Genomic DNA, 57671 nt, shown 5'->3' on the forward strand with positions numbered 1-57671 from the left:
GGTCGTTCACGCAGTTGGAGACCACCTTCCACAACCTGGTCGCGTTCAAGGCCGCCGCTGAGCAGGGCCACGAACGACTGGCCAAGGGCGACAAGGTCATTGCCGACGGCTATGTCCGCGAGTACAGCTATCAGCGCGACGGGCAGAACGTCGAAGGTGAGGAGTTCGTCGCCCGCCGCCTCGGCCACGACATGGCCCGCACCCGTTACGACGTCGACCGCACACCCCGCCGCAGCCCGCCCGAGCGCGACGCGACCGCGTTCACCGCACCTGAGCACCGCCCGGCCACCGCATCGCCCGCGGCCGTGAGCCTGTGACCGGAAGGGGCTGACGACGATGGATGAGTACACCCCTGAGCCTGACGAGCCCGACCACTTCGACCCGGACGACGGGCCCGACGCCGGAGCGGACGATGTGGCCGAGCCGCCGCACCCGGTGAACTGGAACCTGCTGTCCGCCGACGATCTGGAAGTCGAGTGGCTCGCGCTCAACGACTGGGTGGCGTGGCTGCGCCGCACCTACGGACTACCCGCCAGCGTGGTGCCTCCGTTCTGGCACCGCCACCCCGAGCTGGTGTGGGAGCTGTCGGCTCTGCATCTGCATTGGCTGGGCGCCTATGACCCCGAGCAGGCCGGGTCCGCGCCGTTCGGCTGGCATCGTGACTTCGCCGACGCCCGGAACCGGCTCCGCGAATGGGTCGCCGCCTCCGGCACCCGCCTGGACCGCGACCGACCCACCCGCCAGACCACCTGGCCCGGCGAAGACCCCGCACCGCCTGTGGAGGACGTGATCATCGCCGACCGCGGGGAGGACTTCGTACAGTTCGTCTTCGATCAGGTCGAAGCCCGCCGCGAGGCCGAGGAGGCGTTCTTCCGCAGCCTCGATGAGCGCACCGGAGAAGTCCCGTGACCGGCCGGGCTTCCCGCGACAGGGATGAGCGGCTGCCGGAGAGGATGCGGGATTACCGGATCGAGGCCGAGCCGCGGCAGAGCCCAGACCTGCACAAGCTCGTCCAACTGTTCATCGGCATGGCCCGCTCCCGCGCCGAGCAGGACCGCACCACGCCCGCGACGGACGCCGACACCGTCCTGCCGGCCTCAGAGCAATGTCGGGACGGCGAGGTAGAATCAGAAGCGCAAGAAGCCAACGGCTGAGCTTTCGGGCTTGGTCGTGGTGCGCAGTCCTGTTTGGCCTTCGTGGCTTACCCGGCCGGCTCCTTCGGAGCTGCCGGGTCGTGTTTCCCCATTACGAGTCGCACCGCACCAGCGGTAGCCGCCGCTCGTGCTGGCCCCGACCACCGGGGAAGGGAACACGACCCATGACCGCCACGACCACTGCACAGCAGCCACCCGCCGCCACCGCGCTCGATCGCATCGGCGAGACCACCACACTCGCCGTCTCCTACCTGCGCGTGTCAACCAAAGAGCAGGCCTCCAAGGGCGGACGGGACGAGGGCTTCTCGATCCCCGCTCAGCGCGAGGCGAACCTGCGCAAGGCCCGCGAGCTGAACGCGATCATCACCGAGGAGTTCGTCGACGCCGGCGAGTCCGCCCGCAAGGCCGACCGGCCCGAGCTGATGCGGATGATCGAGTACGTCAAGACCCACCAGGTCGCCTACTGCATTGTTCACAAGGTCGACCGGCTCGCCCGCAACCGCGCCGACGACGTGACCATCCACCTCGCCCTCAAAGAGGCCGGGGTCATGCTCGTCTCCGCGACCGAGAACATCGACGAGACCCCGTCCGGGATGCTGCTGCACGGCATCATGTCCACCATCGCGGAGTTCTACTCCCGGAACCTCGCCGGCGAGGTCTCCAAGGGCATGAACCAGAAAGCCCAGGGTGGCGGGACCAACGGCAAGGCCCCGATGGGCTACCTCAACGTCACCAAGCGTGACGAACTCGGCCGCGAGGTCCGCACCGTCGAAGTCGACCCCGACCGGGCACCACTGATCACGTGGGCCTTCGAGGCCTACGCCACCGGGAACTACTCCACGATCAGCCTGCGCGAGGAACTCATCGACCGGGGCCTGACCACCGTGCCGACCCCGAAGCGGCCCTCCAAGCCGCCGGTGCTGTCCACGATCCACAAGATGCTCACCAACCCCTACTACAAGGGCAGCGTCCGCTTCCGCGGTGCCAGCTACGACGGCCTGCACGAACCGCTGGTCGCGCCCGAGGTCTGGTACCGCGTCCAGGCGGTGCTCACCGCGCACCAGACCTCCGGGGAGAAGACCCAGTCCCATGACCACTACCTGAAAGGCAGCCTGTACTGCGGGCAGTGCGGGTCCCGGCTGACGCTGACCAACGCCAAGAGCCGCCGCGGCGTCATCTACCCGTACTTCATGTGCACCGGCCGGCACGCCCGCCGCACCAACTGCGAACGCAAGTCCATGTTCGTGCCCGACATCGAAGCCGCCGTCGAGGACTACTACCGCCACGTCCAGATACCCGAACACGTCGTCACCGCGCTGCGCGAGCTGGTCACCAGTGAGTTCGACCGACTGCACCAGGTCGCCAAGCACGAGGCCCAGGGGTACAAGGCAGAACGCGACGCGCTCCGTGACGAGCGCACCAAGCTCATGCAGGCTCATTACGCCGGAGCCGTGCCCCTCGACCTGCTCGGCACCGAGCAGGACCGCATCGCGCGGCGGCTCGCGTTCCTCGACGCGCAGATCAACGCCGGCGACATCGAGTACGACCAAGCCAAAGCCCACCTGGACGACTGCCTCGCCCTCGCCGGGGACATGCACGCCATCTACATGAGCATCGACGATTCGCTCCGCAGGATCGCCAACCAAGCCTTCTTCGACAAGCTCATCGTCACTGATGACGACGCCATCCACGGCGAACCCGGCGTCCCGTTCAACGTGTTCCTCGACCGCGACGTCCAGACCCTCGCCGTCCGCCAACAGGGACGGACGGCGGAATCTGGAACTCAAACCGGTGATGTCGTTGGTTTGAACAACGACCTTCTGGTGGAGGCAAGGGGACTCGAACCCCTAACCCCCTGCTTGCAAAGCAGGTGCGCTACCAATTGCGCCATGCCCCCGAAGGTGCTTCTCAGATTATCAGAGCGAATCTGTCGCCTGAGACCAGACCTGCCGGGTGTCCTCGGACCTGCGCCACTGGCGATAGCCGAGGATCCCCGCCACAGAGAGAGCCACAAAGACGATGCGTTTCATGTTTCCCTCCTTGGAGTCCGGGTGGGCGTAGGAGGACTTGAACCTCCGACCTCATCGTTATCAGCGATGCGCTCTAACCGCCTGAGCTATACGCCCGGACACCTGTTTCAGGTGCGTCACCCCCGCGAGGGCGACCACTACACATTACCCTGTTCCCGGCGACGGGTCCAAATCCTGGGATCTGGGCCGCTCAGTCGTCGGTGAGCGTCACCCCGACCCCGCCCACCAGGGAGGCGGAGAGGTTGTAGAGCACCGCGGCGAGCATCGAGAGCACCGTGAGCAGCACCACGTTGACCACCGCGATGATCGTGGCGAACGCCGCCACCTGGGCGATCGTGACGAGCTCCTCCACACGGAAGGACCCTCCGCCGCCCTCGGTGCCCAGAATCTGGCCGAGCAGCTCATTGACCCTGTTGAAGATCCCGGAGACATCCATGACGGTCCACAGTGTGACCGCTGCGACCACTGTCATGATGCCCAGCGCCACGGAGAGCAGGAAGCTCATCTTCAGCACCGACCAGGGATCCACCTTGGAGATCAGCAGGCGTGCCTTGCGGACCTTCGCCTTCGGCGTCGGGCGCACCAGGCCGGGCTGGGGGCGGCTGGGCCGCTGACCCTGCGCGGGACGGCTGCCCTGCCCGCTGGGGCGGGCTCCGGCAGTCGGTCGCGGCCGAGGTGTCCCTGACTGGTCAGAACCGGGCCGGGTGGAGGTGGTGGCTCCGCCGACGGCCTGGGCGCGCGGCCGAGGCGCGGGGAACCGGTTCGCCGAACGCGCCGCGGAGGAGCCCGCCTGGCTCCCTGAATTACCTGCGCCGTTGCTTGCGCTCACTGAAGTCCTCCATCAGGCATCATCTTGATCCGCTTCATCCCGGTCCGTTTCGTCCCGGTCCGCTTCGTCCCGGTCCGCTTCGTCAGGGTCCAACGCTACTGCATCGGCTGCCCGGGACGGCTCAGCGTGGCCGGGGCCGGCCTCGGGTGTCCCTTCGATCTGCGCCTCGGGGTCCGCTGGGTGCTCCTGCCCGGGAGCCTCTTCTGAGGCGGCGTCCTCTCCCGTGGCGGCAAGGGTCACCCCGGAGTTCCGCGCCACCTTCAGGATCCGGTCCTTCTTCCGCGGCTTGGCGAAGATCACGCCCATGGTGTCGCGTCCCTTGGAGGGCACCCCTGCCACGGGAGAGCGGACCACGTTGCCGGATTCCATGACCACCAGCACCTCGTCGTCGCCCTCGACCACCATGGCCCCGACCAGATCGCCGCGATCCTCCACCAGCTTGCCCACCTTGATGCCCAGGCCGCCGCGGCCCTGGACCCGGTATTCGCTGACATCGGAACGCTTGGCGTAGCCGGCCTCGGTGACCACGAAGACGAAGGAGTCCTCGGTGACCACATCGGCGGCCAGGAGCTCATCATCCTCGCGGAACTTCATCCCGGTGACTCCCGAGGTGGCGCGACCCATGGGGCGCAGCGCCTCATCGGTGGCGGTGAAGCGCAGCGACTGACCCTTGCGGGAGACCAGCATCAGGTCGTCGGTGGCCGAGATCAGCTTCGAGGAGACCAGCTCGTCGTCCTCGCGCAGGTTGATCGCGATCACTCCGGCCTGGCGTGGGGTGTCATAGTCGCTGAGCACGGTCTTCTTCACCAGGCCGCGCTTGGTGGCGAGCACCAGGTAGGGGGCGTCCTCGTAGGTGCGCAGCGGCAGCACCCCGGCGATGTGCTCATCCGGCTGGAAGGCCACGATGTTCGCCACGTGCTGGCCCTTGGAGTCCCGACCGGACTCGATCAGGTCGTAGCACTTGGTCCGGTAGACCCGGCCCAAGTTGGTGAAGAACAGGATCCAGTGGTGCGTGGTGGTCACGAAGAAGTGCTCGACGATGTCGTCGGTGCGCAGCTGGGCACCCCGGACCCCGCGGCCGCCCCGGTGCTGGGCGCGGTAGTTGTCGATCTTGGTCCGCTTCACGTAGCCGTCGCGGGTGATCGAGACGACCACGTCCTCCTGGGGGATCAGGTCCTCCATGGACATGTCCCCGTCGTAGCCGAGCTGGATGTGGGTTCGCCGGTCATCGCCGTGCTTGTCCACGATGGTGTCCAGCTCGGAACCGATGATGCGGCGCTGACGGTCCTCTGAGGCCAGGATGTCCTGGAAGTCCTCGATCATCTTCATCAGCTCGTCGTACTCGTCCTGCAGGCGCTGGCGCTCCAGGGCGGCCAGCTTGCGCAGCTGCATGTCCAGGATGGCCTGAGCCTGGTCGTCATCGATCTCCAGCAGCGACTTCAGGTTCTGCCGCGCCTCATCGACCGTGGAGGAAGCCCGGATCGTGGCGATCACCCGGTCCAGGTCATCCAGGGCCTTGAGCAGACCGATCTTGATGTGGGCCTCGCGCTGGGCCTTGTCCAGTCGGAACTGGGTGCGCCGGACGATCACGTCGATCTGGTGGGTGACCCAGTGGTGGACGAACGCGTCCAGGCTCAGGGTCCGCGGCACGCCGTCGACCAGGGCCAGCATGTTCGCGGAGAAGTTCTCCTGGAGCTGGGTGTGCTTATAGAGGTTGTTCAGCACCACCTTGGCCACGGCGTCGCGCTTGAGCACGACGACCAGTCGCTGACCGGTGCGGCCGGAGGACTCATCGCGCAGATCCGCGATCCCGGAGACCTTGCCGTCCTTGACCAGCAGCGCGATCTTCCGGGCCAGGTTGTCCGGGTTCGCGTGGTACGGCAGCTCGGTGACCACCAGGCAGGTGCGTCCCTGCAGCTCCTCCACGCTGACCACCGCGCGCATCGTGATCGAACCGCGACCGGTGCGGTAGGCCTCCTCGATCCCGCGAGTGCCCAGGATCTGCGCACCGGTGGGGAAGTCTGGGCCCTTGATCCGCTGCAGCAGCGCCTCGAGCAGCTCTTCACGGGAGGCCTGCGGGTTCTGCAGGTACCACTTCACGCCGTCGGCGACCTCGCGCAGGTTATGCGGCGGGATGTTGGTGGCCATGCCCACCGCGATCCCGGAGGACCCGTTGACCAACAGGTTCGGGAACCGCGAGGGCAGCACCACAGGCTCCTGTTGCTTGCCGTCGTAGTTGTCCTGGAAGTCGACGGTGTTCTCGTTGATGTCCCGGACCATCTCCATGGCCAGCTGGGCCATCTTGGTCTCGGTATAACGCGGGGCCGCCGGGCCGTCGTCGCCGGGGTTGCCGAAGTTGCCCTGGCCGGTGGCCAGCGGGTAGCGCATCACCCAGTCCTGGATCAGCCGGGACAGGGCGTCGTAGATCGCCGAGTCGCCGTGCGGGTGATAGTTGCCCATCACGTCACCGACCACGCGGGCGCACTTGTTGAACGAGCGGTCCGGGCGGTAGCCGCCGTCGTACATCGCGTAGAGCACCCGGCGGTGCACCGGCTTGAGCCCGTCGCGCACATCGGGCAGCGCGCGGCCCACGATCACTGCCATCGCGTAGTCCAGGTAGGACCGCTTCATCTCGGTCTGCAGGTCGATCTGGCGGATCCGGTCCGTGGTCGCCGGTCCGTCGACGACGACGCCCTCCACGGCCTCGGCGGAGCCGCCCTGCGGGTCCTGCGGTTCTTCGGTGTTATCGCTCACGTGTGGTGTTCTCCCTTATGCGGAAATCGGCATCGTCTCGCGGCTGCGCCGTGAGGGGCTGGCAGCGGGTCAGATGTCGAGGAAGCGGACGTCCTTGGCGTTCTGCTGGATGAACCCGCGGCGGGATTCGACGTCCTCACCCATGAGGATGGAGAACACCTCATCGGCGGCCGCGGCGTCTTCCATGGAGACCTGGAGCAGCGTGCGGTGCTGGGGGTCCATGGTGGTCTCCCACAGCTCCGAGTAGTCCATCTCGCCGAGGCCCTTATACCGCTGGATGCCCAGCTCCTTGGGCAGCTTGCGCCCGGCGGCCCGGCCCTCACGCAGCGCCACATCGCGTTCGGCGTCGGTGTAGACGTAGTCCTGCGGCCCGGTCTGCCACTTGATCTTGTACAGCGGCGGCTGGGCCAGGAAGACGTTTCCGTGCTCGATCAGCGGACGCATATAGCGGAAGAGCAGGGTGAGCATCAGCGTGGTGATGTGCTGGCCGTCCACGTCGGCGTCGGCCATGAGCACGATCTTGTGATAGCGCAGCTTGGCCTGGTCGAAGTCTTCCCCGATGCCGGTGCCGAAGGCGGTGATCATCGACTGGACCTCCTGGTTGCCCAGCGCCCGGTCAAGACGTGCCCGCTCCACGTTGAGGATCTTCCCGCGCAGCGGCAGGATCGCCTGGGTGCGCGGGTCGCGGCCTCGCTTGGCGGAGCCCCCGGCGGAATCGCCCTCCACCAGGTAGATCTCGGACTCGGACGGGTCCTTGGAGGAGCAGTCGGCGAGCTTGCCGGGCATGCCCATCGTCTCCAGCGGGGACTTCCGGCGGGCGTTCTCGCGCGCCTTGCGGGCAGCCACCCGGGCATGCGCCGCAGACTGCGCCTTGCGCACGATGTCGCGGGCCGGGCCGGGATTGCGCTCCAGCCAGTCTCCGAGATACTCGTTGACGACCTTCTGCACGAAGCCCCGGGCCTCGGTGTTGCCCAGCTTGGTCTTGGTCTGGCCCTCGAACTGCGGCTCGCGAAGCTTCACGGAGATCACCGCGGTGAGTCCCTCACGGATGTCCTCGCCGGTGAGGTTGTCATCCTTCTCGCGCAGGATCTGCTTCTCCCGGGAGTACCGGTTGATCAGCGTGGTCATCGCGGCGCGGAAGCCCTCTTCGTGGGTGCCGCCCTCGTGGGTGTTGATCGTGTTCGCGTAGGTGTGCACCGATTCCGAGTAGGAGAGCGTCCACTGCATCGCCAGCTCGGCGGCCATGCCCCGATCGGCGTCCTCGGCGTCGAAGGCGATCACATCGTCGTGGACCACCTCGGCCCGTTTGGTCGCGTTGAGGTGGTTGACGTAGTCCAGCAGCCCGGCGTCGTACTGGTAGACCACCACCCGGCCCTTGGGCGTCTCGATGATCCCGTCGTGTCCGCCGCCGGCCTCGGTGGGCTCCAGCTCCGCGGCTTCCTCATGGTGCTCCTCGAGCACCTCATCGTGGACCACCTCGTTGCCGGGGATCTTGCGCTCGTCGCGCAGGGTGATGCGCAGCCCCTTGTTCAGGAAGGCCATCTGCTGGAATCTGGCGCGCAGCGTCTCGAAGTCGAACTCGATGCTCTCGAAGATCTCCGGGTCCGGGTAGAAGACCATCGTGGTGCCGGTGGTCTGGGTCTCCGCGCCCTGGGTCAGCGGCTGGGTGGTCTCGCCGCCGTTGCCGAAACCGATGCTCCACTCATGACCCTGCCGGCGCACCGTGGTGCGGACCTTGCGGGAGAGCGCGTTGACCACGGAGATCCCGACCCCGTGCAGACCGCCCGAGACGGCGTAGCCGCTGCCGCCGAACTTGCCGCCGGCGTGCAGCACGGTCATCACCACCTCCACGGTGGGCTTGCCCTCGGTGGGGTGCATGTCCACCGGGATGCCGCGTCCGTCGTCCTCGACCCGGACGCCGCCGTCCTCCTGCATCGTGACCTGGATGTGCGAGCAGTACCCTGCCAGCGCCTCATCCACCGAGTTGTCGACCACCTCGTAGACCAGGTGGTGCAGACCGCGCTCACCGGTGGAGCCGATGTACATGCCGGGGCGCTTCCGGACCGCTTCCAGGCCCTCCAGGACGGTGATGTCCGAGGCGCCGTAGTTGCCCTGATGCTGCTTGTTCTCGTTAGCCGAGGTCACGGGCTATGCCGTCTCCTTGAGTTGCCGGGAAGGTCGAGGTTGCTGACCTTGTCATGACACAGACCAGCCCGAGGGGTGGGTACTCTCGGGCCGTCGGTCCAGTCTACCGCGCCGAGGCAGCAGAATCCGCATTCTTCGGGCACTGTCAGCGCACAGAAGACATGATCAGCGGCCGATGAACGGCCCTGGGACCTGCTCGGGGATGCCCGGGTGAGGATGGGTTCCACTGTGAGGGCCCGAGTGCGGCATATCGCAGCCTGGCGTGTCAGCCGTAGGTGTCGCGGGGGCCCCGGCCGCGCACCGAGTAGCGGCCCTTCTTCCAGCTCGGCGCCGCGGGACCGCGGATCGCCAGTCCGGTGACGATTCCGGGGCCCAGCTCCCGGTTGAAGACGTCCATCAGCTGGGGCTGCATGAGCTTGAGGTTCGTGGCCCAGGCGGTCGAGTCGCAGAGCACCTCCACCACGCCGTTCTCGAACTTCTCCGGGGTGCAGTGCTCGGCGATCGCGGACCCCACCAGCTGCTCCCAGCGCGCGACGACCGAGCCCACCGCCACCGGGGAGCTCCATCCGCGGGTCTTGATCAGCCCTCCGACCACCCCGCCCAGCAGATTGGGGTCTCGACGCTCCGTGGCGGAGTCCCCGGCACCTGTGGCGCGCGAGGCCGACTGCCCGGCTGCGCTGCGCGGGTCACCAGCCAGTGAGGAGCCGCGCGGAACCCCACGCATCCGATGTTCTCCCCGTCCACGAGCTGCCGCGCGCATCCTCGCCAGAAGGATCTTGGCGGCATCCTCATGGTCCTGACTCGGGTGGCCAGCGGAATTCTCGGCGGGATTCTCAGCCGGGCTCATGGAGGGTCACCTGGCTGATCTGGTCCACCGATTCCACCCGCAGGGCGTTGCCCAGCAGACTCTCGGGGACGTCGTCGTCCACAGCGGCGGTGACGATGAGCTGCTCCGCCTCGGCGGCGAGCTCTGCAAGTCGACGACGACGCCTGGCGTCGAGCTCGGCGAACACGTCATCGAGGATCAGGACCGGACGGGCCCCTTCCTCAGGATCGTCATCGACCATCACCCGGTAGGCCGCCAGGCGCAGCGACAGTGCGAAGGACCAGGTCTCCCCATGCGAGGCGAAGCCCTTGACCGGAACCTCATCCAGGGAGAGGGAGAGGTCATCGCGGTGCGGCCCCACCAGGGTGATGCCACGCTCGCGCTCTTCTCGGCGGGCCTGGTTCAGACGCTGCAGCATCAGGGCTGTGAGTTCCTCGCGGGAGCATGATTCCAGCGCGGAGACGTCGAGCGACCCGGGCTGTGCTGCGGGGTCCACGTTCTCTTCCTGACTCTCCGGCACGGGCGCCCCGGAGTCCAGACCCTCGGGCGCCAGACCGCCAGCCGCCAGGGCGCCGGGTTCGAGGCTGCCTGGTTCCAGACTGCTCAAGTCGAGACTGTCGGCAGAGAGACTTCCGGGGTCCTCCGGGGCGTCCAGCGAGCTCAGATATTGCAGCCGGGCGGTGCGCACGCTGCCGGAGAGCTGTTGGTAGGCGGTGGCCACATGCGGGCGCAGCGCGCTGAGCATCTTCAGCCGCGCGTGGAGCAGGTGCGCCCCGGCCTCTGCCAGCTGGTGATCCCAGACTTCGAGGGTGGACTCGTGTGTGGCGGTGAACCCCTGGTGTCGGATCGACTTGAGCAGGGCGTTGCGCTGTTTGAGCACCTTCTCGTAATCAAGACGAACGCGTCCCAGGGCCGGCCGCAGCTGCACCGCGAGGTCATCCAGAAGCCGACGTCGGACCCCGGGGGAGCCCTTGATCAGCTCCAGATCCTCCGGGGCGAAGAGCACCGTCCGCAGGATGCCCAGCACATCGGTGGCGCGCACCGGGTTTCCACGATTGATCCGGGCCCGATTGCTGCGCCCGGGATTGATCTCGACCTCAAGGCGCGCCTGGCGGGTCCCCCGATGTGCTTCGGCCCGGATGAACGCCTGCTTCGCTGTGTGACGGACCAGGGGGCCGTCCTGGCTCACTCGGTGGGAGCTCAGTGTCGAGAGATACCCGATGGCCTCTGCGATGTTGGTCTTGCCCACCCCGTTGAACCCCAGCAGCACATTGGGGCCAGGATGCAGCTGCAGCTCGGCCTGGGCGTAGCTGCGAAAGTCTGTGAGGGTCAGCTGCGAGATCCGCATGGTCTCCTGGGCGGTGAGCGGCTAGGAGTTGATCAGGCGCACCGGCATCAGCAGGTACCGGAAGTCGATGGACTTCTCACCCTCAGCCTCGGCCTGCCCGGTGATCATCGCTGGTTTCGGTGCGGAGACGAAGGAGAAGCGCAGGAACTCGGTGTCGATGACGTTGAGCCCCTCGTTGAGGTAGGCCGGGTTGAACCCGACGGTGATTGCTTCTCCGGTGAGGGTGGCGGGGATGACCTCCGAAGCTGAGGCGGCGTCGTCCACCCCGGCGTCGAGGATGACCTCGTTGTCCTGGGTGAACTGCAGCCGCACATGTCCATTGCGTTCTGAGACCAGGGAGACCCGGCGAGCGGCTTCGATGAACTCTGCGGTGTTGACCACCGCGTGGATCGGGGTTTCTTCGGGGAAGAGCTGACGGATCTTGGGGTAGTCCCCGTCCACCAGGACTGACGTGGTGCGGCGCCCTCCGGAGGAGAACCCGACCAGCTCCGTGCTCTCTGAGAGCGCTATCTGCAGGGCCCCGGCTCCGGCCAGAGATTTCGCGACGTCGTTGAGCGTCTTGGCCTTGATCAGCACCGAGGTGGAGATGTCCGGTTCAGCAGGCGACCAGTGGATCTCACGCATGGCGAGTCGGTACCGGTCCGTGGCCAGGAACGTGATGGTGTCACCCTCGATCTCGACCTTAACGCCGGTGAGGATGGGCAGGGTGTCGTCCTTCGATGCCGCCGTGATCACCTGGGAGACCGCCCGGGCGAACGCGGCACCGTCAACGGTGCCTGCCAGTTCAGGCATCCCTGGAAGCTCCGGGTATTCGTCCACCGGCATGGTGGAGAGCGTGAACTTCGAGGACCGGCAGGTCAGCTGGACCCGGGAGTCCTGCAGATGCACGGTCACCGGGGCGTTGGGAAGAGACTTCACGATGTCGTTGAGCAGCCTGCCGGAGAGCAGGATGGTCCCTTCCTGCTGGACCTGGGCCTCGATGTGCAGCTGCGCGGAGATCTCATGATCGAAGCTGGAGATCGTGACCGTCTGGTCCGCAGCAGTGATGTGCAGTCCGGCCAGCACTGGTGCCGGGGGTCGGGGAGACAGCGAACGGGCGGCCCAGGAGACCGCTTCGGAAAGAACGTCCCGCTCAACAGTGAACTCCACTGATCCCTGCCCTTCTGTGGTTCTTCGACAGTCCTGCGGGGAATGTCAAGCATCTGGTGGCTGTGTCGAGTGTTGAGCTTACCTGCAAGAGCGCGCCAGAAGCCAGCAACTAGCTCGGCCACCACCATATGAGCCGCTGCGGTGAGCATGTGCCACAAGATCTGGGATCCATAGCGCCGCAGCACTGTCCCTGATCAACGAGCCGAGTGTTCTGCTGGTGCTCGGTCTGGGGTGTTTCAGAGGCCGCGGTGAGTGTTCTTTGTAGATCAAAGGGTTAAGGGTCAGAAGTGTTAACAGGTGCTGTGGAATCTGTGGATAACCCATTGCATCCCGGTACCGGGGCGTATCCGGTTGTGCACCAGGACGTGGAGCGGCTCCGTTTTGGTTGTGCAGCGGCAGTGGAGACCATTCCGGCCTGTTGAACCCGATTCCCCAGGCCACATGGAGTTATCCACAGAAGTCCGAGTTTCTACACCGCGAGCTGCACGGTTTTCTCCACAGCTGTTAACAAGAATCGGGAAAACTCCACCGCAGCTTGTGGATATGTGGGAAAAGCTGTGGATATCCTCGGTGTCAACTAGCCCGGATGCCACGAGCCCCAGGAAATGACATCCGTGTGAGTTGTGGAGCAAAGAGTTATCCACAGGTGTCAGCGACGGACTTGACTTGCCCCGGTCGGCTCTATCGGTTCAGCGCTGCTGTTTGATCTTGTTGGTCAGTTCGGTGACCTGATTGAAGACGGCTCGACGCTCCGCCATGAGTTCCCGGATCTTGCGTTCCGCGTACATCACGGTGGTGTGGTCGCGTCCGCCCAGGGCCTGACCGATCTTCGGCAGGGACATCTCGGTGAGCTCGCGCAGCAGATACATCGCGATCTGACGCGCGGTGACCAGGGTGCGATTGCGCGACTTCGAGGTCAGCTCCTCCACGGTGAAGCTGTAGTAATCGGCCGTGGCGTTGATGATCTGCTCCGAGGTGATCTCCTGGGCGTGGTCATCGGAGATCAGATCGCGCATCACTTGCTCCGCCAGGGCGAGGTCCACGGCCTGCTTGTTCAGCGCGGCGTAGGCGGTGACTCGGATCAGCGCACCCTCGAGTTCGCGGATGTTGGTGGAGATCTTGGAACCGATGTATTCCAGGACGTCGTCGGGGCAGGAGAAGTTCTCCGCGGTGGCCTTCTTGCGCAGGATCGCGATCCGGGTCTCCAGCTCGGGGGGCTGGATATCGGTGATCAGTCCCCATTCGAACCGGGAGCGCAGGCGTTCCTCGAAGCCGGAGAGCTGCTTCGGGGGCAGGTCAGAGGTGATCACGACCTGCTTGTTGTTGTTATAGAGGGTGTTGAAGGTATGGAAGAACTCCTCGACCGTCCGTTCCTTATCGGCCAGGAACTGGATGTCATCGAGCAGCAGGACGTCGACGTTGCGGTAGAGGTGCTTGAAGCTGGCACCCTCGTCGTCGCGGATTGAGTTGATGAAGTCGTTGGTGAACTCCTCAGAGTTCACATAGCGCACGCGAATGCCGGAATAGAGCCGCTGGGCGTAGTGCCCGATGGCGTGCAGCAGGTGAGTCTTGCCCAGCCCGGAGTCCCCATAGATGAACAGCGGGTTATAGGCCTTCGCGGGGGCCTCGGCCACGGCGTTGGCGGCCGCGTGGGCGAACCTGTTGGAGGAGCCGATGACGAAGGTGTCGAAGGTGTAGCGCGGGTTCAACCGGGAGGTCTCATAGGACTCGCCACCGCCGCTGGCGGTGAAGGACTCAGCGGGGACCGAACGATTCGGGGCGCGGCGTTCCATCGGACGCTGCTCCTGGGGGGTCGCGGCGCCGCGTTCGTAGTGTGAGTAGTCAGGGGGCATGTAGCTTGGCTGCCCGAAATCCTCACGAGCCCGATCGGCTCCGATTCCGCGGCGCTCCGGGGCGCGCTCGGCACGGTCATAGCTCGCGGTGTTCACCTCCGCTGTCCGACGGGGCGCTTCGACGGGGGGCTCGCTGGGGTAGAGGTCGTCCACCGCCGTGGAGGAGGCCGAGGCCGCTGAAGGTGCCGAGCTCGCGGCGCTCTCGGGCGGGTGCTCGCGCTGACGCTGGGACATCTCGGGGTCGATCACGTAGGCGCAGAGCACCTCCCGGCCGAACACGGTGCGCAGCGCCTCGCTGAGCGGCACTGTCAGAGTCGACTGCATCAGTTCCCGCACCCGTTCATGGGGCACCGCGACGGTCAGCAGCAGGGTGTCACCGAGGAGCTGCTCTCCCTGCGGGACGGCCCGTCCCACGTCGGTCAGGTTCAGGGCCCCGATGCGGTGGTTCTCCCGGAGCTCTGCGAGAACCTGCTGCCATTGGCGCGGCACATCGATCTCGGACTCAGCAGGCACGCTGCTCCCCTCGTGTAGGTCGTCGAAATTCTGCCCATAGTATTCCACAGCTTCTGTGGAGAGCCCTGTGGAACAAACCGCCTCTTCCGCGTCCTGGCAGGTCAGACGCTGTTGATCTCGCGTCGTCGCCAGCCTGTGAATCCAAGCACGATGCCGCCGACCCCGATGCCGCTGAGCCAGAGGACCGGGCCCCATGCCACAGGCTCCACCGGGTAGAGCGCGAGGTGCCCGAAGAGGTTGAACGCGGAGAACACCTCCGGGAGGTCAAGCAGCGGACCGAAGTTGGTCATCACCGCCGCGTAGCCGAGGATCAGCCACCCCAGCGTGGCGGTGAACCGGGGCGCCCAGCCAAAGGCGGCAAGCGTGATTCCCACGACGGCCAGGACTGCCGGGCCCTGATGCAGACTCGCCAGCAGGATCTCGAGGAAGCGCGGACCCGGATCGTCTTGGAGCACAGCGGCTGCCGCGGCGCCGGTGGCCACCCCGGTGAGCGTCAGAGTGACGCCCAGCCCCCCGAGGATCACCGTGAGATGCGCCCTGAGCCACTGAGCCCGGCTCAGGGAGGCGCTGAAGAGCAGCTCGGCCCGTCCATGCTTCTCCTCGGTGCGCAGCTGCGCGACGCCGCCGACCCCTGCTGCGGCCACGAAGAGCGCCAGAAACATCGCCATATATGCCAGGTATCCCAGCATCACGGACTCGCCGCTGAAGAAGCTGCGGAATTCCTCTGGGAGATCAGCGGCGGTGTCCCCCATGGACTGGGCGTAGCCGCCGAAGAGCGCACCGCAGAGGATCACGGCGATCCCCCACCCGCGCAGTCCCCCGAGCAGCGTGTGCAGCGCCACCCCGTGTGGGGTCCCCAGACGGGGGTGGGCGTGGGACCTGCCAAGACGTGAAGCCAGCAGTCCCGCACCGAGGTCTCGACGGGTGCTCAGCGCATACGCCCCGGAGATCGCGGCGCCGGTGAGCACCAGAGCCGGCAGCAGCGGCCACCAACGGTCCTCGACGTAGGGTGCGGTCTGTTGGGACCAGCCGAGAGGGGAGAACCAGGACAGGGTGGTTCCCTGCACCGCGGCCATGTCTCCGATCATCCGGATCAGATAGGCCAGCCCGAGCAGAGACCCGATCAGTGCCGAGGCGGAGCGCGAGGTCTCGGTCAGCTGAGCGCACAGCGCAGCCGCTGCGGCGAAGAGCACTCCGACGGCGGCGCCTGAACTGGCGACCAGCAGAGACCCGGTCAGCGCGAAACCCCCGGAGAGCGCCCCCAGGAGCACCAGCGCAGCCGCGGCAGCGTTGGCGAGCAGGGCCAGCAGCAGCGCCGCGGTGAGTGTGGCGTGCCGGCCCAGCACAGCCGCGCGCAGCAGCTCGGCCCGGCCTGAGGCCTCCTCTGCACGGGTGTGTCTGATCACCGTGAACATGCTCATCAGAGCGGTGAGGATGTAGATGAAGAGCACATAGCCCGCCGCATAGAAGCGCTCGAAGCTCGGTGATTCCATGCCGTAGGCGGGGCCGGTCATCAGGCGTCCCACCGGATCCGCGAAGAGACCTGCCAGCTGCGCCAGTTCGGCCTCATCGGTGACCAGGGCCTGAACGGCGTTTGCCACGTAGAAGCTCATCAGACCGATGCCGACCACCCAGAGGCTCAGCCGCACCCGGTCTTGGCGAAGCATGAAGCGCAGCATGATGCCGACGCCCACCAGGTTTCCGCGGGCCCTGGTGCGGGCGTCCTCGGGGCTTCGCGAGGCGGCACGGGTCTGGATGCTCATCATGACGCTGAAGTGCTGGGAGCAGATGGATCAGGCTCGGTGATCTCACCGTAGTGCCGGATCAGAAGCTGCTCCAGCGTCGGGGGATGGGCCACCAGGGAATGCACGCCCAGCGAGGCCAGGTAGGAGGTGACCTGCGCCAGATGCTCGCTGTCGACTTCCAGGACGGTCCGGCTGGAACCGGCGGTGTTCTTCAGGCGCAGATCGTGGACGCCTTCGAGGCGTTCCAGCGCTGCGGCGGGCTGCTGCGTCTCGACCTCGATGGTGGTCCGTGTCATGTGACGCATCTGCGCGAGCGTGCCGGTCTCCACGGTGCGACCCTTACGGATGATCGAGATCCGGTCCGAGAGCGCCTCCACCTGGGCGAGGATATGACTCGAGAGCAGCACCGAACGCCCCTGGCGCTGGGTCTCCGCGATGTCCTGTTGAAAGACCACCTCCATGAGCGGGTCCAGGCCTGCGGTCGGCTCATCGAGCAGCAACAGGTCGACGTCGGCGGCCAGAGCGGCGATGAGAGCGACCTTCTGCCGGTTGCCCTTGGAATAGGTCCGGGTCTTCTTCCGCGGATTCAGGCCGAAGCGTTCGATCAGCTCGTCGCGGCGCCGAGTCACCGCCCTGGAGTGGGCGTCCCGGCTGCGCAGCCGCAGGAAGACATCGATCACCTCACCCCCGGAGAGGTTGGGCCAGAGCTCCACCTCCCCAGGAACATAGGCGAGGCGGCGATGCAGGGTCACCGCGTCCCGCCACGGATCGGCGCCGAAGACCTTGACCGTCCCGCCGTCCGGGCGGAGCAGACCCAGCAGCACCCGCAGCGTGGTGGACTTCCCCGATCCATTCGGTCCCAGGAAGCCATGCACCTCGGCCGGATTGACCTTCAGAGACAGCCCATCCAGCGCGCGGACCTCAGCGAAGCGCTTCCTGAGGCCCACCACCTGGATCACGGGATCGTGACCAGTCATGACCAGTCCTTTCGAGACCCCGGCCAGCGCCGGGAGCTCCACGATAGGCCAGTCCGCACCCCCGGCCAATGGGTCCCAGCCGCCTTTATACACAGTGTTCTGCACAGCTGTTGAAGGGGTTGATCCGGAGCGACTTGACGCAGCCATCAGAAGCCCCCTAGTGTTGACAGGTCTCCCCAGAGTACTGCCGTGCCTGCACGCAGAAGCTTTCCGGGGCCCTAACGACTTCAAACCATCCAAGTGGGAGTACACAGTGAGCAAGCGGACTTTCCAGCCGAGCAACCGCCGTCGCAGCCGCAAGCACGGTTTCCGTTCCCGTATGCGCACCCGTGCCGGCCGATCCATCATCTCGACCCGCCGTGCCAAGGGCCGCAAGGAACTCTCGGCCTGATTCACAGCGATTCACGCTGACCGACTGGTCAGCCGGTCCGAGCCACGTGCTTCTGGGCCAACACCGCGGCCCGTCCCAACCATCAGGGATCGGGCCGTTCGTGCATCCAGGCACCCTGTACAGACTCAGGTTCGGTGCCTGCACCGCGCCACGTCGGTTCCAGCGAAGGGAGATCACACGCCGTGCTTCCCAAGGGACACCGTCTGACCTCCTCAGGTGACCACCGAGCCGCCATGCGCCACGGTTCTCGAGCCGGGGGCACCGGGCTGGTGGTCTCGGTGCTGCTGCGCTCGCAGGAAAGTCTCAGTGATCCTGAGCCCTGGCGTTGTGGCCTGGTCGTGTCCAAGGCCGTGGGCAATGCCGTGGTCCGACACCGTGTGCAGCGCCGGCTGCGACATGTCGTGATGGAGATGATGCGTGAGGGCGCGCTCGACCCGGTTCCAGAGGCCTGCCGTGACATCGTGATCCGCGCCTCCCCAGAGATCACCGGGCTGAACCACTCTCAGCTGCGCACCGAGGTGGTCTCGGCGGCGCAGCGGGCCCAGCGGAAGGCGCTGCGCCGAAGGGTGCGGGCATGAATCAGAGTCAGGACTCGCACCTGCATGGTGCACGCCACCGGCATCAGAGTGCGGCGACCACGCAGTGGGTGCGACACCGCGACTTCTACGTGGAAGACGGGGAGATCCCCGGGCGCACGGCCTCGGGGATCACCCAGCCCGAGCTGCGGCGGGGCCACTGGGGCCTGCTCCGCTCCTCACCCTCGCTCGCACTGTCCTGGCTGCTGCGGGGATACCGCAGAGTCATCTCACCGCTGTACGGTCAGGTATGCAGCTTCTATCCGAGCTGCTCTGCATACGGGTTGGAAGCGGTGACCACTCACGGGGTCATGCGCGGCATCCCGCTCACGCTGTGGCGGATCCTTCGCTGCAATCCCTTCACCGGTGGTGGAGTAGACCCGGTCCCGCCCACGGCAAGGATTTGGCCGCAAGGTGGAGTACCGACGATCATAGAGACAAACCACCCACCGATACCCCTCGGCGACGATGACTGATGCCATCGACGCCGCCGAGCCGGCAGGCCGCTTGCATATGACGCCTGGCCACGACATCTGAGAGATACATGGGCTTTTTCGACACAATCATGTGGCCCTTCACCTGGGCCGTCTCCTTCATCCTGAGCACCTTCCACGGGCTGTTGACAGCTGTGGGAATGGATTTCAACTCCGGGTGGAACTGGGTGATCTCCATTGTTCTGCTCGTGCTCGTGATCCGCATCATCTTGATCCCGCTGTTCGTCAAGCAGATCAAGTCCCAGCGCGGGATGCAGATCATCCAGCCCGAAGTGCAGAAGCTGCAGGCCAAGTACAAGGGCAAGAAGGACCCGGTCTCGCGCCAGCAGATGGCGCAGGAGCAGCAGGCGCTGTTCAAGAAGCACAACGTGAACCCGTTCATGACCTGCCTGCCGCTGCTGGCCCAGATGCCGATCTTCTTCGCGCTGTTCTGGATGCTCAACCGAATGCGCGAGGAGCAGAACCAGCTCGACGGCTACGGTGCGCTGACAGCGGCGGAGGTGCAGAGCTTCGACGGCTCCGAGATCTTTGGTGTGGGAATGTCGGACATCTTCCTGCCGGCCTTCAGCGCCGATCCGACCCGGTGGGACGTGGTGGTCCTGACCTCGATCATGATCGTGGCGATGGTAGCGACGCAGTTCTTCACGCAGAAGCAGCTGATGAGCAAGAACATGTCCGAGGCGGCCTTGACGGGCCAGTTCGCGCAGACCCAGAAGATGATGCTCTACGTGCTGCCCCTGGTCTTCGTGGTCGGTGGCGTGAACTTCCCGGTCGGCGTGCTCGTGTACTGGACGGCGACGAACTTCTGGACCATGGGTCAGCAGTGGTGGGTCATCCGCAACAACCCGACACCGGGGTCGCTGGCCGAGAAGGAACTGAACCTGCGGCGTGCCGCGCGCGGACTGGCGCCCTTCAATGAGGCGCCCAAGCCGGTTGCCGAGCAGCCCAAGCCGACCGGAAAGCACCTGGGGCAGACTTCCCAGCCTGCGAAGAAGAAGAAGAGGAAGAAGTAGCAGCCATGAGCGAGAACGAGACCCAGCTGAGCGAGACCGAGGCCTCTGACCCGGCGGCAGCGCAGGAGCCGACGGCGTCTGAGTCCCAGCACAGCGCCTCCGAGGCAGGCGAGCCTGCCACGGTGCGTCACGAGGACGTCGAGGCCGGCAGCGAGGATGCTGAGGCCGTTGAAGCTGATCAGGCGAGCACCGAAGGCGCCACCGACGAGGGTGACATCGCTGCGGACTACCTCGAGGAGCTCCTCGACATCGTGGATCTCGACGGTGACATCGACATCGAAGTGCGTGGCGGACGCACCTATGTCTCCATCCTCACGGAGGAGAATGGGGAAGAGCTCGACGACCTCGTCGGGGACCGCGGCGAGGTGCTCGACGCGCTGCAGGAACTGACCCGGATGGCAGTGCTCACCGCCACCGGTGAACGGACCCGTCTGATCCTGGACATCGCCGGACACCGCGACCAGCGCCAGGAGGAGCTCAAGGAACAGGCGGAGACCGCGATCGCGAAGGTCAAGGACCGCGGTGAGGACGAGCACCTGGAGCCGATGAGCGCCTATGAGCGCAAGATCGTCCACGACTTCGTCGCCGAGTCTGGACTCCTCAGCGAGTCCGAGGGCGAAGGCCGGCGTCGCCACGTGGTCATCTCAGCCGCCTGATCCCAGCTCACGCCTCGAGAAACGGCCCCCGAGCACAGAGAAGCCAGTCATTCGGTCCTTCATCCCAAGGAGCAAGTCATGAGCGATCCGCAGCAGGACCGCGAGGAAGCGATCGCAGAGCAGGTCAACGACGCCCAGCTCAACGAGCCGGAGCTCCCCGGACAGGGACCTGAGCTCTCGGCCCCTGAGCTGACCGAGAAGGAACAGCGCGCCGCCGAGGAGCTCTTCGGCGACCGGCTGGATCTGGCCAAGCAGTACGTCTCCCACCTGTGCTCCACGGGCATCGAGCACGGCCTCCTGGGTCCCCGTGAGGTGCCCATCATGTGGTCCCGCCATGTGCTCAACTGTGCCGTGCTCGGCCCCGAACTCACGGCAGGGACCACAGTCGCCGACGTCGGCTCGGGTGCCGGCCTGCCAGGTCTCGCACTGGCCATCGCCCGCCCCGATGTGGACTTCATCTTGATCGAGCCGATGGAGCGCCGGGTGGAGTGGCTGAGCACCGTGGTGGAGGATCTCCAGCTCGAGAACGTGCAGCTGATCCGGGCCCGCGCCGAGGAAGTCACCGATGAGGTGATGGCCGAGGTGGTCACCGCCCGCGCAGTGACAGCACTGAAGAAGCTTTTGCCCATGACAGTCCCACTCTTGGCCGACGACGGCGAGCTGCTGCTGATCAAGGGTCGCAGCGCTCGTGGCGAGATCGCTGCCGCTGGAAAGTCCTTCAGCAAGCACAAGCTCGCCGAGCCCACCGTGGAACTGCTCGGCGAGGGTCTCCTGGAGGAACCCAGCACCGTGGTGCGGTGCCGGCGTCGTTCAGCAGGACGACGCTGAGGCCGACGACCCGGGATGCTGAGACTGACTCCCGAGCATGCGTGCCGCCAGCCGGGACTTCAGTGATCTAGACTCGTACTCGTGTGCCCGCGGTGCCTCTGTGCAGAAGCGCAGGGCACGCCGCAGTGGCCCAGTGAAGACAAGGAAAGGGTGGCCCGTGCAGGAGAAGCGCGTTTCACGTGAAACCAGCGGTGCGGCGAAGGCCGCCAACGCCGCCGCCAGCACTGCCGAGGGCTCGTCTATCCTGGAGTCCCTGACCGCGTCCTCTCCCCTCGCGGCCGAACTCGCAGATGAGAATCGTCGCCGCAAGAAGCTGACCACCACCGAGCTCACTCGACCGAGACATACGCGCGCCATCACCGTCTCCAATCAGAAGGGCGGAGTGGGCAAGACCACCAGCACGGTCAACCTCTCTGCGGCATTGGCTGACCAGGGCTTCAACGTCTTGGTGATCGACATCGATCCGCAGGGCAATGCGTCCACCGCACTGGGGGTTGAGCACTCCGCGGACACGGACTCCGTCTACGACGTTCTGATCGAGGATTTCGCCCTGGCCGATGTGGTCACTGATTGCCCGGACATCCCACGACTCCAAGTGGTGCCCGCGACGATCCACCTCGCGGGGGCGGAGATCGAACTGGTCTCCCTCGTCGCCAGGGAGCAGCGACTGGCCCGCGCGCTGGCGGAGTATCACCGCTACCGCGAGGAGAACGGACTCCAGCGGCTGGATTTCGTGTTCATCGACTGCCCACCCAGTCTTGGGCTTCTCACGGTCAATGCCTTCGTCGCTGCCCAGGAGGTGCTCATCCCTATCCAGTGTGAGTACTACGCACTGGAGGGTCTGAGCCAGCTGCTGAACAACATCGGTATGATCCAGAAGCACCTGAACCCACCCCTGAAGGTCTCCACGATCCTGTTGACCATGTACGACGGTCGCACCAATCTGGCCTCGCAGGTAGCTGGAGAGGTCCGGGAGCACTTCCCCGACTCGGTGTTGAAGTCTGTGATTCCACGCAGCGTGCGCATCTCCGAGGCGCCCTCCTATCAGCAGACCGTGATCACCTACGACCGCTCCTCCACCGGGGCGCTGGCCTACCTCGAGGCGGCCGCGGAGCTGGTTCAGCGCTCCTGAGTTCGGAGTTCATGCGGCAGTGAACCGGTCGGCGCTGCTGCGGCTGGGCCTACAGAGCGATTCTCGTGGCTCCGGCGAGCGGACAGACCGGCGGAGGTCAGCTCAGGCCCGAGTGATCTGCCTTTCTGGCGGCCGTGGCCGTGTAGTGCCGGGCAGTGCACTCTCGGACGGGGTTTTACGTGAAACCTGCTGTGCCGGACCGCTTCCCACTGATCTGGCGCGTTTCACGTGGAACCTCAAGCGGCAATCTGTGCCTTCTCGAGTGGCTGCGTTGCACGTCAAGCCCACCTAAGCGAACTTTCTCTGTCCGGAGGGCGTTTCACGTGGAACGTCGGACCTGTGTGTTGGGAATCGATCGATCCAGAACTTGCGGCGCAATCAAGCAGCAAAGCGTCTGGGCCACAGATACCGCTGATTCATGGATCATGGCGCTCGTAAATGCCTGATCCTGACGGATCGCCCACCTGGTCGAGGATGGCCGGAGTTCTACTGCGGCGGCATGACCGATCAGATGCCGGCCATGGGCTCATCTGCACGAACAGCGAGCTGGTTTGCGGTCAGTCCCAGGGAATTGAGTCCGATTTCCGGTCCGCGAACTCGGTCGTCCTCAGCGATTCGGCCTGTTTGCCGGAGAGTTTCACGTGACACGAGCACTTGTCTCCTCGGAGCGTGTGAACAGCGTGGGTTTCACGTGAAACCGGCTTTTACGGTCCTGGTGGCGAGCGCTACAAGGCGTCGTTCTTGTTATCGGCGTCCTTGGTGTCGACGATTGCGGTGCATTTTCGCTCGCCCATGCCCCGCTTCCTGACAGAAGGGTGCTCATCGATGGATGGCTTGGTGTTTCACGTGGAACAGAGCCAAGATCACCTGGTAGGAGATCCCTGGCGGGTCGGCTCAACGGCTGCCAGACTCGAGATCTTCTCTTTCGGAGACACTGTGATCGCGCGGGACTGGTTGGTATTCAGAACGCGGCGATAAGGATGGAAAGACGCGTTGAGCGCCAAGCCGCGCATGGGTAGGGTGCCAGGTTCCACGTGAAACGCTGAGCCCTCGTGTCTCGCCTGACCCGAACCCGTGGTTTTGCTCCGTAGAATAGATGCGGCCGTCCTGCACGTGGAACGGCGCCGGTTCTATCTGCTAGGAGGCTGCCGCATGGCAGAACGTAAACGTCGCGGGCTTGGTCGGGGCTTGGGTGCATTGATCAACAGTGATGCGGCCGAAGAAGCTGCGGCTGCCGAGCAGGCTGCGGCGGACGAGGCGGCAGCAGCAGAGTCCGCACAGGCCGCGAGGGCAGAGCAGCTGTCGGCAGGCACAGGGTCGGCGCCCGAAGGTTCGGCAAGCACAGGGTCGGCGGGCGCAGGTTCGGCGCACGGGGGGTCGGAGACCGTGGCCGAGTCAGCAGAGAGCTGGGACTCTACCTCCCAGAAGGCGCGGCGGGGCCGGCACGATTACTCACGGGCTCCAGAGTCCACGGATGGCGCGGACCCGCGGGCGGGATCCCGGCAGGTTTCACGTGAAACCGGGGGAAACCGGGCACCAGCTCCGCGCCCGATCGATGTGTTCTTCTCAGCAAAGTCAGACCTGGATCGGCAGGTGATCGCACGGGAATCCGCCACCATCGCGCGGCCAAGCACCTCATCCAGACGATCCCCCGGTGGCCAGCGCGCTCCCATGCCAGACGTGCTCTCGCGTGGTGCGGCGCGATCCAGTGCGACCGCAGCGGGGCACGCTCCTGCGGGCAGCAATGCCTTGTCGCTGGAAGATGAATCCGGCACAGATCAGGCGACCAAGGGCTCCCTCGGGGCCAGCGACCCCACCGAGGCCGCCTGGACCGAGACCGTTTCACGTGAAACCGGCGGCTCGGTGGACGGAGCCGAGTTCAGGTCCATCCCAGTGGATGCGATTGTCCCGAACCCACGTCAGCCTCGTCAGGAGTTCGACGAGGAGCATATGGATGAGCTGATCCACTCGATTCGAGAGATCGGCGTGCTGCAGCCCATCGTGGTGCGACCCGCGGGACCGGACCAGTATGAGCTGGTCATGGGTGAACGGCGCTGGCGGGCCTCCAAGACCGCCGAGCGGACATCGATTCCAGCCATCGTGCGGATGACCACCGACGATGATCTGCTCCGCGACGCTCTTTTAGAGAATATCCACAGATCCCAGCTCAATCCTTTGGAGGAGGCCGCTGCATACCGGCAGTTGCTTGATGATTTCAACTGCACCCAGGACGAGCTTGCGGAGCGCATCGGGCGATCCCGTCCGCAGATCAGCAATACACTGCGCCTGATGAAGCTGCCCCCGGCCGTGCAGCGCCGGGTGGCCGCCGGAGTGCTCTCTGCTGGGCACGCAAGGGCCCTGCTGGGGCTGAAGTCTCAGGAGCAGATGGATCAGCTGGCCGGGCGGATCGTGGCCGAGGGGCTGTCGGTGCGTGCCACCGAGGAGGCCGTGACCCTGGCCCAGCGGGACCAGAACACGGGAGATCTGGGCCGGGAACGCGCGAAGAGCCCTCGGGTGCGTCAGCTCGAGGAGTTCTCCGATGCGCTCACGGACCGCCTCGACACGCAGGTCAAGATCACCCTCGGAGCCAAGAAGGGCCGGATCGCGATCGACTTCGGCTCCATCGATGATCTGCACCGTCTGATGGACATGATCGGTTCGCGCCCATGAGTCGCTGACCATGCACCCCTGGACGGGGTCATCGAGTTTCACGTGAAACAGGTGGGGCCCGGAACGCAGCTGCGTTCCGGGCCCCACCTGTAAGAGCCCCGAAGTTCGGGGCCGGTTGCTACTTCAGCAAATCAGCGAACTCCTGCTCGAGGACCTGCTTGGGCTTCGCGCCGATCGAAGACTGCACGTGCTCGCCGCCCTTGAAGGCGTAGACCGCAGGGATCGAGGTGATCCCGAACTTGGCCGCGGTGCCGGGATTCTCATCCACGTTCACCTTCACGACCTCGATCTTCTCCGGATTCTCGGCCGCCAGCTCCTCCAGGATCGGAGTCAGCATGCGGCAGGGGCCGCACCACTCGGCCCAGAAATCGACCAGAACCGGCTTATCGGCCTGCAGGACGTCCTGCTCGAAGCTTGCATCGGTGACGTTCTTGAGATCTGACATGTAGATCTCCTTTCTTAGGACGGTACGGGGGCAGTGTTGGTAGGGGGAGTCGGCACCTTGGCGGCCTCAGAGTTCAGCGTGTCGGCCAACCAGTGTTCGACGTCGAGGGCCGCCACACAGCCGGAACCTGCAGCGGTGATCGCCTGCCGGTAGGTCGGATCCAGGACATCTCCGGCGGCGAAGACGCCGGGCAGCGAGGTCCTGGAGGTGCGCCCCTCGACCCAAGCGGTGCCCTCTTCTGTCAGCGTGATCTGATCCTTGAAGAGCTCGGTGCGGGGGTCATGACCAATAGCCACAAAGACACCTGTCACATCCAGGGAGGATGGCTCCCCGGTGGTGGTGTCGCGCAGCAGCAGGCGGCTGACCTTGCCCTCGCCCTGGACCTCGGTGACCTCGGTGTTCCAGATGAACTCGATCTTCTCGTTGGCCTTCGCGCGGTCCGCCATGATCTGGGAGGCGCGCAGTTCACCGCGGCGGTGCAGGACGGTGACCTTGGAGGCGAACTTCGTGAGGAACAGAGCCTCCTCCATGGCGGAGTCTCCGCCGCCGACCACCGCGATGTTCTGCTCCCGGAAGAAGAAGCCGTCGCAGGTGGCGCACCAGCTGACGCCGTGGCCTGAGAGCGCCTTCTCGCCCGGCACGCCGAGCTCGCGGTAGGCGGATCCGGTGGCCAGCACGACGGCGCGGGAATGCAGCACGTCCCCGGCACCGGTGGTGATCTGCTTGATCGGCTGATCCAGGAGCAGCTCGGTGGCATCCTCGTGGCGGATGTCCGCGCCGAACCGGCGGGCCTGCTGCTCCATGTTCATCATCAGGTCAGGGCCCATGATGCCCTCGGGGAAGCCGGGGAAGTTCTCCACCTCTGTGGTGTTCATCAGCTCCCCACCTGCGGTCACAGAGCCGGTGAGGATGATGGGGTTCAGGTTTGCACGGGCCATGTAGACGGCCGCGGTGTAGCCAGCAGGGCCGGAGCCGATGATGACCACGTCATGAACCTGGTCAGGGGTCTGTTCAGTCACAATCACATGTCCTTAGCAACGGTCGTGGTGTCTGGAATATTGAACATCATCGATGTTCACCCTATTCCATCACCCGCCAGCCTACTGGAGCCATGTCCGGCACCCCACCGCAGTGAGGGTTCAGTCGATGCGGATCTGTGCCAGTTCGGTGCTGAAGGGAAGTCCGTCGGCGTTGGGCGAATCCTGGCTCGGCAGCTCTGTGATGTTGATGATCACGTAGCCTGCCGCACCTTCGGCGTCGACCTCCACTGTGGTCTCGTCCCAGTTCAAGGTGCCCTCTGCGACCTGCTGGGCACCTTCGAAGCTGGGTGAATCGTTGACCAGGACCTCGAAGGCGCCCCCGGAGCTCTCGCCCACCTGGTTGACCGTGACGGAGGAGATCTCTGTGGGTTCCTCCAGCTCGGCGATGAGGCCGACGCCTGAGCTGAAGCCACCGAAATCAGCGGTGGCGAAGGACAGTGTGACCCAGGTGGTGGAGGGGTCGCCGTCGAAGAGGTTGGAGAGCTGGCCGTCGCGATCGGCGATCAGATCCGGGGAATCCGGCACAACCCGGGTGATGCCCGCGATCTCCGGTTCTGGACCGACGGTCTCCGCGGGTGCGGACTCCTCGGAAGAGGCTTCCTGATCCCCGGCCTCGTCGGAGCCCTCTGCTGCAGCCTCCTCGTCAGCCTCCTCCTGGTTCTGATCTGCAGTGGCGGCGGTGTCTTCGGACTCCCCGCCGCGCAGGTTCAAGAACATCACCACGGCGGCGATCAGCAACAGCGCGGCAAGCCCTGCAGCGGTGATCCAGCGTCCTATTCCGGGCTTCTCATCCCGGAAGTCCGTGTCAGCAGGCTCTGCGGTCGCAGGGACCGAGCGTGAGCCCGCGGCGCCATCAGAGGCCGCCCCAGAGGATGCAGCAGCGGCTGCACCGGCGGCGGGGACCGTGCTGCCGCCTGCTGCCCCTGCAGTGTCCGCATTCGAGCCTGTGGAGGGCTCAGCGGGCCCCTGCATCGTGGTCTCTTCGTCCAATCGCGGGACCGGCCGGATCAGACCGGTGAAGGAGACCGATTCATTGAGGCGACGCGACCGCGGCGGTCCGGGCAGCGGGGGCTGCGAGGCCTCCGGTGGGCCTGGCGGAGGGTTGAACGTCTCGACCGGGGAGTCCGGGGGATTGTCCACGACCTCATCCCCGTCCAGCTCGTCCTGACGGGCACCGGCTGCACCTGAGGCCTCCCCGTGGGAAGGCGCCTCCCCATAGGCGCTGGAGGCGGTGGAGGCGGTGGAGACGGGTGTGCCCTCGGAGGCTCTGTCAGGCTCCGTCGCCGGGGCCTGAGCTGCTGACGCCGGCGCTGAGGAGGGTGCTGCCGGGGCTGCTGCAGCGGCGGAGGGTGTGGCGGAGCCAGTGGGTGCAGTCGAGGCGATCTCACGGGTGCCGCTGAAGTCCTCCGGGGTGTCGGCAGCCGGGTCGGCGGAGGTCAGTTCCATGTCCAGGCGCAGGAAGTCCGCGACTGCGGTGTGCTCCGGATCCTTCTGGCCTGCGGCCATGGCCAGCGCGGCGGCGTCGTTCTCGGTGTTCAGCCGTCGATTCAAGGAGTCAGACACCTTGTCCAGGAAGGCGGGCCGACGTCGTCGGAAGCGGCGTGCGGCGTCCTGGGAGCGATCATCGGAGGCCCCGGCGTGCAGGCCGGCGTAGTACTCGTCGTCGTCCTCGTAGGTCTCGGGCTCCATCACCCGGGACTGCCCGAAGAGCTCGGATCCCAACGAGTCGGTGAAGAAGGGCTCCACGTAGGGGGCGGTGTCCGGGACCACCAGATCCAGCAGAGTGTTGGGGTCCACCAGGGTGGAGATCAGGTAGGTCCGCTCATCGGTCAGGCCGAGGTCGAGCACCTGGACCTCGGAGTCTCGTGACCCCATCGCCAGTTCCCGTGCCGAGGTGGCCACCTGTTTGGCGTTCGAGCGTGAGGCCAGCAGGATGCTCACATCTCGGTCCAGGACCTCATCGCTCGCCTGGAAGACGATGTCCTGGTCGGCAGACGTCACCACGTGATGGGTGACGCGGTAGCGCCCACCCACTAGATCGCCGACGCCGAAAGGCTGCGCCACAAGTTCTCCTCGGTCCGGGAAACATCCTGGCCACCGCTCAGGACGGCCAGCAACTGATCATCCCAAGCCTACCGGGCCAGGCGGGACAGTGCTGGAACGCGCCTGGCCAGGGGCGCGATGGCAGCGGTGAACTCCTCCACGCGCAGCCAGCGCAGCATCACCACGAAGACCACTGCCATCACCACCCCGACGACGGCGCAGCTGATCACCGCGGTGAAGATGGAGTTCCAGGCGAAGCCCCAGGTGTAGCCGCCGAGCAGCCACAGCGTCGCCGCCCCGGCGAGCCCGGCGGTGGCCGCGCAGGCCCCGGAACGCAGATACGCTCCCAGCACCGAGGCGAAGTCGAAGCCGCCCCAGCGGCGGACCACCAGCAGGTGGCAGATCAGGTACTGCAGCATGTGCAGCGCGGTGAAGAGTCCGATGACCAGGTAGGGGATCAGCTCGTCGGGGACCACCTGGGCCAGCCCGTAGGCGGTGCTCAGGCCCACCGCCGCGATGATCGCGTAGATCAGCATCGGGGTCTTCGCGTCCTCCGCGGAGTAGAAGACTCGCATCAGGTAGAAGCTGGCGGAGCGGAAGGGCATGCCCAGGGCCAGCAGCACGAGCAGCTGCCCGATGGCGGCGCCGGCGAGGTTCGCGTCGGCGGCGGCACCGCCGAAGATCCGGCCCAGCGGGCCGGCCAGGACCAAGACGGCCACCATGCAGAACATCACGGGGATCGCGAAGATCCGCAGCCCCTCGTTGATGATCTCCCGGGCCCGGGAATAGCGGCCCAGGTCCATCGCGCGGGCGAGCTGGTTGAAGAGCACCGTGGCGATGGAGAGCACGAAGACCGAGTGCGGCAGGATCGCGATCAGCTCGGCGACGTTGGCGGCGTACTCACCGGGCACCGAGGCGCCGAGCTCCCCCATCCCCTCACGGGTCGCCGTCGCTCCGGAGATCAGGCGCATATAGAGCAGGTTGGCGATGTTGCCGACCAGCATGGTCACCAGGGTCCACCCGGCGATCCGGCCGGTGGAGGCCAGGCCCATCCCTTTGAGCCCGAACTTCGGGCGCAGTTTCAGCCCGAGCCGGGAGAGCGGCCACAGCAGCAGCAGCGCCTGGGCGATGATCCCGACGGTGTGCCCGGCGGCGAGCCAGATGGTCTGCTGCGCGGTCCACTCCGTGAGCTGGTCGTCGCTGGCGGCATACCGGCCGAAGGTGATGATGAAGCTGAGGATCACCCCGATGGCGATCAGGTTGTTCAGCACCGGGGCCCACATGTACCAGCCGAAGCGGGCGTTGGCGTTGAGCACCTGTCCGGTCACCGCGTAGAGCCCGTAGAAGAAGATCTGCGGCAGCGTCCAGATCGCGAAGGCAGTGCCCAGGGCGAGCATCGGCTCGGTCCAGTTCCGGGTCAGGGCGAGCACGATCGGGTACGCCGCGAGGGTCAGCAGCACGGTGAAGACCGCGAGCACGGTGGTGGTCAGCGTGAGCAGCCGGGAGGTGTAGTCCGCGCCCCGGTCGGGGCGCCGGGCGGCCTTGATCAGCTGCGGGACCAGCACCACGTTGAACATCCCGCCGGCGAGCAGCAGGTAGATCACATTGGGGACGGTGTTGGCCTTCTCGAAGACATCCGCGACCAGAGTGGTGGACCCGATGGCCACCGCCAGCAGCGCGGTGCGCACGAAGCCGAGCACTCGGGAGACCAGCGTCCCCGCTGCCATGATCGCGCTGGCCCGGGCCAGCCCCTTGGCGGGCAGGTGGCTCTGATCCGCCGCAGGGTCGGAGGCGGAGCCGGAGGCGTCCGCGGGGCCGACGGGCTCTGCGGAGCTCTCGCTGGCTGCGGTGCCGTCCGGGGTCGCCGGAGTCGCAGGCGGAGGCGGCGGAGCGCCCGGGTCGGTCTGATGGGGGGAAGCAGCAGTCATCGTCAGAGGACTATAGCCGGGTCAGCTGGACTGCACTGACTCATCGATCACCTGACGCGCGAGGTTCACGATCCGGCGCTCATTGGGGAAGGAGAGCGTTCGCTCCAGCGCGTCGATGTCCACCCAGGCGACGTCTACGGCTTCATGGTCGGGGTCGTTCTCGATGCTGAGCTCCCCGCCCACAGCCTCCATCAGGTAGTGGTGCACCGTCTTGTGCACCCGGTGCGAGGGGACGGTGAACCAGTACTCGATGCTGCCCAGGGAGGTCAGGATGGCGCCCTGAACCCCGGTCTCCTCGGCCACCTCGCGCAGCGCGGCCTCCTCGAAGGTCTCTGAGCCCTCGGGATGGCCCTTGGGGAGGCACCATTCCAGGCGTCCGCCCCGGTTGTAGCGCGCGATGATGGCCACCTCGAAACCGGGGGATGCGGGACGGATGACCACGCCTCCTGCGCTGACCTCCTCGACCGTGGGAAGGCTCCCCTGCTGCCGGGTGCTCTGGCGGGCCGGCACGCGCCGGGCACCCATTGACACCGTCAATGGGGTGCGCCGTTCATCGCCGGTCTCCGGTCTGTTCATACCGAACACTCTAATCGGATCGCCGCCGAGATCACGGCGCGATGTCCCGCGCCGGGCGTGGATCCCAGTGCTGAGGCGGGTGGGAGCGGTGCTCGGCGAGGCATATGGGACACTGTTTCCGCTATGCCTTACCTTCCCTCTGGTTTCCCCGACGGCGCCTGGCTGCCCGAGGTCGTCGTCGAACTCGGCGAACGCTTCGCCGCCCACGGCTTCGAGCTCTCCCTGGTCGGAGGTCCCGTACGGGACCTCTTCCTGGGACGCACCTCCCCGGACCTGGACTTCACCACCGCCGCCACCCCGGATGAGATCATCGCGACGGTCTCCGGCTGGGCCGACGCGCACTGGGACATCGGCCGGGACTTCGGCACCATCGGGATCCGCAAGGGCGCGGACTCGATCGAGATCACCACCTACCGCGCCGAGGCCTACGACCCTGGCTCACGCAAGCCGCAGGTCAACTTCGGCACCGACCTGGGCGAGGACCTCATCCGGCGGGACTTCACGGTCAACGCGATGGCGCTGAAGCTGCCGGGCTTCGAACTGGTGGACCCGCACGGGGGCGTGAAGGATCTGCACCTGGGCGTGCTGCGCACCCCGGCCACGCCGGAGGAGTCATTCTCCGATGACCCGCTGCGCATGATGCGCGCGGCGCGCTTCGCCTCGCAGCTGCGCATGGAGGTCGCCGAAGAGGTGCTCGCCGCGATGACCGAGATGTCTGCCCGGCTGAGCATCGTCTCCGCAGAGCGGATCCGCGAGGAGCTGGTCAAGCTGATCTGCGGCGCGGACCCGCGTGCCGGGATCGACCTGCTGGTGGACTCCGGGCTCGCGGAGATCATGCTCCCGGAGTTGCCCGCGCTGAGGCTCACCGACGATGAGCATCACCGGCACAAGGATGTCTACCAGCACTCGCTGCAGGTGCTGGAACAGGCCTGCGCCCTGGAGACCGACGAGGACGGCCCGGTGCCCGGGCCTGACTTCGTGCTGCGCTTCGCGGCGCTGATGCACGACGTGGGCAAGGCCAAGACCCGGCGCTTCGAACCCGGTGGCGGGGTCAGCTTCCGGCACCACGACGTGGTCGGGGCCAAGCAGACCCGGCGTCGGATGCAGGAGCTGCGCTTCGACAAGGCCAGCATCGCCGCGGTGAGCCTGCTGGTGGAGCTGCACATGCGCTTCTACGGCTACGGAGACCAGGGGTGGAGCGACTCCGCGGTGCGCCGCTACGTCACCGACGCCGGAGACCAGCTCGAGCGTCTGCACCGGCTCACCCGATCGGATGTGACCACCAGGAACAAGAAGAAGGCGGCCCGGCTCGACCACGCCTACGACGACCTCGAGGCGCGCATCGTGGAACTCGCCGAACGTGAACAGCTGGACCGGATCCGGCCGCACCTGGACGGGGAACAGATCATGGAGGTGCTGGGCATCGCTCCAGGACCCGAGGTGGGCCGGGCGTATAAGTTCCTGCTCGAGCACCGCATGGAGCACGGACCGGTGGAGAAGGCAGAGGCCGTGGAGATCCTGAAGGAGTGGGCCTCAGCGCAGCTCTGAGCTTGGCGCCGGCCCCGGTGCGGAGCCAGGCTGGGGAGCGTGAGCGGAGTCTGGCTCACGAGCGCGTGCAGAACCAGGCTCAGGCCCGCGAACGGCACCGGCCTCTGGGCCGCGACCGGCATTGCGCACCGGGTCTCGCTGGGGGCGCAGGATGTCGAGAACCACCTGGATCATCAGGTAGAGCGTGGCACCGATGTGGCCCAGCACCGCGGTGATGTAGAGCGCGGTGTCAAAGGAATGCTGCGCCTCGTGATCCCCGACGATGCCCGCCAGGTGCATCCACACCGCCCAGAAGTGCAGCAGCTGGAACCCCTGCCAGATCAGCGCATCCCGCCAGCGCGGCGCCGCCAGCGCGATGAGCGGAACCAGCCAGATCATGAACTGCGGCGAGTAGACCTTGTTCAGCAGCAGGAACGCCGCCACGATCAGGAACAGCAGCTGGACCATCCGCGGGGGATGTTCGGCGCGCAGACCCAGCAGCAGGATGCCCGCGCAGGCGGCGGCGAAGAGCCCGAGTGAGAATCCCGAGATCGCCGTCGCACTCAGCCCGGAGGCCCCCCGGCCCTCAGCGATGAGCTGCCAGAGGTACCAGGGCGAGGAGTATCCGGCGCCGCGCTCGGCGGAGAGCTCGAAGAACTCAGACCAGGCGCTGAAGCTCAGGGCCATCGCAGGCAGGTTCAGGATCAGCCAGCTGACCACCGCTGCGCCGAGGACCCGCAGGAAGACCCCGAAGCCCAGGCCGGTGTCGCGGCGCAGCACCAGGACCAGCACGGCGCCCAGTATGAACAGCGGGAAGAGCTTGAAGGAGACCCCGACGCCGATCATCACCCCGGCACTGAGATGGGCTCCGCGCTGGAAGGCCAGGATGGCCAGCGCCATCGCGGTCACCGCCCAGATGTCCCAGTTGATCCCGATGCCGAAGATCACCGCAGGAGAGACCGCCACTATCGCAGCGTCCCAGGGCCGTGCGCCCGCGGCCTTCATCACCACCAGCACCAGCACCAGCCACGCCACCGCAGCGGCGGCGAAGCTGAGATCCCAGTACAGCAGCGAGCCGCGTTCGGCGCTCCAGCCCAGTGCCGCGGTCATCTCCTGGGCGAGCAGGAACCGGGTCGCGGCGGCCAGCAGCGCCGCGATGAGGCTGGTGAGCACCGGATACTCGAAATAACCGGTGCCCAGCAGCGGGCCCCACGGCGCGTCGTCGAGCCCGCGCTGAGCGAAGAGCGCACTGATGTCCGAGTAGCAGCCGGCGTGATAGACCTCGACCCCGCCCCAGCCGTTGATCCGGCAGTACTGGCTGGTCAGCGCGGAGAGCAGGATCCCCAGCAGGGTCAGCCCCAGCAGCACCGGGGCGGGGGATCGCCGGGGGCGCAGCCGGCTGCCTGCGGGTCCGCCGAGGCGCTCCGAGAGGTGCCGCAGCAGTGGATCGTCCCGGGTCGCGGCGACCGGTGTCGGGGTCTTCGGGGACTGGGTCATCGGCTCCACGATAACCCTCGGGGTCCACGGGCTATAGGCTTCACTCTCGGAGACACCTCTATGACTGAGATCACCTTCAGGTTCCCATGCGTCACGCACCGGGGGCTATCAGGACACCAAGGAGAGAACTTTTGGCAGAACAACCCATCCGAGTCGCCGTGGTCGGCGTCGGAAACTGTGCGGCATCACTGGTCCAAGGCGTGGAGTATTACAAGGACGCTCCTGATGATCAGAACGTTCCCGGGCTGATGCATGTCCGCTTCGGGGATTATCACGTGCGCGATGTCAGCTTCGTCGCGGCCTTCGACGTGGATTCCAAGAAGGTCGGCCTGGACTTGGCGGAGGCGATCTCGGCCTCGGAGAACAACACCATCAAGATCGCCGAGGTCCCGCACACCGGCGTCACGGTCCAGCGTGGACCGACGCTGGACGGACTCGGGAAGTACTACCGGGAGACCATCGAGGAGTCCGCCGCGGAACCGGTGGACGTGGTCGCCGCGCTGAAGCAGGCGCAGGTCCAGGTGCTGGTGTGCTACCTGCCGGTCGGCTCCGAGGAGGCGGCTCGGTTCTACGCCCAGGCGGCGATCGACGCCGGCGTGGCCTTCGTCAACGCCCTGCCGGTCTTCATCGCCGGGACTCCGGAATGGGCAGCCAAGTTCACCGAGGCAGGAGTGCCGATCGTCGGAGACGACATCAAGTCACAGATCGGGGCGACGATCACGCACCGAGAGCTGGCCCACCTCTTCGAGGATCGCGGGGTCCACCTGGACCGGACCTATCAGCTGAACGTCGGCGGAAACATGGACTTCAAGAACATGCTCGAGCGCGACCGGCTGGAGTCCAAGAAGATCTCCAAGACCCAGGCGGTCACCTCCAACACCTCGGCGCCCCTGGCGGACCGCGATGTCCACATCGGGCCCAGCGACTACATCCAGTGGCTCGATGACCGCAAATGGGCGTTCATCCGCCTGGAGGGTCGCAACTTCGGCGACGCCCCGGTCTCCATCGAGCTGAAGCTGGAGGTCTGGGACTCACCGAACTCCGCCGGGGTGATCATCGACGCCATCCGGGCGGCGAAGATCGGGCTGGACCGTGGCATCGGCGGGCCGCTGCTCTCTGCCTCGAGCTACTTCATGAAGTCCCCGCCGGAGCAGTTCCACGATGATGTCGCCCACGAGAAGGTGGAGGCCTTCATCCGGGGCGAGATCGACCGCTGACCCTCCCCACCGTTTTACCGGGGCTTGCGTGGTCTACCGTGCGGACGGTGTCCCCGGTAGACCACGTAAGCCCCGGTATTTTGGGGGGATGGAGAGACTTCACGCCGTCGACGCGCTGCGCGCCCTGGCCCTGCTGGGAATCCTGTCCGTCAACGTCTGGTACTTCGTGTTCCCGGAGAACCTCACCGGCGGCGGGCGCTCGGCCGGGCTGAGCCAGGACGTCGGCGGGGACGCCGGGCTCGCCGGTGCGGATCAATGGGTGGCCTTTGCGGCCACGGCGATCTTCGAGGGCAAGTCCTATGTGATCTTTTCCTTCCTCTTCGGCCTCTCCTTCGTGCTGCAATCCGGCTCTGCGCACCGCGCCGGGGTCAGTGAGGTCTCGCGATCCCAGCGTCGCTTCCTGGGACTGGCGGTCCTCGGTGTGCTGCACGGGATCTTCCTCTTCGTCGGGGACATCCTGCTCGCCTACGCGGTGCTGGGCTTCGCGCTGCTGGGGCTGCGTGGGATCAGCACCCGCGCCGCGCTGCTGCTGGCCGGCGGGCTCTGGGCCGTGGTGGCTCTGGCGATCCTCGGCATCGGCGCGCTGACCGCGGTGATGGAGTCCTCCGGGATGATCGACGGGGCCATGATGGAGAGCGCCACGGGGGCGAGCTCCGGGCTGATCGTGTCCGCCGAGGAGGCCCGCGCGGGCTATACCGGGAGTCTGGGCAGCTACCTGGCCTTCCAGCTGGGCGCCTACGCCCTGGTCGCGCCCTCGATCCTGCTGGTGCAGGGCCCGGTCGCGCTCGCCGCCTTCCTGCTCGGCCTGGTGCTCGGGCGCGCCCGGATGCTGGAGCGCATCATCGCCGGGGAGATTCCGACGACGCGGCTGCTCGCGCTGATGCTTCCCGCCCTGGCGGTGGGCGGCGCGCTCAGCCTGAGCGCCGCGTGGATGCTCTGGGGCGCCGACTCCGGCGGGCTCGGAGCGGAGACGCTCAGCTCGGGACTGATCTTCCTGGCCGGCCCGGTGCAGGCCACCGGCTATGTGATCGCAGCGCTGCTGATCCTGCGTCATCGGGGGTTCGTATGGCTGGTGCGGCTGCTGGCGCCGGCCGGCCGGATGTCGCTGAGCAACTACCTGGGACAGTCCCTGGTGCTCGCGCTGATCTTCTCCGCGCTCGGCGCCCCGCTGGGCCTGGGACTGGCGGGAGAGCTCAGCGCCAGCCAGGTGGGTGCCGTCGTCGTCCTGCTGTGGCTGAGCCAGCTGGGGCTCTCACGACTGTGGCTGCACTTCTTCACCCGTGGCCCCCTGGAGGCGCCGCTGCGCGCCTGGACCTACTCCAGCAGGATGTTTCCCGTGAAACCGAACCCGCGGAGCCGCCCGCAGGATCATCCTTCAGCGTGATGTGTCCGGGGGTCGGGCGGATCTAGCGTGGGAGCATGATCACAGCCAGCGGCTTGAGCAAGACCTACGGGAGCAGAACCGCGGTGGACGGCATCAGCTTCGCGCTGGAACCGGGTCGGGTCACCGGATTCCTGGGACCCAATGGGGCCGGGAAGTCCACCACCATGCGACTGGCCATGGGACTGGACCGCCCCAGTGCCGGGCAGATCACCATCAACGGCAAGCCCTTCGCCGAACACCGCGCACCCCTGCGCGAGGTCGGGGCGGTGCTCGACGCCGGGGCAGGCCACCCCGGGTGGACCGGGGAGCAGCAGCTGCGCATCCTCGCCGCCACCCACGCGATCCCCAGGTCCCGGGTCCAGGAGGTCATCGAGATGACCGGGTTGAGCTCGGTGGCCGACCGGCGGATCAAGGGCTACTCCTTGGGGATGAGTCAGCGCCTGGGCATCGCTGCGGCGATGCTGGGCGACCCTCAGGTGCTGATCTTCGATGAACCCATCAACGGCCTGGACCCGGAAGGGGTGCGCTGGGTCCGCCAACTGGTCCGCCGGCTCGCCGGCCAGGGCCGCACCGTGTTCCTCTCCTCGCACCTGATGTCGGAGATGGCACAGACCGCCGACCACCTCATCGTGCTCGGGCAGGGTCGGATCATCGCCGATCAGCCGCTGGGAGACTTCCTCGACACGGCCGGGGAGACCCCGGTGCTGGTCCGCACCGAAGACTCCCAGACGCTGATGGCTGCCCTGGCCGGAGCGGAGGTCACCCTGACCTGTCAGGACGCCGAGACCTTCGAGGTGCGCGGGGTCGATGCCCGCAGCATCGGACGCCGCGCCTTGGAGCTGGGCGTGGTGGTCCATGAACTGACCCCGCTGCACTCCTCGCTGGAGGACTCATACCTCAGGCTCACCGGGGACTACGTCGAACATCGCTCCGGAGGACTCTCATGAACCCGCACACATCCCGGGCCCCAGGCAGCGCCGGCCCCGGCAGCATCACCACCGCACCGCCGGCGGCGCTGGGCGGCGCAGAGCTGAGCTTCCCGCGGGCGCTGCGCGCGGAATGGCTGAAGCTGACCAGCCTGCGGCTGAACTGGTGGCTCAGCCTCGTCGCGCTGAGCATGATGCTGCTCACGCTGTTGGGCACCGTGCTCAGCTCCCGGGCGCAGCTCTCCGACGCGGCACTGCAGAACTCCGCGGCGCCGCTGGACGGGTTCACCCTCTTCGAGAACGTCTTCTCCAGCTTCACCCTGGTCACCCTGCTGATGGGGGCGCTCGCCGCGGTGGGGATCACCTCCGAGCACAGCACCGGCTCGATCCGATCCTCGCTGGCCGCCGTGCCCGACCGCAGCATGTTCTTCACCGCCAAGCTGCTGGCGGTCTGCGGGTTCATCGCGGGGCTCACTGCAGTCCTGGTGGCGCTGAGCTTCCTGGTGCTGCTGCCGCTGGCCGGGTTCTATGACGTGATGCCCGAGCTGTTGGATCCCGCGCTCTGGTGGCTGGTGTTCAGCAGCTGGGCCGCAGTGATCATCACCGCCTCGCTCGGGTTCGGCCTCGGGGCCCTGCTGCGCAGCACCGCCGGCGCGGTGATCACCTACTGTCTGCTGCTCTTCAGCGGGCCGATCGTGCTGGGCCTGCTGCTGGGCATCAGCGACGGCGCGCAGTGGGTCATCGAGCTGATGCGTTTCGAGATCTTCGCGCTGCAGCGCCAGTTCATCGGTGGCGCCTCGATGGCCGGCGACCTGCCCCCGGCGCTGGCCGGAGCGCTGCTGCTGGTGTGGGCCGGCGTCGTCCTGATCCCGGGATGGCTGCTGCTCACCCGGCGCGATGCCTGAGCTTCGCGCCGTCGGCCTCGGTAGAGTCGACGCCGTGATCACCCCGTCGCTCACCGAATCCCCCGCCGCACAGGCGATGCCCCCTGGGTTCGAGGACCTGGCCATCGTGCGCGGCCGCGGGGTCCGCGGGTGGTTCCGCCGGCATCCCAAGACCATGAACGCCGTGGTCATCGGGATCTACGTGCTGCTGACGCTGTGGGTCTACCCCTATGCCTTCTACGATCTGGGCAGCGGCGCGCTGTGGCTGCTGCCCGGCTACGCGGTGATCGTGGCAGCCCTGTGCTTCCGGCGCTCGCACCCGCTCATCGTGCTGGCCCTGGTGGCCCTGGCTGAGGCCGCGCTGCTGCTCTTCTACCCCTGGCAGGGCGTGCAGATGTGGGGGCTGTGCTTCGCCGCCTACGCCGTGGCGCTGCAGCGCGGACTGCTGGTGGGACTGATCACCGGGCTGCCGGCCTGCGTGCTGGGCTATCTGAGCTTCCTGCGCACCGAGATCTGGACGGAGCGGCACGGTCCCAGCTGGTGGATGGAGAACTACTACGACCCGATGGGGCTCAGCGAGTTCGAGTCGCTGAGCATCCTGGCGGTGATGATGTTCTTCACCGTGGGGATCTCTGCGGGGATCGGCGCCGCCGTGCGCCGCGGCCGCAGCCACGAGCAGGAGGTCCTGGAGTGGGCCCGGCGAAACCAGCAGCTGGCGCAGGTGGCTGAGCGCAACCGGATCGCCCGGGAGATGCATGATGTGATCGCGCATTCCCTCTCGGTGATGATCTCGCTGGCCGACGGCGCCCGGATCGTGGCCCGCAAGGATCCCCACCGGGCCGGAGAGGTCCTGGAGGAGCTCTCCGGGACCGGGCGCACCGCGCTGGGGGACATGCGCCGCGTGATCGGGGTGCTGCGCGAGGGTCAGGACGTCGGCGCAGCCCGCCGCCCGATCGGGGAATCGCTGGAGGAGCTCTATGAGAACTTCCGCCAGGCAGGTCTGCCGCTGACGGTGAGCCTGACCGGCCCCTCCCTGCCCGAGGACGCCGGGTTCGGTCTCACCGTGCACCGGATCCTGCAGGAGTCGCTGACCAATGTGCTGCGCTACGGCCGCCAGGTCACCGATGTCAGCGTGCAGATCGAGCATCGTCCCGGACCTGAGCCCAGCGAGTCGCGCCGGCTGAGCGCCCAGGGGCTCAGCGCGGCGGATCAGGCGGCGTTGGGCATGCCCTCCTGCGGGCAGGTGGTGCTCACCGTCACCGATGACGGGGTGCACCCGGCGCAGGGGGAGCGCCGGGAATCGGTGGGCAGCGGCCAGGGCATCCACGGGATGTCCGAGCGCGCAGGCTTCTACAACGGATCGGTCTACGCAGGCCCGGCACCGCGCCGGGGCTGGATGGTGCGCGCGGTGCTGGAACCGCCGCAGAAGGGATGACCAGGTGCACAACCACCATGACGACGACGCGGCACACCCCGCACAGGCACAGGCAGCACAGCTTCACCCCGCGCAGACCCAGGAGGAGCCGCGCGGCGGGCCGCTGAAGGTGATGCTGGTCGATGATCAGCATCTGCTGCGCATGGGGTTCCGGCTGATCCTGGAGGGTGAGGAGGACCTCGAGGTCGTGGCGGAGGCCGCCGATGGGATCGAGGCGCTGCACGAGCTGAACTCCCTTGACCCGGCACGCCGCCCGGACGTGGTGCTCATGGACGTGCGGATGCCCCGGATGGACGGCATCGAGGCCACCACCCGGGTGGTCGCGCAGTTCCCGCAGACCCGGGTGATCATCCTGACCACCTTTGATCTCGACGAATACGCGTTCTCTGGGCTGCAGGCCGGCGCGAGCGCCTTCCTGCTCAAGGACGTCACCCCGGAGGACCTGGTCCAGGCGGTGCGGGTGGTGGCCGAGGGTGACGCCGTGGTGGCCCCGCGGATCACCCAGCGGCTGCTGGAGGTCTACCTGCGCGGGGCTGTCCCGGCCGAGGCCCCAACCCCACAGGACCCCCGCCCCGGTCAGCCTCGCGGGGTTCGCACAGGGGTCGACGGCGCGGCGCGCTCCCTGCCCGATGGCCGGGAGATCGCTGAGGCGATGGATGATGGGGTCCCGCGGGAGGCGCTGACCCAGCGTGAGACCGAGATGCTCTTCGCCGTGGCCGAGGGGCTCTCCAATGCGGAGATCGCGGCGAAGTTCTTCCTCTCCGAGGCCACGGTCAAGACCCACGTGCGCCGGATCCTCACCAAGCTGCAGCTCCGGGACCGGGTGCAGGCCGTGGTCTACGTGTTCCAGACCGGTCTGCTCTAGCCCGGGGTGCGGCGGCGGATCAGGTCTCGGGCTGGCTGCGGAACCGATCTGCGGCCTGGGCCTGCTCCCGGCGGTAGGAGTCGTGGTCGCGCAGCGCCTTCCGCACGGCCGAGCGGATGACCGCGTGCAGAACCTGCGCGAGGATCGCCACCAGAGTGGAATAGATGAGGAGGGTGAAGAGCAGGTTGCCTACGTCGAGGGATGACATTGCGACACGCTAGCAAGGCGCCTGATTAGGATGGCGGGCATGACATCCGAAGAGCTCGTCGAAGATCTCGCCGCCTATTTGGCCGCTTCCCCGTCTTCCTACCACGCGGCCGCCGTCGCGGCGCAGCGCCTGGTCAGCGCCGGTTTCACCCAGCTGGGAGAACACCAGGACTGGCCCGCAGAGCCCGGCGGCTATGTGGTTCTCCGCGACGGAGCCGTGCTGGCCTGGGTGGTGCCCTCCAATGCCTCTCCGACCACCCCGCTGCGGATCCTCGGTGCGCACACCGACTCCCCCGGATTCAAGCTCAAGCCCAAGTCCACGGTGATCAGCCAGGGCTGGGTGCAGGCCGGGGTCGAGGTCTACGGCGGGCCGCTGCTGAACTCCTGGCTGGATCGGGAGCTGCGCCTGGCTGGGCGTCTGGTCACCCGGGACGGAGTCACGCACCTGGCATCCACCAGCCCGGTGGCGCGGATCCCGCAGCTGGCCATCCACCTGGACCGTCAGGTCAACGAGGGGCTGAAGCTGGGCAAGCAGGCGCACACCAGCCCGGTCCTAGGGCTGGCCGGTACTTCCGAACAGGCCGCAGCCGCGGACGTGCTGGCGCTGCTGGCCGAGGCGGCCGGTGTGGACCCCTCCGAGGTGGATGGATATGACATAGTGCTGGCCGACGCCCAGCCGGCGGCGAGGTTCGGCGCGAACCAGGAGTTCTTCGCCTCGAGCCGTCTGGACAACCTCTCCTCGGTCCACGCCGGACTCACCGCCCTGCAGAGCATCGCCGATCAGGCCGAGACCGGCACGGTGATTCCGATGCTCGCCGCCTTCGACCATGAGGAGCTGGGCTCCGCCTCGCGCTCTGGTGCCGCAGGGCCGTTCCTCCAGGAGGTGCTGGAGCGGATCTATGAGGGTCTCGGCCGCGCGGCCGGTCAGCCCGGGGCCACCGCCAACCAGCGGGCACAGGCCCTGGCCGCCTCCTGGCACCTCTCCAGCGACGCCGGTCACGCAGTGCACCCGAACTACTCCGAACGCCACGATCCGGCGAACCACCCGCTGCCCAACGGCGGGCCGCTGCTGAAGATCAACGCCAACCAGCGGTACACCACCGACGCCCCGGGTGCTGCGATGTGGGCCCAGGTCTGCCGTGCCGCGGGGGTGCCCACCCAGGAGTTCGTCTCGAACAACGATCTCCCCTGCGGCTCCACGATCGGGCCGATCACCGCGACCCGGCTCGGGATCCGCACCGTGGACGTCGGCATCGCGCTGCTCTCGATGCATTCCGCGCGAGAGATGTGCGGGGTCGAGGATCTCGGTCACCTCCGGGACGCGGTGGCGAGCTTCTTCGCCACCCCGCTGCACAGCTGAGCCGACCCGTTCGTCACGCGCGGGCAAAGCCGGTACCATAGTGCAGGTTGTCTGACCTGGTTTCAGCCTGCCCTCATGCCGAGGGCCGGCCGAGCAGGACCAGATGCCGATGCAGATAGACCCTCCTGTTACGGAAATCCCGTGACCGCAAGGCCAAAGGAGGTGGGTTAACACAATGCGTCACTATGAACTGATGGTGCTCGTCGACCCCGAGGTTGATGAGCGCACCGTAGAGCCGACCCTCGGCAAGTACATGGAGGTCGTCAAGAAGGACGGCGGCTCCGTGGAGAGCGTCGACGTCTGGGGCCGACGCCGCCTGGCGTACGAGATCCAGAAGAAGACGGAAGCGGTCTACGCCGTCGTCAACTTCCACTCGACTCCCGACGCCGCCGCTGAGCTCGACCGACTGCTGCGCCTGAACGAGACGATCATGCGCACCAAGATCACCCGCCCCGAGGAACAGAAGATCGATTAATCCTCCAGGTGGACGATCCACCTGTCAGGGCGAACCAGCAACCAAGGAGCACTTCCATGGCCGGCGAGACCATCATCACCGTTGTAGGCAACCTGACGGCAGATCCAGAGCTCCGCTTCACCCCTTCGGGGGCAGCGGTCTCCAACTTTGCCATCGCGTCTACGCCGCGTTTCTTCGACCGTCAAGCGAATGAATGGAAGGACGGGGAGACCCTCTTCGTCCGTTGTTCCCTGTGGCGTGAAGCCGCAGAGAACGCCGCAGAGTCACTGACCAAGGGCACCCGCGTGATCGCCCAGGGTCGGCTCAAGGCTCGGTCGTTCCAGACCAAGGAGGGCGAGAACCGCACTTCCTGGGAGCTCGACGTCGATGAGATCGGTCCCTCGCTGCGCTTCGCCACCGCCAGCGTCCAGCGCTCGAGCGGCGGCCAGGGCGGCCGCCCGAGCGGCGGCGGCTTCGGCGGCGGTGCAGCCTTCGGCGGCGGAAACTCCGGCGGCGGCTCGTCATCCGGTGGTTCCGGCGGCTGGAGCAACGACTCCGCGCCGCAGGACCCGTGGGGCGGACAGCCCTCCGGCGGCGGAAACTGGGGAGCCCCTGACAACAACGAGCCACCGTTCTGATCTCAGCAGGCGCCACGCGCCTCTGAGCCACGGAGCAGCGGCTCAAGAACACACACTATCCACCATCCCGCATCCCACAGGTGCGGGCTCCGAGAATGAAAAGGAGCACCACGATGGCAAAGGCTGAACTCAAGAAGCCAAAGCCCAAGGCGAACCCGCTGAAGGCTGCTGACATCACGGTCATCGACTACAAGGACACCGCTCTGCTGCGGAAGTTCATTTCCGACCGAGGCAAGATCCGTGCACGCCGGGTGACCGGTGTGACTGTCCAGGAGCAGCGCAAGATCGCCCAGGCGATCAAGAACGCTCGCGAAGTCGCACTGCTGCCGTACGCCGGCGCTGGCCGCGGCTGATCCAGGACTGACTGGGAAGGAAAGGAACAACCCATGGCAAAGCTCATCCTGACTCAGGAAGTGACCGGTCTCGGCGCTTCCGGTGATGTGGTCGAGGTCAAGAGCGGCTACGCACGCAACTACCTGTTGCCGCGTGGCTTCGCACTGGCCTGGACCAAGGGCGGCGAGAAGGACGTGGAGCGCCTGCGCTCCGCTCGCAAGGCTCGCGAGATCGCAACGGTCGAGGAAGCACAGGCAGTGGCCACCAAGCTGCAGTCTGCCCCCGTGAAGATCACCGTGAAGACCGGCGACTCCGGCCGCCTGTTCGGCACCGTCGGTTCCGCACAGATCGCCGATGCAGTCGAGGCCTCCGGCCTGGGCTCCATCGACAAGCGCACCGTCGAGATCCCCGCGCGCATCAAGGCAGTCGGCAACTACAAGGCCACTGTCCGCCTGCACGCCGATGTCTCAGCGACCCTCGACCTTCAGGTCGTCGGTTCCAAGTAGGCAGCACATATCCCGGCCCTTTCGCGGCTGAGAACTGAGAAGGCCTCGGACTCCCTTGGGAGGCCGGGGCCTTCTTGTGCCCGCTATGCTGGGTCTTGTTGAAATCTTGAACAGTGTCTCGGGGAGACCGGGTCAACCGTGACGGCGCAGGGAGCAGCTATGCAGTTCGGCGTATTCAGCATCGGGGACATGACACCTGATCCCACGACCGGTCGGGTGCCCACCGAGCACGAGCGGATCCAGTCGATGGTGGCGATTGCGAAGCGGGCCGAGGAGGTCGGCCTCGACGTCTTCGCCGTGGGCCAGCACCACAACCCGCCCTTCGTGGCGCCGGCGAACCCGCCGATCCTGATGGCCTACCTGGCTGCCCAGACCACCCGGATCCAGCTCTCCACGGCGACGACGCTGATCACCACCACGGACCCGGTGCGCATTGCAGAAGACTATGCCTTCGCCCAGCACCTGGCCCAGGGCCGGGTGGATCTCACCCTGGGACGCGGGAACACCGGACCGGTCTACCCCTGGTTCGGCAAAGACATCCGCTCCGGGATTCCCCTGGCGGTGGAGAACTACGCACTGCTGCACCGGCTCTGGCGCGAGACCGAGGTCGACTTCGCCGGGCGTTTCAGGACCCCGCTGCAGGGATTCACCTCCACCCCGCGTCCACTTCACGACATCCCGCCCTTCGTCTGGCACGGGTCCATCCGGTCTCCTGAGATCGCGGAGCAGGCCGCCTACTACGGCGACGGGTTCTTCCACAACAACATCTTCTGGAACAAGGAACACACCGGGCGGATGATCGACCTCTACCGCTCCCGCTACGCGCACTACGGCCACGGGACCGAAGAGCAGGCCATCGTGGGTCTCGGGGGCCAGGTCTTCATGCGCCGCACCTCGCAGGACGCCATTCGCGAGTTCCGGCCCTACTTCGATCGGGCACCGGTCTATGGCGGCGGGCCCTCGCTGGAGGACTTCAGCGCGCAGACCCCGTTGACCGTGGGCACCCCTGAGCAGGTCATCGAACGCACGCTGAGCTTCCGGGAGTATGCCGGGGACTACCAGCGACAGCTCTTCCTGATCGACCACGCGGGGCTGCCCCTGAAGACCGTGCTGGAGCAGATCGATCTGCTCGGTGAAGAGGTGGTCCCGGTCCTTCGTAAGGAGGTGGCCGCCCGCGCCCCGCAGGGGACTCCACAGGCACCCACGCACGCCAGCCTGCTGCGCCGGCGCGAGGAGGGCCGAGATCCCGTCCCAGGCGGCGGCACAGCGGCTGTGGCCTAACCAGGTGCAGTCCCGCCCGGGTCTCCGCTGCGGGGGTCCTGCCGACTCGGCTCAGACGCGTCGCTGAAGCTCCTCGATCACGTTGATCCGCTGGTTGCTCATCAGATGCAGTGAGAGCTCGTTGGAGAGATGCTGGAACATGGCCACGCCTTGGACGCTGCTGCCTTCTTCATTGAGTCGCGGCGCGAACGAGGCGATCCCGACCTGACCTGGGAGGACTCCGATGATGCCACCGGAGATCCCCGACTTCGCCGGGATGCCGATCTGGGTCAGCCAGCGCCCCGAGGCGTCGTACATGCCGCAGGTGGCCATGATCCCCAGCGTGGTGCGGGCCGACTCTGCGGAGATCACACGCTCACCGTTCTCCGGGTTGACGCCGTTGTTCGCCAGCGTGGCGGCCATCCGGGCGATGTCCTTGACCGTGACCATGATCGAGCACTGGTCGATATATCCGCGGACCGCCTCATCCGGCTCGGTCTCCAGCGAGCCGTGGGACTTCAGCATGTGGGCGATCGCCATGTTGCGGTACGCCGTGGCGTACTCTTCCTCCGCGGCATCCCAGTCGATCTCCAGCTGGCGCCCGGCGAAGGCGGAGAGGCCGTCGAGGATCCGGGTGGTCCGGCTGCGCACCTCGGGGGTGCGTGAGAGGCTCTCTTGACCCCCGGGGTGCTGTTCGTGGCTGCTGTGGTCCACCAGATGATGTGTGGCGATGGCACCGGCATTGATCATCGGGTTCAGCGGACGTCCGGTCCCACCCTCCAGGGAGAGTTCGTTGAACGCCTCGCCGGAGGGTTCCATCCCCACCATGTCGCGGACCCGGTCCAGACCGATGTCATCCAGAGCCAGCGCATAGACGAAGGGCTTGGAGATCGATTGGATGGTGAACAGGTGTTCGTCGTCTCCCGCGGAGCACTCCTGGCCGTCGGCGGTCGCCAGGGCGAGCGCCTGCAGGTTCTCATCTGCGTCACGCAGTCGGGGGATGTAGGCGGCGAGCTTGCCGCTGACATCCTCACCGGACTCTCTGAGGACTTCGCGGAGATATGTGTTGATCGATTCTTGCACCGGGAGACTCCTGAAGTGTGGGGCTCCCTACGCTACCCGCTGGGGATCGGACCGCCTTCCTGAGCGTTCTCACCAGATTGTGGACAAGCTGTGGAAAACACGGCGACGGTACCCGCATACACTTAACGGCAGGGTTACGGCAAGGCCACACAATGGTGGAAAAATTGGTACCAGAAAACCGAAGTGCACAGTGTGAAGACCCCGTAACTGCAGGTCAGAGGCTTGACTGCACCGTTATCCGGACTCTGTCCACAGCTTCCTGCACATGTTGTGCACAAGACACGCCGCGTAGTCCACATTTTCTCCACAGGCAGGGGCATTCTGGGCTATTGCTCGTGCCCGTCCCGGGACCTACAGTGTGGAAAGTCCCTCGGACGTGAATATTGGCTGGACTCCTCCAGCGCGCATTCACGCGGAGCCGCGATCAGTGGCCGGAACGGAGACAGGGGGCTGGGAAGCGATTCCCGGTGTCCCATGCTCGACGTGTCCGAGGCCTCGGGGAATCCGAGGCGGGCCTGGTTCCGCGCCCCTGCACTGCGATGCGGGGCATGAAACGGCGGGCCTGGAGGCACATCGGATCGCCGGGACGCCGGCGAAGGGAAGGGGATCACGCACCCAGGGTTCGTGATCCTGCTGGGTGCCCGGCGATCCGATCCTCAGCGGTGGACTGCGCCCGCGACCGGATGAGCCGCGACGAAGCGCGCCACCCGGCGCGGCCACGTGTCCAGCTCCTCCGGGGTCTCGGCGATCTGCAGCCTGGAGTTCGGGATCAGCTGGTGCAGCTTCTCGGCCGTGGAGACCGGGTGCGCGTAGTCGTCGACCCAGGCCAGGATCAGGGTGGGGACCCTGAGCTCCCGCAGCGCCTCTGGATCCGGCAGATCAGTCATGCCAGCACCGCGGAAGATCGAGGGCAGCAGCTCCTGGCTCACCGCGGGGACGCGTTCCTTCTGCCGGTCAGCCAAGGCCGGCGGCGGGAGCACCTGCCGGCCCACACGGACGAAGGCGCCGATCCCTTGGTCCTCCACCAGCTGAGCCGACCTCTGATAGGTCTCGGCCTGCCCGGAGCGGGTGCCCCAGGCGGTGGGCGGGACCATCAGGGTCAGTGACGCGAAGCGGTCGGGATCGCGCAGCGCGGCATAGAGCAGGGTCGCGGCTCCCATCGAGGGGCCGGCGGCGTGGACCGTCTCACCGGGAGCGAGCTCATCGAGCAGCTCAAGGAGGTCCTCGGCGAGCCGCGGCCAGAGATAGTCCTCGGGCACCGCCCGACCAGTGGAGGAGCCGTGTCCCCGCGCGTCGTAGCGCAGCACCTGGCAGTCCGGAAGGTTCAGGGTCATATCCAGCCCGGCGCGGCGCTCCCGGGAGGCGCAGGAGGTCAGCCCGTGCAGCTGGACGAAGGTCGGCCCCTCACCGGTGATCTCATACGCGAGCTTCGCCCCGGCCGTCTGAAAAAGCCCCACGGTCTCTGACTCCTGCGTCTCAGGTGAACAACAAGTTGCGCCGGAACCATCCTGGCGTCGTGAACGCCATCTACACTACGCCGTATGCGGTTGACCAATGTGGCACAGATGCACGCCAGGCCCGGACGTCTCTCCAGCTACTCGATGGTGGCCCAGGCCGCCGCCGAACCTGATCCGAACGTCAGCGCGGGACTCGGCTTCACCGCTGGACCGCCAGGGGCCGCAGCGCCGACGCCGGATCCGCCCCGCGGGCTGCCGGTGTCCTTTGATCAGAACCGCCATGTCAGCTTCGGGTCGCGGCCCGGATCGTGGATGGCGGTTTCTTTTCAGCTCGACGGCCCGGCCTCCTTGGAAGAGATCGCTGCCGCCTGGCAGGTGGTGATCCAGCGTCACGGCACGCTGCGCACGGTCTTCGACTGGCGCCCAGAACACGCACCACGCCGCAGTGATGCAGATCATGCTCACTCCGGCCCCGGCAAGCGCTCCGGAGGCCCGATCACCGATCTGTATCTGCGGGAGGTCACCATGCTGCCCGGCGCCTGGGAACAGCTCGAGGCGCCGGAGCGTGAAAGCCGCCCGGTCGGGTTCAGCGTGCACAGCGGGACAGGGCTGCAGACCGCGCACCTTGACGCTCCGAGCGATCAGCTCAGCGCCGCCGAGGTCAAGGCGGCTCTGCGGGCGCACTTCGATTCCGTGTGTGACCCCTTCGGCACGCCCTCGCACCGGCTCTGTGTCATCGACGACGGGGAGTCTGCCGCCGTGCGGGACACCGCCGGCTCCCCGCAGATCGTGATCGGCTCCGATCACGCCCACGTGGACGCCTGGTCCCTGCTGGTGCTGGTGCGGGACTTCACCGCGGTCCTGGAGAACCTGCGAGCGGGGCGCCCGGTGGCGCATGGGCTGAAGGTGCCGGAGTCCTTCGCGGCGCACACCCTGGCGATGGAGGACAAACCGTTCCCGCCGGAGGAGATCGTCTCGCGATGGCAGGAGATCCTCCAGGCCGGGGGCGGGGTGATGCCGACGTTCCCGCTGCCGCTGGGGGACATCTCGCTGCCGGTCAGCGAGAAGGTCGAGGTCCGCGACGTGCTGGACTCGGCGGAGCTGGATGTGCTGGAGGCCCACGCCAAGGAGCAGGGGGTCCGGCTGATCGCCGTCGCCGTGTCCGTGATGACGCGGCTCTTTCGGGAGCTCGGGGACCAGCCGCTGCGCACGGTGTTCCCGGTGCACAGCCGGGACGAGCCGCGCTGGTTCGACTCGGTGGGCTGGTTCATCACCAACGCGGTGCTGGAGAACGACGACGAGAGCCTGCGCGGCAGCTACCAGGCGGTCAAGGAGGCGATCCGACTGGGCTCACATCCGATGGCTCCGATCATGCGTCCCTATGGTGGGATGCCCGCCGAGCCGGGGATGTTCGCGATGAGCTGGTTGGATCACCGTCGGCTCCCGGTCAACGTCGATCAGGCGCTGAATGCGCAGCATGTCTCGGCCGTGGTCCAGACCGACGGGGTGATGATCTGGTTCGTGGTCAACGAGGCCGGGCTGCATCTGCGCTGCCGCTATCCCGATACCCCACAGGCCCGGGAGACCATGCACACCTGGTTGGGGGCAGTGGTCGAAGGGCTGCGGGCACCGAGTATCGTGGAGGGGTGACTACCGAGCTCTACGACACTGGATCCCCGGCCGGGGTGGACTCCCGCACACCCCCGCAGGACATGGTGGCCGAGCAGTCCGTGCTTGGCGGCATGATGCTCTCCAAGGATGCCATCGCCGATGTCGTCGAGGTGCTGCGCGGCTCGGACTTCTACCGGCCCGCCCATGAGCTGATCTACGACGCGATCATCGATCTCTACGGCCGCGGCGAGCCCGCCGACGTCGTGACCATCTCGGACCATCTCACCAAGCGCGGCGAGCTCCAGCGCATCGGCGGCCCGGCCTACCTGCACAACCTGGCCCAGTCGGTGCCCACCGCCGCCAACGCCGGCTTCTATGCCCAGATCGTGCAGGAACGGGCCATCCTGCGCCGACTCGTAGACGCTGGCACCAAGATCGTGCAGCTCGGGCACACCGCCGACGGTGAGGTCGAGGGCATCGTGAACCAGGCGCAGTCGGAGATCTACAACGTCGCCGAGAACCGGCAGAGCGAGGACTACGTCTCGCTCTCCGAGGTGCTGGGACCCACCATCGATGAGATCGAGACGAACTCGGCCCACGACGGCGGGCTCACCGGGATCCCCACCGGTTTCCGCGAGCTCGATGACCTGACCCACGGCTTCCACGGCGGCCAGATGATCATCATCGCGGCCCGCCCGGCGATGGGTAAGTCCACCCTGGCGCTGGACTTCGCCCGCGCGGCCGCGGTGAACAACAAGATGACCGCCGCCTTCTTCTCCCTGGAGATGGGGCGCAATGAGATCGCGATGCGCCTGCTCTCCGCCGAGTCCCGCATCCTCTTCTCGGATCTGCGCAAGGGCAACATCCGTGACGAGGACTGGGAGAAGATGTCCGAGGCGGTGGACCGGCTCAACGACGTGCCGCTGTTCATCGATGACTCCCCGAACATGTCGCTGATGGAGATCCGGGCCAAGTGTCGCCGGCTCAAGCAGCGGAACAACCTCAAGCTCGTGGTGCTGGACTACCTGCAGCTGCTCTCCTCGGGCAAGCGGGTGGAGTCGCGCCAGCAGGAGGTCAGCGAGTTCTCCCGTACCTTGAAGCTGCTCGCCAAGGAGCTCGACGTCCCGATCATCGCGCTCTCCCAGCTCAACCGTGGCTCGGAATCACGCCCGGACAAGAAGCCGCAGGTCTCGGACCTGCGCGAATCCGGGTCCATCGAGCAGGATGCGGACATGGTGATGCTGCTGCACCGGCCCGAGGTCTACGACAAGGAGACCGAGCGCGCCGGCGAGGCCGACATCATCGTGGCGAAGAACCGTAACGGCCCGACCCGGGACATCACGGTGGCCTTCCAGGGTCACTACGCCCGCTTCCAGGACATGGCCCGGGACTTCTAGCGGTAGTCCGAGGCCTCCAGCGTGGCCGCCTCGGTGGTCTCCAGCTGGGTGATGAAGCTCCATGCATCCGGCCGGGACCCGTCGATGTCGGTGAGGCCGTAGTGCTGGGCAAGCTCGTAGGAGCTGGTCGAGAGCGTGTTCCAGCGCTCGCGTGCCGGGTCCGCCGCCAGGGCTGCGACACCGCGGGCGAGCATCGCCGGGGTCTCGGAGATGACGAATTCATAGGGCGGGACGACATCGGTCCTGCCCCGGTTGGCCTCAGCTGCGGCGCGCCAGGTCTGTTCGGTCACCCCGAAGCCCTCGAGCATCATCTCCGAACGCAGCCAGCCGGGAGAGACCGACACGGCGGTCCCGCCGTGGGCGGCGAGCTCATGCCCCTGCGCAAAGGCCAGGCGATCCACCGCGGTCTTGGTCAGATCATGAAAGACGCTCTCGCGGAAGTGTGAGGCGTTGTAGCTGCGGGTCCCGTCGGTCACCTCCACCACCACCCCGCCCGGGTGGCGGATCAGCAGCGGCAGAGCGGCATGGCTGGTGTTCAGATGCGTGGTGAACCCGGTGTCGAAGAGCTTCTTCCCGGCGTCGAGGTCGTAGTCCCACAGGGTCTTGCCGAACTCCACATAGGCCTCCCCGCCGATGTCGTTGATCAGGATGTCCAGGCGCCCCTGTTCGGCGTCGATGCGCGCGATCAGCGCCCGGACCGCTTCGATCTCGAGGTGATCCACGATCACCGGATGCGCGATGCCGCCGGCGTCGTTGATCAGCCGGGCGGTCTCCGCCACCGTCTCGGGCCGGCCGTAGTCAGACGGGTCTTCCGGCGTGGAGCGACCGGTGCAATAGGTCAGCGCGCCGCAGGCCGCGAGCTCGCGGGCGATTGCGCGACCGGCCCCGCGGGTGGCTCCGGTGACCAGTGCGACCCGGCCGGAGAGGTCGGGGTGGTGGGGGTGGCCAGCCTGGCTTGACTGAGCGTTCATGACTGCCTCCTTCAGCGGTGTGCCGTGCGCACCAGCGGCACGGGAGGGTAGAGCGGAGTGAGGCCCGTTGTGGTGGCCTCGAACCTCAGCGTCCCAGCAATCCCCGACATCTGGTGTCGGGATCTCTTTAGACTTCTGCCATGCGATCCTCACGGCTGGTGGCGCTGCTGCTCGAGCTCGGCCGCGCCCCGGTCGCCACTGCGTCCCAGCTCGCTGCGCATTACGGGGTCAGTGTGCGCACCATCGAGCGGGACATCGCGGCACTCCAGAGCATGGGGGTGCCGCTGTGGACCCGGCCCGGTCCGGGCCGCGGCGTCGGCCTGGTGAAGGGCTGGCGCTCACCGCTCACCGGTCTGACCGTCCCGGAGCTGCAGGCGTTGATCATCGGTGAGGCCGGCTCACGCGGCCTCGGTCTGGAGGCCGAATTCCAGATGGCGCGGCTGAAGATGCTCGCCGCCACGGCCACCACCGGTCAGAGCGCGGCGGTCAAGCCCGTTCAGGAGAGGTTCCTGCTCGACCATGAGGCCTGGTTCACCGAGCCTGAGCACCCCGGTGCACTTCCCACGGTGGCTCAGGCCGTGTGGTCCGGCCACCGGCTGCGGATCAGTTACCAGCGCGGCGCGGGAGGCGCCGTGAATCGGATGGTGGACCCGCTGGGACTGGTCCTCAAGGGCGAACACTGGTACCTGGTGGCGGCGCATCGGAGGTCTGCACGCACCTACCGGGTGAGCCGGATTCGCCGGGCGGAGGAGCTGCCGGAAGCGGCGTGGCGCCCTGAGGGCTTCTTCCTCGCTCAGCACTGGAGGGACTCGCGGGCGGAGTTTGAAGCCTCATTGCGCACCGTGCCGGTCCAGGTCACCGTGCCGATCACAGCCGTGGAGTTGCTGCGGGCCGCCACGCCGGGAGCCGCGATGCGGCGGCTCGGGGCGTCCTCATGCGCCACGGCCCAGGCAGTGAGCTCGGCTGGCGCCATCTCGGCTGGCACCATCTCGGGTGGCACCACCGCTGCCGAGGGCGGGCCCGTGAACCCTGAGCGGGCGGGCTTCGAGCTGCGGCTGGAGAGCCTCGAGGTCGCCGCGTCCCAGCTCATCTCGGTGCCAGGCGTGGAGGTGCTCTCCCCGGATGCCCTGCGCCACATGGTGCTTGCACGGGCTGAGGAGCTGGTGGCGCGCCACCGCCGCGCGGCGGGCGCTAGAAGGCGCCCAGGATGACGTCGAGGAAGGTGAACCCCACGGCACCGTAGAGCAGGCCGATCCACAGTGCGTGGGTCATGGACTTCCAGAACTGGCCGGTGGCGATGAGCAGGCCGAAGGCCGCCGGGGTGCACGCCATCGCGTAGCCGCCCACCAGGAGCCAGAGTCCGGTGAACTCGCCCAGGGCCAGCATGTAGAAGCCGACCCCGATGGTCCAGATCATGGTGAACTCGAAGAGCATCGCTGCGATCACCACGGCGACGACCACGGCCCAGAGGTACCGGCCCCAGTCTCCTGCGAACTTCCGCAGACCACTGGGCGCGGCAGAGGCCGGACCCGACGTGGCGCGTCCGCCCGCTCGGGGACCGTGGGTGCCAGGCCTGCCCGGCGCGCCGGATCTTCCTCTAGCTCCGGTTCGGGTTGCGGCTCCGGTCCGGGTTGCGGTTCGGGCTCGTGGTGCGCTGCCTGTCTTTGCTGCGCTGCCGGTTCGGACGCCGCCCCTGGAGGTGTTGCGTGGACCCGTTCCAGCGCGCGGGCCTGTGCCAGCACGTGAGCCAGAGCCAGCGCGCGGGCCCGGGTTGCTTCGGCTCGAAGAGGCCGTTCTCCGCGAGGGCGACGCCGATGCGCCGGAGGGCCCCCTGGAGGCGGAGTTCTTCGAGGCGGGCTTCTTCCCGGCCGACTTCTTGCAGGTGCTCACAGCGTGTCAGCGTACCGGGCATTTCGGGTGAGAAGCGGACCGGCGACGCCGAGGGCCAGCCGGGATCCGGGGAGGTGCGCTCGGCGTCGGATTCCGGTCAGATCCTGCCCAGGTAGGGGAGCACCAGGAGAAACGCGAGCACCCCGATGCCGAGTCCCAGCGTGATCGCAACGGCGGCATCGGAGTGGGAACGCCCGAGCCCGGGGTTGTGCCGGGCTGCGGAGTCCTGGGTCGAGGGGTCAAGCTCGCGGTGTTCGGATCCTGCGGGATGAGACGACATTCGTGCACCTCGCTTGGCAGCTCTCTGCCGGTAGATGGTCAGTGCGCTCTGAGCGAAGTCTAGGCAGAGTCTCTGAGAATGAGCTGGTCGGGAGGTAAATCCTTGCCGGGCGGGCTGGTGGCCCGGCAGAATCCTCGGTGTCCCAGCGCCTCAGCGCCTCAGTGACTCGGCGCCTCAGCGCCTGAGTGCCCAAGTGTCTCAAGGGCCGCAGTGTCTCAGTGCCCCAGCGGCTCAGTGACTCAGTGCAGCAGGCCGGCGGGCACGTCGAGGTCTGGCTCGGGGCGCAGCGACTCGGTGATCAGCAGGTCCAGCGCGAGCACCGCCTGGGCCAGGCTCACCTCGGACCCGGGGCGGTCCAGGTCCGGGACATGGACGAACCCGGCCGCACGGGCGCCGGGTCCGGGTCCGGTGGTGTGCAGCAGGGCGTAGAGCAGGCTGTTGCACACGAAGCTGCCGGCGCTGAGCGAGAGCGTCACAGGGATTCCCTCGGCGTCGATGAGGGCATGTGCGGCCTTCAGCCGCAGGGTGGAGAACATCGCCGTCGGTCCGCCCGGGACCACGGGTTCTCCGGCGGGCTGGTGGCCGGCGTTGTCCGGGATCCGGGCATCACGGAGATTCAGGCCCACGCGCTCCAGCCGGACCGCCTCGGTGCCGGCCGCCAGGCCTACCGCGATCACCAGGTCGGGGTCGGTCTCGGCGATCTGCTCTTCCATGAGCTGCGCGCTGGCCTCGAACTCCACCGGCAGCAGCGCTGTGCGCACGGTGATCTCTCCGTGCACCGCCTGGGCGCGCAGCTGCGCACGTTCGGCGCGTTCGGCCAGTTCTGTGACAACGTTCCAGGAGGGGTTGTGGTCCATGCCGGCAAAGGGCTGGAACCCGGTGAGCAGCACCGTGTGGACAGGTCTCGCAGCGCCTGCGACTGTCTCGGCCGGGGCGGGGGAGGTCACAGCGCGTGGGCCGCCGCGGACGGAGCCACGTCGAGCAGGCGGATGCTGCGACTGATGCGCTCCAGAGCCGCGGTGAGCTTGGGAATCGCCGCTGGAGAGATCAGCACGAGCACGGATCCGCCGAAGCCGCCGCCGATGAGCCGGGCGCCTTCTGCCCCCTGGGCCAGCGCGGTCTCCACGACCATGTCGGCGACGTCGAAGGAGACCTCCGCGTCGTCGCGCATGCTCATATGGCCCGCGGTCAGGATGTCCCCGATGGTGGAGGCGATGTGGCGCACCCCGTAGGAATCCCCGGAGAGCAGATGGTGCAGCTTCTCAGACCGCACCATCTCGGTCAGCGCGTGTCGGAGTCGACGCCGGCAGGCGGCGATGCTGCGACCCTCCAGGGTCTCCAGCTGCTCGGAGAGTCGATCGAACTCCTCAAGCACGTGGGTGACGTCGGCCTTGCGCGGACGCTCGGGAAGCGCATCGCGCAGCCGGTCGAGGCCCAACAGAGCGGTGGCGGCCTCGGCGTCGGCGCGACGCTGGCCGAACTGGCCATCGGCAAGGCGGTGAGCCTCCCCGGTGTCCACGGCGATCAGCCGGTAACCGCGCAGGATGCAGCCGATGTCCAAGGGGGTGACGCTGAAATCCCGGCAGTCCAGAGAGAGCACCTTTCCAGGGCGGGCGCGCAGTGCGGCGGACTGATCCAGACCACCGGTGCCGGCGCCGACCACCTCCACCTCGGCGCGCACGCAGGCGGAGGCGAGTTCCTTGCGGTGCTGCTTGGTGAGCGCGGCATTGAGGTTCTGCAGCGGGTTCTCCTGGCCGAACGGAGTGCCCAGGGCGAGGAAGGCCAGGATGGAGGCGCATTCCAGGGCCGCCGAGGAGGAGAGCCCTCCGCCGATGGGCAGCGTGGAGAGCACCAGCAGGTCGGCGCCGAAATCCGGGTCGACCTGGAACTCCGGTTGGGAGTCGCCGAGTTCCCGCAGTGCCCAGAGGACCCCGGAGACGTACTGGCTCCAATGACCAGTGGCTTCGACGGCGGCGCCGGGGCCTATCGCGTCGGGGGCCACCGTGGTGACCCCGTCATCAAGGGAAGGGTCCAGGGTGCGCAGGCGGAGCTGGCCGTCGGTGCGCGGGGCGGCGGCGACATAGGTTCCGTGGGCCAGGGCCAGGGGCAGGCAGCGACCGGCGTGGAAGTCGATGTGCTCACCGTTGAGATTGGCCCGCCCCGGTGCGAACCAGGTGCCCGAAGCTGCCCGGCCATACTCCTGTTGGAAGCGGGTGACCAGGTCAGATTGAATCTCTTGCGGCTCGCCGGGGGCGAGCCAGACGGCATCGGTAGTTCGCACGGTATTCCATTGTGCCATCCACAGTGGCGTGGTGTTCTATGGGAGTGACCGGCGCTCAGCGTCTGCGGCTGACCCCCTAGGCTTTTCCGTTCAATTTTGAAATACTTGCCGTGCATTCGCGGACCAGGGACTGAAGGAGACGGCGATGAGCAGCGGTGAACTGCAGGAGCAGGTCTGCATCAACGGGCCCTATACCTTCGAGGGCCTGCGCGACGGAGTGACCCGCGCGCAGGACGGGGTGGAGCTGCTGGAGCCGCGCACGGTGCCGCTGGGCGGGCCGCGCGCCATGAACGTGCGCCGCACCCTGCCGCAGCGGGCTCGGTCCCTGGTGGGTGCCTGGTGCTTCCTGGACTTCTACGGTCCCGATGACCTCACCCAGGCCACGCCGATGCGGGTGCCCCGGCATCCGCACACCGGGCTGGCCACCGTCTCCTGGCTCTTCGAGGGCCGGATCGACCACATGGACTCCGCCGGGAACTGGGCCACCGTGCGTCCCGGTGAGGTGGCGGTGATGAACGCCGGCAGCGGCATCAGCCACTCGGAGTACTCCACGGCCGATACGACGGTGCTCCACGGCGCCCAGTTCTGGTACGCCTTCCCCGATGAGCACCGCTTCGTGGCACCCTCGCTCGAGACCCACCGCCCAGACCCGGTCCGCGGACCCGGCTGGGAGGCGCGGATCTTCCTGGGTGAGCTGCTTGGGCGGCGCTCGCCGGTGCCCACCTACCTCCCGCTCACCGGGGCGCAGCTGCGCCTGGAGCCCGGAACCGTGCTGGAGATCGAGGTCCCCGCCGAGCATGAGCATGGACTGCTGCGGATTGCGGGCGCGGTGCGGCTCAACGGCGCCCTGGTCGAGGAGGACCACCTGGCAGTCACCGAGACCGGGAACACCGTGTTGCGTGTCCAGGCCCTCGACGAGCCGGTTCTTGCCCTGCTGATCGGCGGGGAGCCCCTGGGGGAGCAGATCGTGATGTGGTGGAACTTCGTCGGGCGCAGCCACGAGGAGATCGTGGCCTTCCGGAACGCCTACCAGGCTGAGATGGGGTTCGAGCCGGCAGCCGAGGACTCCCCGTTGCACACCGTCTCCGATGCCA

General features: G+C 67.0%; 53 protein-coding genes, 2 tRNA genes and 1 pseudogene (2 of these 56 only partly in view). 29 read left to right on the top strand and 27 right to left on the bottom strand.

Translation table 11 applies throughout. The annotated features are described in order from the left end of the window. The 4 genes and pseudogenes from HNR24_RS10065 to HNR24_RS14390 form a co-directional block, all read left to right on the top strand. Window positions 1-317: the 3' portion of a single-stranded DNA-binding protein gene (locus HNR24_RS10065; protein ID WP_135446886.1), read on the top strand. Its footprint begins 130 nt before the window's first position; 317 of the gene's 447 nt are visible here — the last part of the coding sequence; the start codon falls outside the window, past its left edge; the stop codon is at window positions 315-317. Window positions 318-336: 19 nt separating this feature from the next. After that, window positions 337-909 carry a hypothetical protein gene (locus HNR24_RS10070; RefSeq protein WP_135446884.1) on the top strand — a complete coding sequence of 191 codons (573 nt, stop codon included), beginning with the start codon at window positions 337-339 and terminating at the stop codon, window positions 907-909. After that, window positions 906-1154: a hypothetical protein gene (locus tag HNR24_RS10075; protein WP_135446882.1), complete on the top strand. Its 249-nt coding sequence runs from the start codon at window positions 906-908 to the stop codon at window positions 1152-1154. The genes HNR24_RS10070 and HNR24_RS10075 overlap by 4 nt, the downstream gene beginning before the upstream one ends. 164 nt (window positions 1155-1318) lie before the next feature. Further along, window positions 1319-2377, top strand: a pseudogene (locus HNR24_RS14390) (recombinase family protein); the annotation flags it as partial. Between the two features lie 598 nt (window positions 2378-2975). Here HNR24_RS14390 and HNR24_RS10090 read toward each other — a convergent pair. From HNR24_RS10090 to HNR24_RS10140, 12 genes are all read right to left on the bottom strand, one after another. After that, window positions 2976-3051: transfer RNA gene (locus HNR24_RS10090), tRNA-Ala, on the bottom strand. Between the two features lie 19 nt (window positions 3052-3070). Continuing rightward, the gene (locus tag HNR24_RS13815; protein ID WP_218849654.1) at window positions 3071-3184 is read right to left on the bottom strand and encodes a DLW-39 family protein; all 114 of its coding nucleotides are present in this window, start codon (window positions 3182-3184) and stop codon (window positions 3071-3073) included. A 22-nt stretch (window positions 3185-3206) separates the two neighbouring features. Then, window positions 3207-3280 (bottom strand) — tRNA-Ile (locus HNR24_RS10095). A gap of 94 nt (window positions 3281-3374) precedes the next feature. Further along, window positions 3375-4013: a DUF3566 domain-containing protein gene (locus HNR24_RS13820; RefSeq protein WP_083504653.1), complete on the bottom strand. Its 639-nt coding sequence runs from the start codon at window positions 4011-4013 to the stop codon at window positions 3375-3377. 12 nt (window positions 4014-4025) lie between these two features. Next, on the bottom strand, window positions 4026-6767 hold the full coding sequence (gene gyrA / locus HNR24_RS10105; protein ID WP_182495688.1) for a DNA gyrase subunit A: 2742 nt from the start codon (window positions 6765-6767) through the stop codon (window positions 4026-4028). 69 nt (window positions 6768-6836) lie between these two features. Next, a complete protein-coding gene (gene gyrB, locus HNR24_RS10110) occupies window positions 6837-8912 on the bottom strand; it encodes a DNA topoisomerase (ATP-hydrolyzing) subunit B (RefSeq protein WP_182495689.1) in 2076 nt (691 codons plus the stop codon). A 265-nt stretch (window positions 8913-9177) separates the two neighbouring features. Continuing rightward, window positions 9178-9759, bottom strand: coding sequence for a DciA family protein (locus HNR24_RS10115; RefSeq protein WP_058887907.1), 582 nt, complete (start codon window positions 9757-9759; stop codon window positions 9178-9180). Next, window positions 9746-11086: a DNA replication/repair protein RecF gene (recF, locus tag HNR24_RS10120; protein WP_182495690.1), complete on the bottom strand. Its 1341-nt coding sequence runs from the start codon at window positions 11084-11086 to the stop codon at window positions 9746-9748. Before recF ends, HNR24_RS10115 begins: the two co-directional genes overlap by 14 nt. 21 nt (window positions 11087-11107) lie before the next feature. Then, window positions 11108-12235 (bottom strand): DNA polymerase III subunit beta, encoded by a 1128-nt coding sequence (gene dnaN, locus HNR24_RS10125; protein ID WP_182495691.1) that lies wholly within the window; start codon window positions 12233-12235, stop codon window positions 11108-11110. Window positions 12236-12924: 689 nt separating this feature from the next. Further along, on the bottom strand, window positions 12925-14502 hold the full coding sequence (gene dnaA, locus HNR24_RS10130) for a chromosomal replication initiator protein DnaA (protein ID WP_415860001.1): 1578 nt from the start codon (window positions 14500-14502) through the stop codon (window positions 12925-12927). 200 nt (window positions 14503-14702) lie between these two features. Next, on the bottom strand, window positions 14703-16367 hold the full coding sequence (locus tag HNR24_RS10135; RefSeq protein ID WP_058887904.1) for an ABC transporter permease: 1665 nt from the start codon (window positions 16365-16367) through the stop codon (window positions 14703-14705). Next, window positions 16364-17323, bottom strand: coding sequence for an ABC transporter ATP-binding protein (locus HNR24_RS10140; RefSeq protein ID WP_182495692.1), 960 nt, complete (start codon window positions 17321-17323; stop codon window positions 16364-16366). The genes HNR24_RS10135 and HNR24_RS10140 overlap by 4 nt, the downstream gene beginning before the upstream one ends. A gap of 253 nt (window positions 17324-17576) precedes the next feature. Here HNR24_RS10140 and rpmH point away from each other — a divergent pair, with 253 nt between their 5' ends. From rpmH to yidD, 3 genes are all read left to right on the top strand, one after another. Further along, window positions 17577-17714: a 50S ribosomal protein L34 gene (rpmH, locus tag HNR24_RS10145; RefSeq protein WP_083504652.1), complete on the top strand. Its 138-nt coding sequence runs from the start codon at window positions 17577-17579 to the stop codon at window positions 17712-17714. 134 nt (window positions 17715-17848) lie between these two features. Then, window positions 17849-18292: a ribonuclease P protein component gene (rnpA, locus tag HNR24_RS10150; protein ID WP_220477204.1), complete on the top strand. Its 444-nt coding sequence runs from the start codon at window positions 17849-17851 to the stop codon at window positions 18290-18292. After that, complete coding sequence (gene yidD / locus HNR24_RS10155) at window positions 18289-18765, top strand: membrane protein insertion efficiency factor YidD (RefSeq protein WP_083504650.1); 477 nt, start codon at window positions 18289-18291, stop codon at window positions 18763-18765. Before rnpA ends, yidD begins: the two co-directional genes overlap by 4 nt. Here the strand turns inward: yidD and HNR24_RS14105 are convergent. After that, window positions 18719-18961, bottom strand: a complete 243-nt coding sequence (locus HNR24_RS14105; RefSeq protein WP_232301725.1) for a hypothetical protein — start codon at window positions 18959-18961, stop codon at window positions 18719-18721. The two genes, yidD and HNR24_RS14105, sit on opposite strands and share 47 nt — an antisense overlap. On the opposite strand from HNR24_RS14105, the gene yidC reads away from it, so the two are divergent. The 5 genes from yidC to HNR24_RS14395 all read left to right on the top strand — a co-directional run bounded on the left by yidC (window position 18855) and on the right by HNR24_RS14395 (window position 25082). Continuing rightward, a complete protein-coding gene (gene yidC / locus HNR24_RS10160) occupies window positions 18855-19796 on the top strand; it encodes a membrane protein insertase YidC (protein WP_232301719.1) in 942 nt (313 codons plus the stop codon). The genes HNR24_RS14105 and yidC overlap by 107 nt on opposite strands. A gap of 5 nt (window positions 19797-19801) precedes the next feature. Then, a complete protein-coding gene (locus tag HNR24_RS10165) occupies window positions 19802-20452 on the top strand; it encodes a Jag family protein (protein WP_083504649.1) in 651 nt (216 codons plus the stop codon). 78 nt (window positions 20453-20530) lie between these two features. Then, window positions 20531-21280: a 16S rRNA (guanine(527)-N(7))-methyltransferase RsmG gene (gene rsmG / locus HNR24_RS10170; protein WP_083504648.1), complete on the top strand. Its 750-nt coding sequence runs from the start codon at window positions 20531-20533 to the stop codon at window positions 21278-21280. A gap of 244 nt (window positions 21281-21524) precedes the next feature. Next, the gene (locus tag HNR24_RS10175) at window positions 21525-22412 is read left to right on the top strand and encodes a ParA family protein (protein WP_058888151.1); all 888 of its coding nucleotides are present in this window, start codon (window positions 21525-21527) and stop codon (window positions 22410-22412) included. 1386 nt (window positions 22413-23798) lie between these two features. Further along, a complete protein-coding gene (locus HNR24_RS14395) occupies window positions 23799-25082 on the top strand; it encodes a ParB/RepB/Spo0J family partition protein (protein ID WP_445668754.1) in 1284 nt (427 codons plus the stop codon). Window positions 25083-25200: 118 nt separating this feature from the next. On the opposite strand, the gene trxA is transcribed toward HNR24_RS14395, so the two are convergent. The 5 genes from trxA to HNR24_RS10205 form a co-directional block, all read right to left on the bottom strand. Beyond that, the gene (gene trxA / locus HNR24_RS10185) at window positions 25201-25527 is read right to left on the bottom strand and encodes a thioredoxin (protein ID WP_058887901.1); all 327 of its coding nucleotides are present in this window, start codon (window positions 25525-25527) and stop codon (window positions 25201-25203) included. Window positions 25528-25541: 14 nt separating this feature from the next. Further along, complete coding sequence (gene trxB, locus HNR24_RS10190; protein WP_375139275.1) at window positions 25542-26552, bottom strand: thioredoxin-disulfide reductase; 1011 nt, start codon at window positions 26550-26552, stop codon at window positions 25542-25544. A gap of 114 nt (window positions 26553-26666) precedes the next feature. Then, window positions 26667-28631, bottom strand: a complete 1965-nt coding sequence (locus HNR24_RS10195) for a hypothetical protein (protein ID WP_157075355.1) — start codon at window positions 28629-28631, stop codon at window positions 26667-26669. A 68-nt stretch (window positions 28632-28699) separates the two neighbouring features. After that, window positions 28700-30538, bottom strand: a complete 1839-nt coding sequence (murJ, locus tag HNR24_RS10200; protein ID WP_083504647.1) for a murein biosynthesis integral membrane protein MurJ — start codon at window positions 30536-30538, stop codon at window positions 28700-28702. Window positions 30539-30559: 21 nt separating this feature from the next. Beyond that, complete coding sequence (locus HNR24_RS10205) at window positions 30560-31114, bottom strand: NUDIX hydrolase (protein ID WP_058887898.1); 555 nt, start codon at window positions 31112-31114, stop codon at window positions 30560-30562. A 123-nt stretch (window positions 31115-31237) separates the two neighbouring features. Between HNR24_RS10205 and HNR24_RS10210 the strand changes: the two genes are divergently transcribed. Continuing rightward, window positions 31238-32662, top strand: a complete 1425-nt coding sequence (locus HNR24_RS10210; protein WP_058887897.1) for a CCA tRNA nucleotidyltransferase — start codon at window positions 31238-31240, stop codon at window positions 32660-32662. On the opposite strand, the gene HNR24_RS10215 is transcribed toward HNR24_RS10210, so the two are convergent. Then, window positions 32648-34138, bottom strand: coding sequence for a glycosyltransferase family 87 protein (locus tag HNR24_RS10215; RefSeq protein WP_182495694.1), 1491 nt, complete (start codon window positions 34136-34138; stop codon window positions 32648-32650). The genes HNR24_RS10210 and HNR24_RS10215 overlap by 15 nt on opposite strands. A gap of 131 nt (window positions 34139-34269) precedes the next feature. Between HNR24_RS10215 and HNR24_RS10220 the strand changes: the two genes are divergently transcribed. The 6 genes from HNR24_RS10220 to HNR24_RS10245 all read left to right on the top strand — a co-directional run bounded on the left by HNR24_RS10220 (window position 34270) and on the right by HNR24_RS10245 (window position 40849). Beyond that, on the top strand, window positions 34270-35355 hold the full coding sequence (locus HNR24_RS10220) for an inositol-3-phosphate synthase (protein ID WP_179441330.1): 1086 nt from the start codon (window positions 34270-34272) through the stop codon (window positions 35353-35355). A gap of 88 nt (window positions 35356-35443) precedes the next feature. Further along, the gene (locus HNR24_RS10225) at window positions 35444-36739 is read left to right on the top strand and encodes a DUF418 domain-containing protein (RefSeq protein WP_182495695.1); all 1296 of its coding nucleotides are present in this window, start codon (window positions 35444-35446) and stop codon (window positions 36737-36739) included. A 35-nt stretch (window positions 36740-36774) separates the two neighbouring features. Beyond that, a complete protein-coding gene (locus HNR24_RS10230; protein WP_182495696.1) occupies window positions 36775-37686 on the top strand; it encodes an ABC transporter ATP-binding protein in 912 nt (303 codons plus the stop codon). After that, window positions 37683-38570 (top strand): ABC transporter permease, encoded by an 888-nt coding sequence (locus HNR24_RS10235; RefSeq protein ID WP_182495697.1) that lies wholly within the window; start codon window positions 37683-37685, stop codon window positions 38568-38570. Before HNR24_RS10230 ends, HNR24_RS10235 begins: the two co-directional genes overlap by 4 nt. Window positions 38571-38604: 34 nt before the next feature. Continuing rightward, window positions 38605-39984 (top strand): sensor histidine kinase, encoded by a 1380-nt coding sequence (locus tag HNR24_RS10240; protein WP_310735427.1) that lies wholly within the window; start codon window positions 38605-38607, stop codon window positions 39982-39984. Window positions 39985-40096: 112 nt separating this feature from the next. After that, window positions 40097-40849 carry a response regulator transcription factor gene (locus tag HNR24_RS10245; protein WP_182496158.1) on the top strand — a complete coding sequence of 251 codons (753 nt, stop codon included), beginning with the start codon at window positions 40097-40099 and terminating at the stop codon, window positions 40847-40849. A gap of 19 nt (window positions 40850-40868) precedes the next feature. Here HNR24_RS10245 and HNR24_RS10250 read toward each other — a convergent pair whose 3' ends face one another. Further along, window positions 40869-41057, bottom strand: a complete 189-nt coding sequence (locus HNR24_RS10250; RefSeq protein WP_182495698.1) for a hypothetical protein — start codon at window positions 41055-41057, stop codon at window positions 40869-40871. A gap of 39 nt (window positions 41058-41096) precedes the next feature. Here HNR24_RS10250 and HNR24_RS10255 point away from each other — a divergent pair, with 39 nt between their 5' ends. The 6 genes from HNR24_RS10255 (at window position 41097) to HNR24_RS10280 (ending at window position 45628) form a co-directional block, all read left to right on the top strand. Then, the gene (locus tag HNR24_RS10255) at window positions 41097-42416 is read left to right on the top strand and encodes a M18 family aminopeptidase (RefSeq protein WP_182495699.1); all 1320 of its coding nucleotides are present in this window, start codon (window positions 41097-41099) and stop codon (window positions 42414-42416) included. Window positions 42417-42591: 175 nt separating this feature from the next. Further along, window positions 42592-42891: a 30S ribosomal protein S6 gene (gene rpsF, locus HNR24_RS10260; protein ID WP_058887888.1), complete on the top strand. Its 300-nt coding sequence runs from the start codon at window positions 42592-42594 to the stop codon at window positions 42889-42891. A 56-nt stretch (window positions 42892-42947) separates the two neighbouring features. Further along, window positions 42948-43508: a single-stranded DNA-binding protein gene (locus HNR24_RS10265; RefSeq protein WP_182495700.1), complete on the top strand. Its 561-nt coding sequence runs from the start codon at window positions 42948-42950 to the stop codon at window positions 43506-43508. Between the two features lie 113 nt (window positions 43509-43621). Beyond that, complete coding sequence (gene rpsR / locus HNR24_RS10270) at window positions 43622-43861, top strand: 30S ribosomal protein S18 (protein ID WP_036475751.1); 240 nt, start codon at window positions 43622-43624, stop codon at window positions 43859-43861. Window positions 43862-43894: 33 nt separating this feature from the next. Further along, window positions 43895-44347: a 50S ribosomal protein L9 gene (rplI, locus tag HNR24_RS10275; RefSeq protein ID WP_058887886.1), complete on the top strand. Its 453-nt coding sequence runs from the start codon at window positions 43895-43897 to the stop codon at window positions 44345-44347. A 159-nt stretch (window positions 44348-44506) separates the two neighbouring features. After that, complete coding sequence (locus tag HNR24_RS10280; RefSeq protein ID WP_182495701.1) at window positions 44507-45628, top strand: LLM class flavin-dependent oxidoreductase; 1122 nt, start codon at window positions 44507-44509, stop codon at window positions 45626-45628. A gap of 51 nt (window positions 45629-45679) precedes the next feature. Here the strand turns inward: HNR24_RS10280 and glsA are convergent, their stop codons facing one another. Both glsA and HNR24_RS10290 read right to left on the bottom strand, forming a co-directional pair. Beyond that, complete coding sequence (gene glsA, locus HNR24_RS10285; RefSeq protein WP_182495702.1) at window positions 45680-46690, bottom strand: glutaminase A; 1011 nt, start codon at window positions 46688-46690, stop codon at window positions 45680-45682. Between the two features lie 656 nt (window positions 46691-47346). After that, complete coding sequence (locus HNR24_RS10290; RefSeq protein ID WP_182495703.1) at window positions 47347-48147, bottom strand: alpha/beta fold hydrolase; 801 nt, start codon at window positions 48145-48147, stop codon at window positions 47347-47349. 84 nt (window positions 48148-48231) lie between these two features. Between HNR24_RS10290 and HNR24_RS10295 the strand changes: the two genes are divergently transcribed. Together HNR24_RS10295 and dnaB are read left to right on the top strand one after the other, a co-directional pair. After that, window positions 48232-49797, top strand: a complete 1566-nt coding sequence (locus HNR24_RS10295; RefSeq protein WP_182495704.1) for a condensation domain-containing protein — start codon at window positions 48232-48234, stop codon at window positions 49795-49797. Next, on the top strand, window positions 49794-51155 hold the full coding sequence (dnaB, locus tag HNR24_RS10300; protein ID WP_310735428.1) for a replicative DNA helicase: 1362 nt from the start codon (window positions 49794-49796) through the stop codon (window positions 51153-51155). The genes HNR24_RS10295 and dnaB overlap by 4 nt, the downstream gene beginning before the upstream one ends. Here dnaB and HNR24_RS10305 read toward each other — a convergent pair. Next, entirely contained in the window at window positions 51152-52126 is a 975-nt protein-coding gene (locus HNR24_RS10305; RefSeq protein WP_182495705.1) for an SDR family oxidoreductase, read from the bottom strand. The two genes, dnaB and HNR24_RS10305, sit on opposite strands and share 4 nt — an antisense overlap. A 140-nt stretch (window positions 52127-52266) precedes the next feature. Between HNR24_RS10305 and HNR24_RS10310 the strand changes: the two genes are divergently transcribed. Continuing rightward, window positions 52267-53337, top strand: a complete 1071-nt coding sequence (locus HNR24_RS10310; protein WP_182495706.1) for a helix-turn-helix transcriptional regulator — start codon at window positions 52267-52269, stop codon at window positions 53335-53337. Here the strand turns inward: HNR24_RS10310 and HNR24_RS10315 are convergent. The 4 genes from HNR24_RS10315 to HNR24_RS10330 form a co-directional block, all read right to left on the bottom strand. Continuing rightward, the gene (locus HNR24_RS10315; protein ID WP_058887878.1) at window positions 53318-53587 is read right to left on the bottom strand and encodes a hypothetical protein; all 270 of its coding nucleotides are present in this window, start codon (window positions 53585-53587) and stop codon (window positions 53318-53320) included. The two genes, HNR24_RS10310 and HNR24_RS10315, sit on opposite strands and share 20 nt — an antisense overlap. Window positions 53588-54113: 526 nt before the next feature. After that, window positions 54114-54296 carry a hypothetical protein gene (locus HNR24_RS10320; protein WP_182495707.1) on the bottom strand — a complete coding sequence of 61 codons (183 nt, stop codon included), beginning with the start codon at window positions 54294-54296 and terminating at the stop codon, window positions 54114-54116. A gap of 239 nt (window positions 54297-54535) precedes the next feature. Further along, window positions 54536-55243, bottom strand: a complete 708-nt coding sequence (locus HNR24_RS10325; RefSeq protein WP_182495708.1) for a pyroglutamyl-peptidase I — start codon at window positions 55241-55243, stop codon at window positions 54536-54538. Next, window positions 55240-56577, bottom strand: coding sequence for a galactokinase (locus tag HNR24_RS10330; RefSeq protein ID WP_182495709.1), 1338 nt, complete (start codon window positions 56575-56577; stop codon window positions 55240-55242). Before HNR24_RS10330 ends, HNR24_RS10325 begins: the two co-directional genes overlap by 4 nt. 145 nt (window positions 56578-56722) lie before the next feature. On the opposite strand from HNR24_RS10330, the gene HNR24_RS10335 reads away from it, so the two are divergent. Beyond that, window positions 56723-57671, top strand: partial view of a pirin family protein gene (locus HNR24_RS10335; RefSeq protein ID WP_182495710.1) — the 5' portion only. Its footprint extends 275 nt past the window's final position; the window shows 949 of its 1224 coding nt (coding positions 1-949); the start codon lies at window positions 56723-56725; its stop codon lies beyond the right edge, outside the window.

Source organism: Nesterenkonia sandarakina (genome assembly GCF_014138825.1).
In the GTDB taxonomy this organism is placed as follows: Bacteria; Actinomycetota; Actinomycetes; order Actinomycetales; family Micrococcaceae; genus Nesterenkonia; species Nesterenkonia sandarakina.

Bases quoted from the DNA above. Each gene is read 5' to 3' on its own strand.
- HNR24_RS10070 (WP_135446884.1), top strand. From the start codon at position 337: ATGGATGAGTACACCCCTGAGCCTGACGAGCCCGACCACTTCGACCCG.
- HNR24_RS13815 (WP_218849654.1), bottom strand. From the start codon at position 3,184: ATGAAACGCATCGTCTTTGTGGCTCTCTCTGTGGCGGGGATCCTCGGC.
- HNR24_RS10115 (WP_058887907.1), bottom strand. From the start codon at position 9,759: ATGAGCCCGGCTGAGAATCCCGCCGAGAATTCCGCTGGCCACCCGAGT.
- recF (WP_182495690.1), bottom strand. From the start codon at position 11,086: ATGCGGATCTCGCAGCTGACCCTCACAGACTTTCGCAGCTACGCCCAG.
- HNR24_RS10135 (WP_058887904.1), bottom strand. From the start codon at position 16,367: ATGATGAGCATCCAGACCCGTGCCGCCTCGCGAAGCCCCGAGGACGCC.
- HNR24_RS10140 (WP_182495692.1), bottom strand. From the start codon at position 17,323: ATGACTGGTCACGATCCCGTGATCCAGGTGGTGGGCCTCAGGAAGCGC.
- yidD (WP_083504650.1), top strand. From the start codon at position 18,289: ATGAATCAGAGTCAGGACTCGCACCTGCATGGTGCACGCCACCGGCAT.
- yidC (WP_232301719.1), top strand. From the start codon at position 18,855: ATGTGGCCCTTCACCTGGGCCGTCTCCTTCATCCTGAGCACCTTCCAC.
- HNR24_RS14105 (WP_232301725.1), bottom strand. From the start codon at position 18,961: ATGGAGATCACCCAGTTCCACCCGGAGTTGAAATCCATTCCCACAGCT.
- HNR24_RS10165 (WP_083504649.1), top strand. From the start codon at position 19,802: ATGAGCGAGAACGAGACCCAGCTGAGCGAGACCGAGGCCTCTGACCCG.
- rsmG (WP_083504648.1), top strand. From the start codon at position 20,531: ATGAGCGATCCGCAGCAGGACCGCGAGGAAGCGATCGCAGAGCAGGTC.
- trxA (WP_058887901.1), bottom strand. From the start codon at position 25,527: ATGTCAGATCTCAAGAACGTCACCGATGCAAGCTTCGAGCAGGACGTC.
- murJ (WP_083504647.1), bottom strand. From the start codon at position 30,538: ATGACTGCTGCTTCCCCCCATCAGACCGACCCGGGCGCTCCGCCGCCT.
- HNR24_RS10205 (WP_058887898.1), bottom strand. From the start codon at position 31,114: ATGAACAGACCGGAGACCGGCGATGAACGGCGCACCCCATTGACGGTG.
- HNR24_RS10210 (WP_058887897.1), top strand. From the start codon at position 31,238: ATGCCTTACCTTCCCTCTGGTTTCCCCGACGGCGCCTGGCTGCCCGAG.
- HNR24_RS10215 (WP_182495694.1), bottom strand. From the start codon at position 34,138: ATGACCCAGTCCCCGAAGACCCCGACACCGGTCGCCGCGACCCGGGAC.
- HNR24_RS10225 (WP_182495695.1), top strand. From the start codon at position 35,444: ATGGAGAGACTTCACGCCGTCGACGCGCTGCGCGCCCTGGCCCTGCTG.
- HNR24_RS10230 (WP_182495696.1), top strand. From the start codon at position 36,775: ATGATCACAGCCAGCGGCTTGAGCAAGACCTACGGGAGCAGAACCGCG.
- HNR24_RS10235 (WP_182495697.1), top strand. From the start codon at position 37,683: ATGAACCCGCACACATCCCGGGCCCCAGGCAGCGCCGGCCCCGGCAGC.
- HNR24_RS10245 (WP_182496158.1), top strand. From the start codon at position 40,097: ATGCTGGTCGATGATCAGCATCTGCTGCGCATGGGGTTCCGGCTGATC.
- HNR24_RS10250 (WP_182495698.1), bottom strand. From the start codon at position 41,057: ATGTCATCCCTCGACGTAGGCAACCTGCTCTTCACCCTCCTCATCTAT.
- HNR24_RS10255 (WP_182495699.1), top strand. From the start codon at position 41,097: ATGACATCCGAAGAGCTCGTCGAAGATCTCGCCGCCTATTTGGCCGCT.
- rpsF (WP_058887888.1), top strand. From the start codon at position 42,592: ATGCGTCACTATGAACTGATGGTGCTCGTCGACCCCGAGGTTGATGAG.
- HNR24_RS10265 (WP_182495700.1), top strand. From the start codon at position 42,948: ATGGCCGGCGAGACCATCATCACCGTTGTAGGCAACCTGACGGCAGAT.
- rpsR (WP_036475751.1), top strand. From the start codon at position 43,622: ATGGCAAAGGCTGAACTCAAGAAGCCAAAGCCCAAGGCGAACCCGCTG.
- rplI (WP_058887886.1), top strand. From the start codon at position 43,895: ATGGCAAAGCTCATCCTGACTCAGGAAGTGACCGGTCTCGGCGCTTCC.
- HNR24_RS10280 (WP_182495701.1), top strand. From the start codon at position 44,507: ATGCAGTTCGGCGTATTCAGCATCGGGGACATGACACCTGATCCCACG.
- HNR24_RS10295 (WP_182495704.1), top strand. From the start codon at position 48,232: ATGCGGTTGACCAATGTGGCACAGATGCACGCCAGGCCCGGACGTCTC.
- HNR24_RS10305 (WP_182495705.1), bottom strand. From the start codon at position 52,126: ATGAACGCTCAGTCAAGCCAGGCTGGCCACCCCCACCACCCCGACCTC.
- HNR24_RS10310 (WP_182495706.1), top strand. From the start codon at position 52,267: ATGCGATCCTCACGGCTGGTGGCGCTGCTGCTCGAGCTCGGCCGCGCC.
- HNR24_RS10320 (WP_182495707.1), bottom strand. From the start codon at position 54,296: ATGTCGTCTCATCCCGCAGGATCCGAACACCGCGAGCTTGACCCCTCG.